Source organism: Clostridium sp. DSM 17811 (assembly GCF_018861905.1).
GTDB lineage: Bacteria > Bacillota > Clostridia > Clostridiales > Clostridiaceae > Clostridium_AD > Clostridium_AD frigoriphilum.
In genome coordinates, this window is sequence record NZ_JAHLDU010000023.1 from 1 (window position 1) to 57671 (window position 57671).

The window sequence follows — 57671 nt, forward strand, 5'->3', positions numbered from 1 at the left end:
AGTAATTACAAAGTAACAACATTTATAAACTATAGTAACATTTTTTCATAATTAAATAATTCAATTATTTTGCTTAAAGAAAGAGAATACACAAAATAATTTACACCCTCTACCCAAATTCAAAATGCTTGCCTGTGCTTTCTATTATTCTAAAATTTCTCCTTGTTCGTAACAAACTTTAATATATTGTGGTGTCATATAATAGACTGCAATATTATAATCATCTATATACACACTTATCCAAGAGTTATATACCTCTATTAATGTCAAAACTAAATCTACCTTACATACGCTTTCTATAAGTCTTTGATATACTGCACCAATACTCCAATAATCTGGCACATTATATTTGCAATTTTCTACATTATCAAATAAACCTTTTTCTATTTTGTATTCTTCTATAAATCTATCAGCTACAGCTGCTATTTGTTCAGAATGAAATACATCAGCATATTCCAATATATGTCTAATAGTTTCTTCACCTAAAAGGTTTACTATATCACAACGTTTATTCTTAGTTTCACGTCCAATAAATTCCATTAAGCTACATACATAATATAGATTATTACTTGTTTTTGATTTCATCTTAAATTATAGCTCCTTTCATATGTTAAACAGGCTAAAGCTCTTGCTGTATGGAAACTTATTTGATGTGTCGGATATCTAAACCTTGCTAATTCCCAAAATGCATTTCTAGATATCTTCCCTTCAACAAAATCCTGTACATAGTTATAAATAGTATCATCTGCCATAGGTCCCTCTACTAAATCATACCCATGACTTCCACCATTCCTACACATAACTATAAAATCTAACCACTCATCACTCATTTTTTCAAACTGCTTAACATTTAACTGCGCACTAATAGTACAATTATATACACTAACCACACTTTTACGTATATTACGTAAAGCCAATCGCTCTGCTTGTTCTGGCAAGATTGTGAAATAAAATCCCCAATAAAAATCCTTTGTATACTTACCAATTCTAATTTCAGGATTTGTAATAAATTCATCACCACCATGATAAATTGTCAATGTATTATTTGTAATATTTTCCATGACTATTTTCCTTAAATTTGATCTCCAATTCATATGTATTATTAACTATAATATCATGAAAACTAAAAGCTATTCTACGTTTTCATATAAATTACACATATTCACTTTGGTTATCACACAAGTTTTCGAACATGCCACTTGCCACGTGGGCGCACCTAATAAATAAAGATGCAACCAAAAATGGTTGCATCTTTATTTATTAGTTTACTCCTGCTACTTCAACTTCTACAGTATATAAATCTCCTTTGTAGAAACCTGTTACCGTTGTTTTACCAGCTTTTACTGCTGTTACAACACCAGTCTTCACACCTACTGTAGCAATTTCCTCATTAGCGCAGGCCCAAGTTGCATCAGTTGTTACATCCACATCTTTGTTTCCATATTGATCGATACCTACTAAAGTAATTTGCTTTACTGTATCTTTAGTAACATTTCCATTTACGTCTTTACCGATTATAAGTTGTGTACCATCTAAATTTTTATTTTCATCAACACTGTCTTTAATTTTCACTGTTGATTTAGTAGCTACAGAAGCATCATCTGAGAATGTTAAATCTATTGAAGATGTTTTTCCGTTAGGTGTAAGAAGACTTATCGTTATAACAGCATCCTTATCACCAATACCCGTTGTAGCATCATTAACTTTTGCTTTAACGTATATTATTGAACCACTTTTAGTTACAGTAACTAACTTAGAATCAGCAATTACGCTAATTGCACTTGCAGGAACATCTATTTCTCCATCATTTACTTTATAAGTTAATGCTACGGTTTGGTCTTTAGTATCATCAGCTGCATTGTATACTTTATAATTATATGCATCTAATGCTATTGATTTTATATTTGTGTTATCACCAATAGTTAAGTTTGCAGATGCTTTAATAGTAGCATCAGCTACGGATTTTACAACTATTGTATCAGTTCCTGTTGTCTTACCAGTATATATTATATACATTTTTTTATCCGTTTCATCATAAGAAACTGCTGCAGTAGCTTTTAATCCATCTACTACAGTAACCATAGCAGGATCAGTTATAACTTTCCCATATTGATCAAGTATAACTATTTCTTTTTTAACAGTAGCTCCAGGAATCACTGAGATGTTAGTATCAGCAATTGTTATAGATTTCACTGCACTCTTAGCTTTTACAGTTACATTTAATGTATCTTTAATTACAGTTGTGTCATTAATTGCTTTATTTCCAAGACTCACAAGTAGTGTTGTGTCTGTTACTAAAGTTTTAACTGCAGCCGAACTTGGATCAAATTTCACAGCTATCCCCTCTGCATTAGCTGTTGTAGAATTAACAATAGCCCCTTTTGCATCATGTTTGTAATAAACAATACTTGCAAAACTAGAATCAATAACATTTGCTCCATTTTTAGTTGAAATAGTCCAAGCTGCAATGTCAGGGATTATTTCATCGCCTTTATTGTCTTTCACACTTATAACTCTGTAAACAGGATCAGTAGCACTTGCTATTATAGTATTATCTACAATATTATTTCCAAGTTCAATAGAATTAAGCGTCGTAACTTCTGCGTTCACTGCTAAATCATAAGTTGCAACAGCATCCTTAACACTTATTCTTACTGTATAACCTCCTGCTTCACTTGCATTAAATCTTAATGCTTTAACTGGTGATGTTGTAGCTACTTGTCCATCTTTATCTAATTTTTCCACTTTAATATTGTCAGATAATACTCCAGCCTTGTAAACTGCTGCAGTAACATTATCACCGCTTACATCTATAATTTCATTATGCATATTCCTTATAACCACGTTTGCTGCAAGTTTTGTGTTAACTTTAAGTGTTGGTATTATTATTGGATCAATAATTGTTGCAACTCCATTTACAGTTGTTGTAACATCAAATTTTGTTGCCTTTACAGTAGTCTCTGCATCAAATGACGTTCCTACATATGGAGTAACTTCATACGTACCAGCTTTTATAGTTTTAGCACTGATTACTATATCGTTTTTGTCAGTTCCGCTTCCACCCCTAAGTGATGCTATAGGTGTTATGTCAGTGGCAAGTGTGCCACTAGTTTTAGCACTTATGTTGAATTTAACCATATCTGGTGTTAAAAGAGCACCATCATTTTGGGTTATTTTATTATACTTAATGTCTTGGTTATTAAATGAAGTCACTGGATTTTCTGAAGTTAATTTAATTGTTGTAAGTTTAGTTACTCCAACCTCAACCGTATAAGTTGCCTTATTACCATTTAAAACATTATAAGCAGTTATAGTTATTGTACCTGCTTTTATAGCTTTAAAATTAACTGTATTTCCAGTTTTATCTAATGTTAACTTTCCACTATTTAATTCTGAAGTACTATCAAGTAAATCTCCACCCTTATCAACTATCCATCTTAATTTGTTAACTGATAAATCTGCTGGATTATTGTATTGATCTCTCACATCAGCTTTTAATGTAACTGCTGCATCTCCTATGGAAACAATATCCGCTGATGCACTTACAGCTATTATTGATTGAGGCGCTACTGTCAAATCCTTTGCTACTGTATAACTAGTACTTTTTGAAGACAATACTTTAGCAGTAGTGGATGTTGCAGTTCTATCAAACTTTTGGATCATTATAACTACAAGATCATTTTCAGCTATTTTTTTGTTTATTGTTATTTTTGCCATATTATTAACAGTATCTAATGTTGTTTCGCTCTGGCTTAAAGGCATTCCATTCACTGTTGCTGTTATTTTATATGTAGAATCTGTTACTATATCAAAAGCTTCTCCATATTGATCAACTGCTGTTAAATAAACAACATTAGATGAATTTGTGATTGCATTTGTTATGTTTGTAAATGTTTTTGGATAAGGTGTTTCCTTAATAGCTGGTAAACTTGTATCTGCAGCATCAAAATTTACTGTTCCAGTAGCATTCTTATAAACTACAGACGGTATAATACTTGCCTCAATCACTAACCCTGTAATATTATCTCTCCAGTCGCCGTCAAAATCTTTAACATATACCTCTCCACCTGCGGTTACTGCATTAGCGATTTCATCAGAATTGCGAGCATCATTAGCATAAGCTAAATCAAAAGCTTTGTTTCCTATAACAACGGTGCCGTTGTCCATTGCTGCAAAGGCAGTGAAAGATGTCGATCCTGCTATCATTAAAGCAGCAAGAGCTGAACTTGTAATTTTCTTATTCATATATTTATGCCTCCATTAATTTAGGTTTAGTTTTTAAATATAATCTTCCTTAATCACCATTGATTAAAGTATATTTTATGTTTTGCGTTATACACTTATATAACGCTTGTCCTAACCGTATAGTTGCATATTTTCAGAATGTTTTTTTACAAAGTCAACCCTTTGAGTTAAATCATCTCCTGTGGAGTTGCAATATTAATGATATTCTCCCCTTACAATAGGTAGATTAAATAATAAAAATTTATTAATGGAAAGTTAATCATTTTTTGTGTAGAAGAGCTAAGAGTTGAAGGCCAATCGCCATACCATCTGTAGCCTATCCTTCTTTCCTGTTCAATCTCAGCAAGATTATACTTTACTTCTCCCAAACGATTAGCAAATATTGGCTTGTTAGTTTCTAATTCGTAAAACCGAGCCCATATAGGAGGGGTACTAAAATCATGTACAACCGTTACATCTCCGTTTGCTTTTACTACATTGATTCCAGTAATCTTAACCGTTTCGAACCAATTCTGTGCAGCTGTTATGGAAGCTGTTATTGCAGTAGTAGCATTTCTAGTCTTTAAGAATTTTACAATAGATACACTTTCCTTAGAGCAAAGTGAAGCAAGTTCATATGCTCTTGCAGATGTTGGTTTTAGAGTCGTTTTGTCATGTTGCTGACACCAAGCCTGCAAAGTTGTTCCACTCTTATACTGAGAATTCAATAAACAATCTACACCTTTTGTAACTGCTGTTTTACATTTATCAGCCAAGTCATTGTCTATAAATGTAAAATCTCCTGTTTTCTTTGAGACTTCATCTAAACAAATCATTACGTTAATCATTGCATCGTCATTATACGTAATTGCTTGATGATAACCCGAACCACCATAAATCTGTGGCCATCCACCATTAGCATACTGCATAGTTAACAAAAAATTGATTCCTTTTATACAAGCAGCTTTATAATCACTCTTGCTTGTATCATCTTTATACGCTTTTGCCAATCTTTCTATTTCTGTATAAGTAGCTTTGTTGTCAATGGTTGATTTTGCCCAGTCTCCTTTAGTTTCAGTATAATCTTTCCTCCAACCTCCATCAGTTAGCTGGTTGCTCACAATCTCTTGCATACTTGCTGTAGTACCTGAGGCATCTCCCATAGCGAAAGCCGTAGATGACATCATCACTGTTCCCAAAACACCCAGGATGAAAACTACAACTAAAGACACACAATTTCTTTTTGTTTTTAACATACTTTTACTCTCCTCCCCACCTTCATATAGTGGAATTTTATATAGCTTATCTGCAAATTAATTGAGTTTTAAAATTTTCCACATGTAAAGGTTATCAAACAGAATTGTAGATGTCAATACCATTTTATATATTTCTATACATATAATGAATATATTGTAATGTCAGCAAAATAAACTAAGATATTTGAGTAAGAAAAAGGCCATTGCTTTTATAGCAATGGCTTTTTACTAATAAACCCTAAAATACATAGTAACTTTATTTTTTATCTATTATACCACATTACATTATCTGTTAGTGTTTGCCATCCTCTGCAAGCCCAGTGATCCCAGCCTCTACGGCCATCGTTTCTAAAGAAAGATCCTTTAGGCTGGTTTTTATCGAAAACCCAAACTCCGTATGTAGTTCCATCAAATTGGTAACCAGCATACATTTTCACACCAGAAAGTCTATATTTATAGTTTTGTGATAAGTCCATAACCACTACATTGTATCTACCACCAGCTGCATAGAAGGTTGTTTCCATTAAATTTTTGCAAAAAGCAGCTCTTTGTCCATTGAAGTTGTTCCTGCTTATTGATGCTGCTATTTTATTAGCAATACCTAATACATCAACGTTTACATTAAAATTTACACCAGGAGCCCAAGCCTTGCTTTCTGCAAGCATATCACCTACACTAGTATCGTACTTTTTAGCATCATTATCGTTAGCAATACTAGTTTCAATCCCATTTGAAATTGTATTAGTAATACTAGTAGTAGCACTAGTACTACTAGCTGCATAAGCAGCAACTGGTGTAAGTAGAGTACCTGCAATCATTCCTAAAGATAAACATACAGTAACAACTTTCATTTTAATTTTTTTCATTTTAAATCCTCCTTCATTAATTGTGATAGGGTAACCACTATCTTTTAAATCCTTAAGGGTTGTCCCTTTATTAATATCATCTTATAAAAAAATACAATAAAACACAATAGAAAAAGCATTAACAGTCCATTTTCGGTCATGAAAACACATTTAAACCCTAAATGTGATAAAGTAGTCACTATTTATGTTTTGTCAGCTGTCCTTGCTTTACATGCAAAAGAGCTCATGCTATCGCTAGCATAAGCTCTTTTTAAATATCTTTTATTTTTATATTTTTCTTTTTATGGTAATATTGTATATTATAATCAACTATATCTAAATGAATAAGAACACATTCTAAGACAAAAATGGAGTTGTTGATAATGAACAAAAACTTAAAATCTTTATTAATGATAACAGTTATTACAGGATTATTAGTAGGCTCATATTGTTTACAACGAGGAACATTTAATAATATTGCTTTAGACTCTACTAAGACTCAAGTTTCACAAAATAATACCAACGTAAAGTTAGTAATAGATAAAGATAATCAAAACGTATTACCTAAAAACTTCAGAATGTCAAATGATCCAATTGACAAGCAATCAGCTGGTAATGTTAATTTAAAAGGATTAGCAAACTTGAACGAATCAGGTAGTGGTTCTCTTAGTGAGAACGGCCTCAAAATGATAAAAGACAAATTTAAAGCTAATAAAAATATCAAAAATATCATAGATGTAGATTTAAGACAAGAAGCTCATGGTTTTGTTGAAGGAATGTCTATAAGTTGGTTTGGTGAAAAAGACCAAGCTAATATAAATAAAAAAAGCTATGATATTATAAAAGATGAAAAAGCTAAATTAGAAAAAATCAAAAAAGATAAATATGTCGCCTTTGATAAACTTAAGGAGGGTAAGTCCGTTAATACGATTCCTGAAATTATAAACCCTAAAAAAGTTCAGACAGAAAGAGAATTAGCCCAGTCTCAAAAAATACACTATTTAAGACTTACTATATCCGACCACTTAAAACCTAAAGATGATCAAGTAGATTTATTTGTAAAAGAGACAAAAAAGATATCTACTAATGATACTTGGCTTCATTTTCACTGTAGAGGTGGGGTAGGAAGAACTACTACTTTTATGGCTATGTATGATATGATGAATAATGCAAAACAAGTAAGTTTTGAAGATATAATTCAGCGTCAAGTATTGATAGGAGGATCTGATATATTAAAGAAAGACGCTGAAGGAAAGAAAATCGGAGATGAAAACAGAACTGATTTTTTAAAACAATTCTACCAATATAGTAAACAAAATAATGATAACTTTAAAACATCTTGGAGTGACTGGCGCCATAAATGAAAATCCACAACAATTTTATATAGCAATCGAGCAAAAGTACCCCCTTTAGCAGCTATAACAGCATTATAACTCATATTCTTAACACTTATGCTTGAGCTACTCGCATTCCACATATTACTATTGGACTGATTAGCTGGTTGAGTCCATGATAATGTCCAAAACCTTTAATATACCTATCTACACATGCCACTTTCCACGTGGGTGGCACGTTGTTTTTTTGGGTATTCTTGCCATTATTAAGCAGATATAGTAAAATGATAATACTTGATGCGTTATCTTTAGACTTAATGGGAATAAATGCTGAATGGAATTAAACATTTACCAACAGATGTATATACTACTTCTGCAGTGACTATACCATATTTTGCTAAGAGTGCTCCATTGAGTACAACTACAACAATTATAGGGGGACTTAAATTGAATTTTTGCACTAAATGCGGCAACAAAATTATAGATGGAACACATTTTTGTACTAGCTGCGGTAATGATTTACGAGAAGGATCAACCATTGAAACTGAATCAGACCATAACATCGATTTAGATACTGTTAATCCAGAATTAGATTATGATATGGATTTAATTACAACTAAACCTGGCGACAATGCTACATCCCATTTGAAATTTTCAAAGAAAACAAAAATATTCATGTCAATATCCATAGTTTTAATAATATTAATAGTTATCATTGTTAACATTGGTAATTCTTTATCCGATCCTAGTAAAATAGTAAAAAGATTTGAGAAAGATATATCTTCAAATAATGCTTCTGATTTAGCAAGTATATTATATTGTAATGATTCTAGACTTAAAGTAGATAGTAAAAGTATTTCGCCTTTATTAGCTTACTTTAAAAGCAATCCTACATATTATGATAAAGTTGATCAAGATTTAAAAAACAATGCTTATAATCCTAAGGATATTGATATCATAAAGTTGGTAAATACATTAACTTTATCTAGTGACGGAAAAACCTTTCTTATTTTCCCTAAATATAAGATATATATTAAACCATCTTTTATTGCTGTAACAGCACCAGTTAAAGGTGTTACTTTTTCAATTAACAATACTAATATAGGTGAAAGTGATTCTGACAACTCCACCAAGGAATTCGGACCATACATTCCCGGCGCTTATACAATTTTAGCTAATTACAAAAACTCATATGTTAGTTCAAGTACTACTTATCCTTTGGATCTTGTAACGGCTGATAACAATATAGCAAAAGTAAATGTATTGGAAGATATGAAATACATAAACATATCTTCAGATACTAATTATAACGATGCTGAAGTTTTTGTTAATGGAAAAAATGTTAATGTTAAGGTTAAAGATGCTACACATTTTGGACCTATAAACAATTCCTCACAAATATATGCAACATTGGCACAAGGGGGTAAAAAACTTACAAGTAAAAACTACAAAGGTTCAAGTTTTGACACTGATCTTGCTTTAAGTTTTGAAGAAGCTAGCAGTGAATTAACTAATGTTAAAGATAAACTAAATATTCTTTTATCACAATATAATTACGCTTTTGTAGATGCTATTAATAATAATAATCCTGCAGCAATTAATAGTTATGTTGCTTCAGGAAGTCAGTTATATAAACTTCAAGAAGGATATATACTTAGTACAGCTAAATCAGGAATACAAGAAACTTTCATTTCTTCCTATATTACTAACTTCAACAGCATTAGCGATGATAATAAATCAGGAAGTTTTACATCTTCAGAATCTTATATTATATATAGCAAAGATGGTCTAAGTACTCCTAGGACTCAAAGTTATGTATATGGATTTCAATATAATGATGCCTCCCAGACATATCAACTTACAAGCATAAACTAAGATATTTAAGTAAGAAAAATGTTTCTCATATATGAAAATAAATGAAACGAATTAATCATTAAATTGGTTTAAAAAAAGGAAGATGTTTGGAATAAATTTATTCCAAACATCTTCTTTTTCATTATACCCACGTGCCACTTGCCATGTGGATGGCACCGTTAAGTTGTTCCACGAACTATAATCCTAGGTGGAAAATGTATTTTTAAATTATCTATTGATTCTCCTTTTATAATATCTATTATTAGTTTACAGGCTTGCTCTCCCATACTATAAATAGGTTGTTGAATTGTTGTAAGTTCTGGTTCAATCATTTTAGATAATGTTATTCCATCAAAACCCATTATTACAATATCTTCAGGAATTTTGTATCCTCTTCTTTTAAGAGTTTTCATTCCCCCAATAGCCATTACATCATTAGAATAAAAAATAGCATCAACAGATTTACATTCATCAATTATATGATTAGTTACTTCCATACCACCTTCTAAAGTAAAGGTGCTTTCAAAAATTAATGATTTATTATAAATCCCGTATTTAGTCATACTCTCTTTATATCCATCTATTCTTTCTTTATATATAGTCATTTTCTTTGGTCCAGTTACAAATACTATATTTCTTTTGTTTTTACCATATAAGTATTCTACTCCACATTGTATTCCTTGTTTATTATCAAAATAAACACCAGGATAATCTTCAAACCCTTTAATATATCTATCTACAAATACAAATGGTATGTCATTTAATTTTAATAGATTTGCACTATCCTCACTTTCTTGTCCTGGAATCAAAATTATCCCATCAATTAGTTTACTTATTAAGAGTTTTACATACCTCTTTTCTTTATTTGCATTATTATCTGAATTACAGAGGAATACATTATACCCTAATTTATTTGCAAAATCTTCTATAGCTCTTGATAACTCTGAAAAGAATGGATTTAATATGTCTGGTATAATTATTGCAATACTTCCAGACTTTTTAGTTTTTAAACCCCTAGCAACATTATTAGGAATATAACCGGTTTCTTCTATAACTTTATAAATCTTGTTTTTAGTTTCTTCACTTATATTATCGGCCTTCTTATTAATAACCAAAGATACTGTGGTTTTTGAGACTCCTACTTTTTCTGCAATATCTTTCATTGTTATTTTATTCATTAGCTAACTACCTCGATTCCTCATAGAGTATGCAACTATATAATCTTAACATTTCTAATCTATTTCAATTATATATTAATAATCTACAGTTTACCAATAGGCATTCTCATCATTTTTATTTTTTGGTCTTTACATATAATTTTAAGTCAACTCCAACTTCCTTAGCTACAGTTGCCCCAGTTAATATCTTTTTAACATTTTCTATAGCCATACTTCCCATGAGCTTTGGTTGTTGTGCTACTGTTGCTGTCATCTCTCCGGCATCTACAGCTTTCTTTGCATCATCGCCTCCATCAAATCCAACAACTATAGCTTTTTTCCCTGAAGTACTTAATGCTTTAACAGCTCCTAGTGCCATTTCATCATTTTGTGCAAAAATAGCTTGAATATTAGAATTTGATTGTAGCATGTTTTCAGTTACAGTTAATCCCTTTTGTCTATCGAAATCAGCTGGTTGAGATGATACAACCTTTAGCTTTTTATCTACATCAACTATATTATGGAATCCTTTTCCTCTGTCTCTTGTTGCAGAAGCGCCTGTTGTTCCTTGAAGTTCTGCTATATTGCCTTTATCACCAAGTTTCTCCTTTATAAATTTACCTGCCATTTCTCCACCTTTCACATTATCTGAAGCTATATGACAAACTACATCTCCTCCATTGGATTTTCTATCTACTGTTATTACTGGAATCTTTTCATTATTAGCTTGCATAACTGAACTTTGAGCTGCATCACTATCAACAGGATTAAGTATTATAACACTAACTCCCTTTTGTAATAAATCCTGAACGTTTGAAAGCTCTTTTGATGAATCATTTTGTGAGTCAACAACTAATAATTGATATCCTAATTCTTTAGCCTTAGCTTCAGCACCTTCTTTTAGTGTTACAAAGAAAGGATTATTTAAAGTTGAAACAACCATACCTATTTTTTTAGAATCAGATTTTTCACTTGAAGATGAAGTTTTAGTGTTAGCGCTAGAGCCACATCCTGCAAGTACCCCAATTGTCATAGTTGCTATCATTGCCACTGAAAGTAGTTTACATAATTTTTTCATTAAATTCCCTCCTAATAATATTTAATATTTGATGTATTAATTAGTAGCCTTTTTCTTCTCAATCAAAACTGCCAATAGTATTACTAGTCCTTTTACTATAGTTTGATAAAAAGCTGAAACATCCATAAGATTTAAACCATTACTTAAAACTCCAATAATTAACACACCTATTATTGTTCCAAATATTGTTCCTTCTCCACCGACCAAGTTTGCTCCCCCAATAACTATTGCAGCTATTGCATCTAATTCATATCCATTTCCAGCTGTTGGTGCTGCTGATCCTATTCTACTTGTAACTATAATTCCAGCGATTGCAGCCGTAGCGCCAGATATAATATACGCCCAATTTTTAACATTATTTACACTTATACCAGAAAGTCTTGATGAGTCTTCATTTCCGCCGACTGCATATATATATCTTCCATATCTAGTTTGTGTCAAAAGATAAACACAAATAGCAAATACAATTATGGTAATAACAACCGGAACAGGTATTCCCAGTATTCTACTATTTGTTAGTCTAATAAAGTCATTACCTAAGCCGGATATAGGATTACCTCCAGTAAATACATAAGTAACTCCCCTAAATACAGTTTGTGTAGCCAAAGTAGCTACAAATGCTTGAACTTTTCCTTTTGCAACAATTATTCCATTAATAAACCCGACTAAAACTCCTGTAAATAATGCTGCGAGTATTGCGAGTGGTATACTTCCTGTATTTTTTATAGTTGCAGCAGCCACCGCACCTGCTATTGCAACAATTGACCCTACAGACAAATCTATTCCACCTGTAAGTATTACAAAAGTCATACCTAATGATATAACCGCATTTACAGAAATTTGAGTGAATAAATTTCTTAAATTTGATACTTGTAGAAATGTTGGTGAAATTATACTAACAATTATACATAATATAGCTAATGCTAAAATGGATTTATATTTTAATAAATTCCCTTTTATATTCGACATTTTAACCCTCCCTTGCAAATCTTATACTCTTTTTTATTCTCCAATTGCTAATTTCATTATGCTTTCTTGAGTAGCCTCTTCCCTACTTAACTCTCCAGTTATTTCCCCCTCATGCATTACCACTATTCTATCTGAAATCCCAAGTACTTCTGACATATCTGAAGAAATCATAATAACTGCTTTCCCTTCGGCTTTTAACTGATTTAATACATCATATATCTCTTTTTTTGCACCTACATCTATACCTCTTGTTGGCTCATCTATTATTAAAACTTTAGGAGACTGTATAAGCCACTTTGCTATAATAACTTTTTGTTGATTTCCTCCACTTAGATTCTTTATTAATTGGTCTTGAGTAGGTGTTTTAATTGCTAATTTTTTTATATATTCATCAACTACATTTTTTTCATCTGCTTTACTTATGCGGAATATTTTCTTTTCAAACTTATCTAAAGAAGCTAATGTCATATTCTGTTTTACAGATAAAGGGAGTATTAATCCTTCTTTTTTTCTATCTTCGGATAAATACGCTATTCCGTTATTTATTGCATCTTTAGGACAATTAATATTTACTTGTTTTCCATTCATCTCAATAGAACCGCTAGTTTTCTTATATTCTCCAAAAATAACCTTTGCTACTTCCGATCTACCTGAACCCATAAGTCCTGACATTCCAAGGATTTCTCCTGCTCTTACTTCTAGATTAATTGATTTTAAAAGTCCTTCTAAACAAACATCCTTCAATTTTAATATAGGGGTTACATTAGTGGGTTTTTTATATGGATATTGTTCTTCCATTTTTCTCCCTACCATCATAGTTATCAAATCATCTTTACTGACATCGTTTACTTTGACTTCGCCTACATATTTACCATCTCTTAAAATATTTATTCTATCGCAAATTGCAAAAATCTCGTCCAATCTATGAGATATATATATTATTGCTATATCCCTACTTTTAAGCATTTCAACAACTTTAAAAAGCTTCTCTGTTTCTGTATCTGTTAATGCTGATGTTGGCTCATCCATGACTATTATATTAGAGTTTTTAGAAATTGCTTTTACTATTTCAAGCATTTGCATTTCCCCAATACTTATATTTTTAACATACTCCTCGGGATCAACATTACTCCCAATTTGTTTAAGATAATCTTTACACATAGTGTTCATTAATTTTTTATCTAACTTTTTTGTTACTTTGTTTATTTTTTCATTTCCTAAAAATAAATTTTCTGCAACTGTTAAATTTGGTAAAACACTTAACTCTTGATGTATTATCGATATACCTAGTTTTTCAGCTTCTTTTACATTTTTTATATCTACTTCTGAACCTTGTATAACAACTTTGCCATCATCCTTTTGATAAACACCACCTAAGATCTTAATTAATGTGGACTTTCCTGCACCATTTTCTCCTAAAAGTGCTAGTACTTCTCCCTTATATAAGCTTAAATTTATGTTATCAAGTGCCTTTACTCCTGGAAAACATTTTGATATACCTTTCATTTCAAGGAAAGGAATTTTTTCTTCCATAATTACTCCTCCTTAAAAAATTACTCCAGATTTAAGAATTATATTCGCATAAGGAGTTTGCTCCCCTGTTCTAATTACAGCCTTACACTCATTTAACATTATTTTTAATTCCTCATGAGTTATAAAAGTAAATTTCACATTTTTAAATTGTTTTTTTATTTCTTCAAAAACTTTAGGATTATTTTCTTCTATTTCTGAGGCCAAAATTACCTCTTCTACTTGAAGTTCTAATAATACATTTTTTAATGTCTCTATAAAACTAGGGATACCTTTTGATAATGCTATATCTATCCTTTTTGTTTTATCAGGTATTGGTAATCCACAATCTCCTATGGCAATTAGATCTTTATGTCCCATTTTTGCAACTACACTAGAAATCTCTCCATTTAAAATTCCAATTTTTTTCATGTTCACTGCTCCTTATAGCTTTCATTAATTTCATTTAAAAATGGTATTGACGCTTGTGCCCCTTCTCTTTGAACTACTATAGCTGATACTTTATTTGCAAATTTAACTGCTTCTACAAGCGTTTTAGTATTTAAATTTGATTTTGTTAATTTAGTAGTTATCGCTCCTATAAATGAATCTCCAGCTGCAGTACTATCAACAGCATTAACTTTATATGCAGGTATTAACACTGCCTCCTGTTTTGATATCACTGCTGCACCCATATTACCTAAGGTGATAATTACATATTTAACTTTATTATCTAAAAAAATATTTGCAGCTTGTTTTGCACTTTCTAAATCTTGAACATTTACTCCTGTAAGTGTTGTAGCTTCTGTTTCATTCGGAACTATAATATCTGTGTACGCAAATAACTCTTTAGGAATTTCTTTTGCTGGGGCAGGGTTTAAAATTGTAATAACCCCATTTTCTTTTGCAAATTTAAAAACCTCCATTGTAACTTCAATTGGTGTCTCAAATTGTGCTACTATTATGTCACTACTCGCTATAACTTCTTTGCACTTATCTATTTCTTCTAAATTAAGAGTCATATTTGCACCTGCTACAACTATTATTGAATTATTGCCTTTATTATCTACAGTAATTATTGCTGTGCCTGTTTGCTTAATATCATCTTTAAATATGTTATCAACATTTATCCCTTCTTTTTCTAGTGCATTTACTATTTGAAGACCATAAGAATCTTGACCTATTTTACTTATCATGTATACTTCTGCTCCTAGTCTTCGCGATGCAACTGCTTGATTAGCACCTTTGCCGCCATGTGCTAATTTGAAGTTTTCACTAAAAATAGTTTCTCCAATTAGTGGCATTTTATCTATAGAAACCACCATATCCATATTAATACTTCCAAGGATACAAACCTTATTCATAACCTCACCTCTTTTTTAGTTAACCGATTAAGTAATTCGGTTAACTAGATTATAAAACCTTAACAATTAGATGTCAATGGTTCTTAATGTATTTATTGTAAATGTTTTCAAAAAGTTAAAATATATATCTTATAGTATAATGAATTATCAACTTAAACAGCAATGAGAATCATAAATTTATGAGCGAAAACTTATTACAAAGTACTAGCAACCTATAATGCTAGTACTTTAAATATTAAGAAGAGTTCCCTAAGTTTGCTATGAACAAATTCTTTCTACAGAGGAGCTTTAGGCACTGACTTTATGTCTTTGTAAATAAAGTTATGCAATTGAGCTATAGTAGACTTCATGTCAGCAACCAAATACCAAACTTTGTCTATCGTTTTCCCCACACTATAACCATCCACTGGAAATCTGTCCTGTTCCAATGTTGTTGTGTTAGATGTAAGAACTTTTGTACCAAGCTTTATTATATCCATACTGCTTAAACTTGTTTCCGTATAAGGTAAAAGCTCAGAGACAATCGACGGAAATTTTGATACCCCTAATGACTGAATCTTTGTCATAATAAGTGACGTTACTGTTTTTTGTCTTTCAATTCTTCGATAATCGCCACCCTCGGTAAATCGTACTCGTGAATACGCAACGACCTGAAGTCCATTTAAAGTTTGTAGTCCCGGTTTTATAATTTTAGGAACCGATTTTTTTTCTATCTTAGAAATTTCTACTATTTTATCATTCATAGGACTAATTTCATCTTGTTTAATATCAATACTTACATCACCAATAGTATCTATTATCTTTTCAAATGAAAAGAAATCAAGAGTGATATAATCCCTAATATTTAAATTAAAATTCTCATTAATAGTGCTTATGGCAAGTTGTGGTCCCCCATATGCATATGCATGGGTAATCTTTGTTTGACCATGACCTTTTATTTTTACATATGTATCTCTCATAATAGAGGACATTTTTATTTTCTTGTTCTTTGAATCTATGGAAACTATTATTATAGAATCCGAGCGACTTGTTTTTTGATTTGCATCCATTCTATCTATACCAAAAAAAGCAATATTAGTTATTCCCTTAGCATTTTCTGCTTCAGATAATGCATTAGAATTAATACCTAAAATGTCATCATTTTTTGATATTCCTACAGTGTTTATTTTATTAAGTTTATAAAAAGTGTAACTAAAGACTCCTCCTACAATTAATACACAAATAATAAACACACTTAACAAGATCTTCTTCCAGTTTTTAATTTTCTTCATATTTTCGCTCCTCATCATTTGTACACTTTAGTTAATCATTACCATTTTATAATAATTAACTTGTATTTCTTTAAATATTATAGCATATTTTTTTAATTTCGCACCTTATTTTCATCATTTATCGACATATTTTTCCCCCCTTAATTTCTTAAAAATCCCTTTTTTAATTAGCGCCCTTATTAAAGTTCTTTACCTTGAAGTTAAACACAAAAAAATAAGGACAGTTTCTCAACTGTTCCTCACTAATCATTCGTTTAAGATAAAAGAACTACCGAAAATATATATTTCAGTAGTTCCTATTCATAGCAATCGCCTAGCTTCCTTTAATTTATTTAAAAGCTAAAGCTGTTTTTATTGTATTTAATCGAGCTCTTATTCCCTCTATACTTGTATCCACTGCTGTTTTTACTCCTATTACATCTTTATCTGCTGTTGCCAATGCAGTTCCTAATGCAATTTTTATAGTTGTTTCTTGCGTCGCTGTTATTATTCCTGCTTTTACTAAATCATCTAATTTAGCTGAATTACCAGCAACAACCGCTTTAGTAGACGCTGATATTACTGCTACTTCTTGCGCAGCTGTTATTGTTCCTGCTTTTACTAATACATCTAATTTAGTTTTTATTCCTACTATACTTGTATCCACTACCGTTTTTACTCCTATTACATCTTTATCTGCTGTCGCCAATGCAGTTTCTATTGCCGTTGCTTGTGCAACTGTTATTGTTCCTGACTTTACTAGGGCATCCAAATTAGCTAATTTACCAGCAATAAATGCTTTAGTAGAAGCCGTTATTACTGCTTTTTCTTGCGCAGCTGTTATTGTTCCTGCTGTTACTAGAGAATCTAATTTAGCTAATTTAGCACCAACAACTGCTTTAGTAGAAGCTGTTATTACTGCTTTTTCTTGCGCAACCGTTATCGTCCCTGCCGTTACCAAAGCACTTAACTTAGTTTCAATGTTATTGTTGACACTCACTGAAGTCGCAGCAAATGTTACTTTGCTAGTTGATATAAACATACATGCCAAAAGAAGTCCTGTCATAACCTTATTTCTAATACTTTTATTCTTCATTAATATCACCCCTCTAATTTTTTATTGATTTGGTATTAATTTCTTACTAACTTATTATACCTTATAATCATTGGGTAATTATCAATATATTATATTAAATTCTCGTTATTTACAAATATTAAATAAAGTCCAAATATTTATTACCCTGCCATTCTTTTATATGCTTTATCATATAATCCAGAAGATCTATTCCCTATAAAAATAGCACTATTTTTAAGCTCATTATAGCTCACTTTGCTCACTTTGCTCTAAATATGCCACTTGCCACGTGGGTGGCACTAATCCCTAAAAGTCCATAAACTATTCAATAAATAATTGGATACAGGAACTACAAGAACCACAAGGCACTGTCCATAAAGATAGTTCCATTTAAGAACATGAACACTAATAAAGAGGATTGTACTATTTAACCCTAGCCCAATCAAAGAAACTATTGAATAGATTAAAAATTGCCGTACATTTCTGCTTTTCGACTGAAATGTCCATGTTCTATTTAAGATATAAGAAATCACAAGTACCAGCAAGAACCCTAAAGCGGATCCAATAACTGGATCAAAATTTGCAAATTCAACAAGTAAAATAAGACTCCCAAAATGGATGATAGTCCCTAGTAAACCAACCATACCATACCGTACTAGCACATTAATTTGCAAATTTTGCTCGTGATTATTTTTCATTCTTAGCGCATCCCTCCATTCAAATAATTTATATATTTAGATCGTCCCCTTTACCAGTCAAAGAGTCATCACTCTCCTTTGTTAATCCATGATCTGTCTTCTCCCAATAAAATGGATTTGTAATTAATTGCCAAACTGCTTTATATGCTGCTATGCTCATTAAAGCCCAATAGATTGGTGTAAGGAGTGCATATTTAACCAACCGGAAAGAAAGTGCATAATTTCCCTTTTCCTGTAGATCATCAATGACCCAGAACACACCTACGATGTTACTAAAAACAAAAATAAAATTTCCAATTATAAGTTCTATTGCTGCCATATAATAGATTAGTCCCGGAAATAACATTGGAATAAGATGATAATGAGTTGTAAACCACAATATAAGCATCAACCATAAAAATGGATTAATTAATGGCAGTATTGGCGTTGCTAAGGTAATAACCTGTAATCCTATCATACCTCTGGTCCTAACTTGATGCCACAAACGTAAAGGAAATCTCATGTGTACTAGCCATGTCTGCATATATCCCTTAATCCAACGTGACCTTTGTCTAATCCAATTACCAATGCGGCTATTTGCTTCTTCCCAAGTCCTTGAGTTCACAATACCCGTTGTATAACCCGATGCATAAAGCCGAATCCCTAAATCAGCATCTTCCGTTACATTGTATGGATCCCAAGCATTCAAACTTTTTAAAACTTCTGTTTTAAAATGATTTGAAGTACCTCCAAGCGGAATCGGAATATTCAGTTTCATAAGACCTGGTAAAAGCAAATCGAACCACATACTATATTCTTGAGTAAACCAACGAGTTAACATATTCTGGTTGCTATTATAATAGTTAAGCTTACCCTGGATACAACAGCAAGACTCCGGACTTCGTGCAAAAGCAAGATAAACTTTTTTTAATTGATCCAAATCAGGACGATCCTCTGCATCATAAATAACCGTATACTCACCTCTTGCATTGATAAGCCCATAATTACAAGCCTTCGGTTTTGTCTTTGGCAATGCATGAGGTACTACAATAATTGTATAATAGTACTTCAATTTTTGGGATTCTAGAAGTTCCTGCGCCTCCACATCGTCTTCTTCTACCAAAAGTCGAATATCTAATTTGTGTTTAGGGTAATCAAGTAGTTCCAAATTTTCTAGTAACGCTAAAATCACTGGACTCTCCTTATACATAGGCACCAAAATAGTGTAGACTGGTAGCTCGCGTTCATCCAATGACTCAACTTCTTCGTCTGTTATTCTTATCTGAGCACCATTACGTGTTCCCTGCATAATCATAAAAAACTTAAGTAATACTACTATAAAATATACCACCTGGATAAATACATTAATAATTAACGCTGTCTTAAAACTATTAAAACAAAGTCCAAGAACGATTATTACTAAAATTGCCACAATTACTATGATCTGTCGCCTGGTGAATATAGTACGTGCAGATTGATCAGGTCTTTCATTAGCCAGTTTTTCTGTACTAATCATCATTAATTCACCAGGATAAACAAGACTCCAAAGCATCTCCATCTCATCATGCGTTGATATCACCTGTTCAATTTTGTTTTCAAGTGTAGATTCTAGGAGGTCAACCTGCTCTTTTGAAAGTATTTTAGCCACAGCCACAACAACCCTGTGTAAATTCGCTCTAAGGACTATTGCTTGCAATCTATTTGCTATCTCCTGGGGAATTTTCACTGAAAAATCTATAGTAAATTCAGACCCAATTCGCCCCATACCCTGTTGAGTGGCAATCGTCCTAAATAAAGTCTTTGAATCCACTAGTCCTAGCGATAATAAAATCTCACCCAGTGCGCCCCCACTTTTTTGTTGAAATTCTAGAGCGGTATCCAACTGCTCTACTGTCAAAATACCAAGAGCAATAAGTAATTCTCCAATCTTTCCTTTCGAGTGGATAAGCTGGATTGCCTCGAGAACCTTAGACTCCTCCGCCCATCCAAAATCAATCAAGATATTTCCAAGAAGCCCACCATACATTTTCTGATAATCCAGTGCTTTCTTCAAATCACATTCTGATATCCACCCATTTCCAACCAAAATTTCTCCTAATCGAACCGGATTCTGCTTGCCCATCATCTTCTCCTTATTCCAATTTTATTGGTCACTTATATTTTCATCCGATCGAACATTTCGAGTTTTCTGGCTGACTATATATCTTGGTCGCCCTTTAACCTCATCATAAATCGCTGCAATATATTCGCCAAGAATCCCAATACCCAGCATGATCATGCTATTCATGCTGAGCAGCAACAAAATAACTGTTGTAAACCCTGTTACAGCTACCCCCATTAATTTCATATAGAGAGTTTGAATCCCAAGAATTACAGACCCAACAAAAAACATCATTCCAATAATCGAAACAAAAGATAGTGGCCATGATGTAAAAGTCACAACCGCATGAAGAGCCAATCTAACAAGAGTTGTAAATTTCCAACTCGTCGTGCCTTCAATTCGCGGCGCTACATCAAACTCAATTTGAACCCGAGAGAATCCTAACCATGCAGTCATACCACGAAAAAAAGTTATGCGTTCTGGCATGATAGCCCAAGCTTCAACAACTTGACGATCAAGAAGCTTATAATCACTTGCTCCATGTAAATCATATCTTGTAAGCTTCTGAATTAACCAGTAAAATAGCTTTGCGCCCATCCCATAGCCAAAAGACTCCTTACCACGTCTCTTTTTTACACACTCAATAATCTTTGCTGTATTCGAGCGCCAATAATCAATCATCTGTGGAATTAACTCTGGTGGATGCTGAAGATCCCCATCCATAATAATCACGGCTTGACCCTGTGCATGCTCTAGTCCCGCGCAGAGTGCACGCTCCTTACCAAAGTTTCTACTAAGGCGAATACCTTCAACCTGAGGAATTTCGGAGCAAACAACCATAAGTTCAGCCCAGGTTTCATCAGTTGACCCGTCATCAACAATAATTAGTTCAAAAGATTTGGTAGACTGCCAGATAAAACCGGCAATTGTTTTAAGCGTCTGCTGTAAATGCTGAGCTTCATTCCATACTGGTATGACTACAGATACCTCGATTACCGCCTGATTCATTGGATATTTCCTCCTGTCTTTCTTATTACCTTGTACAATCGCCACTTAGAACCAAAGTCCTTTACAAGTTCCGCCCATTCAGCCCCCTGCTCAAACAAATTGGGATAAGCATTATTAATTACACTAATCACAGATGAGGAGCCAGGTTTGGGAATCAAAATATAGCTAACTCCATATTTTTGTGGGTCTGAGATGGCCTCATTAAAATAATAATCACTAGATATATATAAGCGCCTCGGAAACTGGGTTTTCAAAATAATTAAATAAGCAGAGAATGAATCCACCAAAATGTTACTATTAGGATAGTTTTCATCTAAATACCCTGCAATATCGCTAAATTGTTTCTCGTCATAGTAAGTCTGATTGTGCTGCTTAAATGTATTCTTAAGAAAAGTATTTTCATCAGGCGCAATGGTAGGCTGAGTGATGACATATGATAAGACAATAAAATTTGCTACCATTCCCATAATAGGAATGATAAACACCCACTTACGCTTTACCTTGCTTAGCTCATATGGCAGCCAGGCAAAGGCTACAGGAAGCACATACATAAAATATCTTAACCATCCTAATGTTGTACCTTTTACCAGCATAATAACTTGCAACATAGGTATAGAAATAAACATGCCCAGAAGGATTAGCGTATCCCATCGCCACAAGCGATGATTAAGCAATTTAATAATTAATATCGCTATCAAAGGCGCGGAAAACACCAAAATCTTTTTCAGAGCAAAAATACAGGCTTTTACAGGTGCATTGACCATAGCTACATATATTGATGAGCTTAAGTGTCCCTGAATCTGAGCAGTATTTGAATAATCTCCATTTAAGAAATAGAGCGGATTATGCATAATTATCATATTAAACAAAACCCACAATATTATAGAATAACAAAGTGGTGTAACAATAATCGTGAGTATTCCTTCTGCCCATGACCATTTATAACGGGTGTCTCCTTCGTTATGTGAAGCAGCATTTCTACTAACCAGCATTGCGATAATAACACAGCCGATAGCCATACTAAAAGCAAATGGAACTGCTTCATACCGACACCAAAAAGCTAATGCTAAAGCAAAACTAACTACTACCAAGTCACCTAGTTTATGCTCGTCAACCCAATTTAAAAAATGTATAATACTCAGAATCACGAAAAATATAAACGGAGCATCACTTAAACCATTAAATCCAAATATGAAAACCATTGGATTTAGTGAATACAATAGTGTAAAAATAACCGCATACAAACGTGGAATACCACGTTTAATAAAAGCTCTCACCAATATACCCGCAGTTAATGAAGCAAAAATAGCACTCATGAGCAGCCCTGCAATTCCCTTGGTCGCCATTGCAGGAATCCATGGATATAACAACAGAAATCCCAAATCTATCATACTCGGCAAGGGAGTCCAAACAAATCCTATTGCACCTAAATGCGGGTTACGACTGTATAAAACATAAAACGCATTGGCGACTCTACTAATTCCATCACTATGATAATATCCAACATAAACATTGTAATAATAACCGGCCATACATTCTAGCAAAAACACAACAATCCCGATTATCCAAACGATTTTTTTATCATTACGGATTCGTAAATTTCCTTCTAAATTAGCTATATGCTCACCCCCTATAGTTAAAATTAACAATATATTTTTGGCGAGGCTACGATCCTCAATTGGAACAAATTATTTTATGTTATTTATCATAAAATTTAATATATATATATTTATGCAGAACTTTACGAATAATTACTAAAATATAAATTACTTTTAAATAAATAAAAACTACCCAAATGCATAACCATGCACCTGGGTAGTTTTATAAGTTAACTATCTCAAAATCTTTTTATTTCTATTTCATAACACCTTGCGCCGCAGTTTTTCCCTTTGTTATATGTTTAGTGTATATCTTATAATATGCTAAATAAAAAATTCCCAAACCTATTAAAGAACCCATAAAGTCTATCAACACATCACTTACTAGTGATCCTCTCCCTAAAACAAAGGACTGATGGAATTCATCAGTTACTGCATAAAATAAACATATAAACATGATATAAATTAATGCATTCCTTCCTTTAACCCTAAATAGAAATAACAAATTTGCAACAAACACCGCTAACATACAATATTCAAAAGCATGCGCATTTTTTCTTATAATTACATCTATTTTTTGATTTCTTATACCTTCTGGTAGCACAGTGCTTTTAACTTTAGCTGAATTAGTTTTACCTTCCAGAACACTTTTTCCACTTCTTATGGAATTAACAATTCCATAACTCTGTTTATCTGATATTGTAGCAGGTCTAGACGAGTTATAAAATATAAATCCCATCCATAATAAACATAAAATAATACTTAGTTTTTTCAATATGTCACCATCCAATCTAGTAATAAAATATATTATACCATGTATTAACCTTTATTTTCATTACTACAAACTACTTCTTCATATTTATCATTTCCCTCATTTTTCAATACGCTATCATATATAACATAATTATACATAAATATTATATATTAAATATTAATACAATAATTTCATGTTATAATAAAGTAGATAAAAAATTAAAGGAGTGAATATAAATGAAAAGTAAACGTATTAAAATTAAACTTATGACAGGTATCCTTCTAGCAAGTATGGCTATTTCAACCAGTAACATAGCATTTGCTGCCAACACGGTAACCGGAGCAATAACCTCAACACAAAATACTGTAGCACATACAGCTTTATCAAGCACTATACCTAATGAAAAAGAAACATCAGTTATTGCAACAGTAAAAGCTGCTCCATTTGGAGCAATAATAAATGCTACTTCAATTAAAAAAGAAGCTACAAAATACCAAGTATTTGATGGCACAAAAATTATATCTACAATTGCTAACTTGGGAACAAATACAACAATATTTCCAGGAAAAAGTGTTGGAGATGTAGTTACAATTAAATTATTAAACGCAGCTGGAACAATAGTTTCAACAACTAGTGTAACTTTAATATCTTAACAGTAGGTGAAACATATCTATGATTGGCTAGCCTATAAATAATTTTGTGTAAACATATTAAAAAATACCCTTCCTTTGTAAAATTGTAAGGAAGGGTATTTTTACTAATCCATCGTTATTTCCACTTGCAACTATTATTTATGATTTAACTTGAGTAGCAACAGTTAATGTAGCACTTGTTGTAACTTTACTAATCGAGTCAAAGCCGGTTATTACAACGGATCTAATCGTACTTAAATCAATTCCAGCATTTGCTGTTATTGTAAGCGAACCATTTTTAATTTGAACTTGACCAATATTACTCTGGAATGTTACATTATTACCAAGTGATGTATTGGTAATGTCATTCCCATATTGGTCATATATAGCAAATGATGCATAACCTTTATTTCCAATAACTGCTAGTACTTTTGAAGTCACAATAATTTTATCGACTTTTGAAGCGTTAGTTTCAATCACAGGGGATACCATGACTGAACTTGCAGTAACGCCAGTTAATAAGTCCTTTAATGTAATATTCATTGGGGTACCCATATTACTAGTAGAATTATATGTTATTGTACCTGTTGATGTTAACGGGTCTAAAACTATACTTGACTTATCAGATGCAGTTGCAGTTAACTGTGAAGCTGGAACAGTTTTAGTTATATCCTCATTCGCTGGATTGAATACTTTGTATTCAAAAGTAGCTGTATACATTCCAGTCTTTTTTGTAATTTGATTAATAGAAAATCCAGCAATTTTTGAAGGTGCAGAGGTTCCAATTACTCCATTTTTGTTCACTAATGTAATAACAATTGATGTACTAATATCAAAAGAAGAATTAAATGTTATTGTACCTGTTCCTGTTGTCGGATCTACAACTATGATTGAGCCTACAGATACACTTCCGTAAATATCTGAAGCTGGAATAGTTTTAGTAATATCTAATCCGTTCTGATCTAGTATTTTGTACGTAAAGGTAGCTGTGTTTGTCCCAGTCTTCGTTATAGTAGGATTAACTTGAATTTTAGTAATTTTTGAGGTTACTGGTACTGAAGCTACAATTTCTTGACCATTATTATATCTAATAGTCGAAATATTTACAGAATCTTTACTCACTTGTGTACTATTACTATTTTTTATCCAACCGCTATCATCTGTTTTTATAAAAATATCACCTTTATTTTTAACTACTGCATCATTAATTAAACCTGCATTGTTTAAATCATTTGCATACTCTAACGTATACATACTGTCTCCTATTACCACAGAGAAATTTGGAACATCGGTAAAACTACTTAGCTCCATTGCCATTACTGGTTTTGACAGCGTAACTGTCAATAACACAAATCCCATCATCATAATACTTTTAAATTTTTTCATTAATAGATCACCCCTATTTTTATATTTTTATGCATTTAAATATAAATTTAATAAAAGCTATTGTATTGTTAATTTACAAAAATAGCATTTACTATTTTATATTGTTAACAGTTACATAATAACACATTTTATCCTAAAAATGAATTTTTTTTAAAACCTAAGAATATGATTATATAAATGCATTCCTATTTTTTCTATATATTTAATTTATATTTTATTAATTTTGTAGGAACGCAAATTAAAGAGCTAATTTGCTCAATATCTAATTCATCATATCCTTGATCTTTAATCTCATAATTGATTAGAATTTCAGCAGCAAATTTATCTGCTTGAATCTCAAATTTGTTTTTAACTTGCAATGGATTTTCAATAAAATAACTTATAGACATATTGCTATGCAGAATTGCATGACCAAGTTCATGCGCACAAACATATTTCATTTCATGCTCTTCAATTTCAGAATTTATGTGAATCATTTCATACCCATGTGTTCTCTGGAAAAATCCTTTTATTTCATTCCCTAGATTACTTATTATAATTTTTATGTTGAGATGTTCACATAGTTCAAACGGATTTAAAGTACCATAGACTATAAAAAGAGATGAAACAGTATCTTTAATAAAATTCATTAGCTCCCCCTAAATAAAAGTATTATTTGTTTTCTTGATTTTGTATTTTTTCTGCATAAGCAATTCCCATTTGTATAGCGTTTGCTAAAGCTATTTTGCTTTCCTTTGATAACATCTCTCCATTTAACATAAGTCCTGATTGCGATAGAATAATATCCATAGCCTCTTTTACATCCGTTATCTCAGCAAAGTCTGATGTGGATTTATCTGCTAAAGGACTTTTAATTATTTCTTCATCCTCAGTTTTAGTAATATCTATATCTGATTTCTCCTCATCTACAAAAAAGCCTAAAGGAACTTCACACTTTTCTGCAATTTTATTTAAAAGAACATAGTTTGGGTAGATTCTACCATTCTCAAGATCACCAATATATCCTCTTGAAAGTTCTAAATCCACTGCTAACATGCTTTGAGTATATTTCCCACCAATTATTTTGGATTTGTGCTTACGCGCTTTGTTTATTAATAAACCAACTTCTTTTTTAGATAAAACCATAAATATTCCTCCAATAATAATATTATGAAGAAATTATACGTCAATGACGTTAATATGTCAATAAATTGAAGATAATTAGAGTAAATAAATGTAAATAATGGATAATAACTACTTATAGGGCTATTTGTCGTTAAATGACGTCGTTATGGGTTTTACAGGTAATTTATTCTATGGTATATTAAATTAAAGAAGTTAATACACGTCGTTATAAAGTTTTAGGGGGTATAAAAATGATATCAGAAACTTTTAATAACCTTACTTGGTATAAAAAGATGGAAGTTTTAAGAGTAATAAATGGATGGGGCCAAAGGCAAGCCGGACTAAAATGTTTTACAACTAATAAAAATTATTGGCTCTGGGAAAAGGGTAAAAGTTATCCAAATCACTCAAGTAGGAGATCAATAGCAAATGCTTTTGGAGTAAACATGGAATATATATTCCCTCCAACTGGTAAAATCATAAGTAATTTTAACAATAAAAAAATAACAATAATTAATTAAATGGAGGAATAAATAATGGCTAAATATAGACAAATTTATACGGAATTTTGGAGCGATACGTTTGTGCTTGAACTAGATTCACAGGAAAAACTTTTTTATCTATATCTTCTAACGAATACAAAATCTACACAGTGTGGAATATTTCAAATTTCTCCTCGATTAATTTCACTAGAAACAGGATATGACAAAGTACTTGTGGCTGAGCTGCTTAAAAAGTTTTGTGATTATAAAAAAATTTTATACTGCACGGAAACCAATGAAATTATGGTATTAAATTGGATTAAATACAATATTCCAAATAATAATAATGCCGTTATTGGCATATCAAAGGAGCTATTGAAAATCAAAAATAAGGTATTACTTAAAATATTATATGAAAAATATGAAGCTGCCGGCTTAGATGTAAATAATATTTTCAAAGGTCTTATTGTAAACGTTATACCAACTGATATAAATGATCTAAGTCCTATAAAGCAAGATCATTCAGAAGACCCAAGTAATAATATAATTATTAAGGATACATCTGATGAATCAAATGAAAACACAATTATTAAGTCCCTTGATACCCCCTTGATAGGGTCTACCAAGCATATGCCAAGTAATAGAATAAGAAGTAAAGAAGAAGGATTAATAATTAAAGAGCAAAGAATAATAAACAAAGAAGAAGAAGAAGTAGTAATAGCTAAACTAGAAAATCCTGCTGCTACGGCGGTTGGTATAAAAAGTATAATTAAAATATTCGAAGAAAACATACATGCTATCACACCACTAGTGTATGAAAAAATATTAGATTTTACAAAACACGTAAGTGATGAAGTCATAATTATGGCTATAACAGAGGCCGTTAATTATAATGCAAAAAATATCAAATATATCTCGAGTATTATCAATAGCTGGATAAGCAAAGGCATAAAAACTGCTAAGGAGGTTGTTACTTATCAGAAAAAATGGAATAGTAATAACAGTAGTAGCAGCATTAATAGTGGATCTCACTCTGTGAAAAGTGGTAGCTTTTGTGACTACGAACAGAGAACATATGATTTTGATCTTTTAGAAAAACAATTACTTGGTCTAGCTTAATAAATTATTATATTTAATAAACCTTAAATAAAAAATTAGAAGGTGGTGCTTTAATTATGGAAAAACTAGTTGAAAAGGCTAAAAACGGTGACAGCGAAGCTACAGAACTTATAATCGGAAAGTTTAAATACCTTGTATTCAAAGAATCATCAAAATATCATATTCCAGGCTATACCAATGAAGACCTAATTCAACACGGGTATTTGTCAGTAATAAAAGCTATATCATTATATAAACTAGGCAGCAACAGCTTTAACGGGTATTGCATTAATGCTATAAAGATGAACCTTAAAGCACTCTTAAAAGGAGAAATAAAACATTTCCGCGAAGTCCCAAATAGTAATATGATAGATTTTGATGCAGAGGTGCATTATGAATTTACCTTAGAGGATGAAGTAATAGCATATGCTGAGGTTGAAAAGTTATATGTTGCCCTTAATACCCTTGAACCTTTTGAACGTTATATATTAGAGAGGTTTTATATTATGGGACACTCTCTTACAGAGATAGCAGCTACTTCTGATAAAAGTTATTATCAATATTTAAGGATTAAGAAAAAAGCCCTTGAAAAATTAAAGGCAATTATGTAAATATATATTTTTAAAACTCCGCACAAATAAGAAAAACATCATATATATTAAGTGAAAACAAAATAAAAGGAGTGATTAAACATGGCAGTTATATCAACAAAAGTAGCAAGTGTTTTAAAACTTACAATGAAAACAGGCATAGACGTCAATGGCAAAGATGAATTTGCCACAAAAAGCCTAGGTAACGTAAAAGTTGATGCAGTGGATGCTGACATTTTCGCAGTAGGACAAGCTATCTCTAAGATCAAAACTTATCCATTGGTTGGGATAGATAGACAAGATCAGTATAGCTTAGTTACAGAAAAGTAAGTTTAAATAAGAAGCTTAAAATTCAAAAAACAAAATTCAACAATTTAAAGGAGGAAAAATTATATGAATAAATTAGTTATGAGATTTTTAACTACTATTGAGGGTAAGTATTTTACGTTAAGTGTAGATGACATCAAAGCTGATGATAAGGGACCTACTATAACAGAAGCTGAAGTAAATGCTCTTATGGATTTAGTTATCGCTAAAAACATCTTTTTATCAACTAGTGGTGACTTAACTGGCAAGAAAGACGCTAAAATAGTTACTACTGATACAAATACAATTAAAGTAGCTTAAATAACAGTAATGTAATTCCAAAATCCACTAAAAATCCGGCAAATCATAAAGACATTATGATTACCGGATTTTTTTGCAATTAATTTCGCGTAAACAACAAGCATAATTCAGTACAAAGACTTTTATTACAAGAACTACCAAAATTATATCTCTATAATTTTCAGTAGTTATCTCTAATGGTATTTTGTTATATTTCTCCCACATCTAACAAAATACCATTATATAGTTTTTTAGAGATTCTATAATTGTTTTCTATTAACCCATCTAAATATGGTTTTAACGCTCCAATTACACCTGATAATTTAGCAAATTTCAAAATGCCCAAAAGCCCTGTAGGTTCTAACATTAAAGCCTCTGCTAAACTTCTTGCTGATCTTTCATCAATTAGTAAATAATCTAACTTTAGCTCTTTAGCACCTGCTATTACTTCTAATTCACCTCTATGCAATTTCCCCATAAATCTATTTATAAACAATTCATCTTTTACATGATATATTTTAATATGCCCTTTTTCAATAGCATCATATAATTCCTTGTTTTTCAAGTACATCCATGAAATCCAAAAGTGATAACCCAGAAAGTTCTGCTGATTTTTCTAATGTTACTGTTTTATTAGTAAATAAATTTAGTGCAAAAGCTACCCTAACCTTTTGGTCTATAGAATCGCCAGAAATTTTATTTAAAAAAGGAATAAGTTCCTCTGGTAAAGTTACTTCAAACGTAGTTGGTTGCGTATTCATATTAACACCTCACTTTAAATCATTTTTATTATATTATATCCTCTTTTCTTACCTTATGCACTATTTACCTAAACATTACAAGAATATTCTATAAATGTCGTGGAGATAATACAAACACATTTTACCTGCTTCATTTCGCGTAAATAACAATCATAATTTAGCACCTTTCTTTAAAAATCTTTTACCTAATATGAATGGCATATAATTGTTAATTACATAAATAATTGGTATCATAACTATTAAAGTTACCCCAACATGTATTATGCCATTTAATGTGACTATGTATGATTTCTCACTAGTTAAAAAGCTAATATGTGTTATTAATTTATCGATGATTGGATATAGTATCATTTGATGAAACGCAAAAAATATTATACTGTTTTTACCTATATATATTAGTAATTTTGATTTTGGTAATAATCTGCAAAAAATTAATGATGCCATAATTCCACTAATAGCTGACCCAAAGAATAAGAAGTAATTACCATATGTAATAGCAGACATATCCACGCGAGCATTCATATAACGAACATTCAAATGTCCTATAATTACATTAATAATCAAGAATCCAACTAAGTATTTTATACTCACAAGTTTACTCACCTTGTTTTCCATCACTTTTATTAAATAACCTATACCATAAAATACTACAGCAATAAATGCTACATCCAAGCTCCAAGGTAATGGCTTTCCAATATACGTGTTGTAGATACCTCCAATAATTGCGCTAACTACTAAACATGTGATAATCTTTCTTTTATCATTTTTAGTCCATTTAACTATTAAGAAAAATATCATCTCACACATAAACAAACAAGTTATAAACCACAGTGTTCCATTATGCAAAGTACCATTGTCATATCTTAATGGTATGAGTGTTCCAATAAATGATTTTAAAGGACTAACGTTTTGTTTGTTATTGAATACAAAAAAATAGATATACTCAATAAAAGAAAAACAAAAATACGGTATACCTATAGTTATAATCCTCTTTTTAAAAAATGCTGAGAAATTATTATATTTTATATTTGAAAATAAATATCCTGACATAAAGAAAAATAATGGTACATGAAATGTATATACTTCTGCCTGAATAGGCAGCAAAATAGGCGCATGCCCAAACATAACCAAAATCATTGCAAATCCCTTCGCCATATCAATCCAATTCAGTCTCTTTTTTTCCATATTAATTTGTTCCTCCCATAATAACAGTTTATTCGACATATTATCATATAAAAGAGAAGAACATCAAATAGCTTAAAATGATTTACCAGCTATATTTCTTGTCATATTGTAATATTAGCGCTTTTCCTTAAGGTTCCACCCAATTCCCATTATTATCAATAAAATATTGATAATCTCCTTGAATTAACTCTATATTCAACTGCTATAATCATATCTAAATTATAAAAACAACATCTCTTGCAACATCTCTATTTCTTTCTTTTTGAACTACTCGAAAATTTCGAGTAGTTGGTATTTCATCAAGCTCTTTGCTTTTATAAATTTCTTTTATGTGATAATTTATAGTATATGCTTCAACTTCAAATAACTCCCCTATCAACTTTTGAGATAGCCACAGTGTATCATCTTTTATATTTTTAGACATTCATTTTTATAAACATTATAATGAATCTTCTATCAATGTCGTGGAACTACATTTTTCACAACAAAAAAACTACCAAAATGCATCACCATGTATTTTGGTAGTTTTCTAAATTGGCTATAGCCAAGTTTTTTCGTTTCTATTCTTAAACCAACTCTCCCAGTTCACCCCAACTTGTGCGCTTCTAAATTCGCTTTAGATGTCCCTTTCCAATAAATGAATGTAGCGTAGCGAATCAGTTTGTTGGTTGCTAATGTGATGATTGCAATCCATTAGATAATTTGTTTTTTAATTTTATTATTTCATCTTCACTTAATTTAGAATATTTTTTAATCTTCTCAATTGGTTCTCCTTCTAATAGCATTTCCGTTGCTATACTTATTCTTTCTTCTTTAGCTTTTTCTCTCTCTTCTTCTCTTCCTTCTTCCTTGTAGTGCAACTTTCTAATCTCGTCTATACTCAATTTAAATGCACCTCCATTTTCCTTTTTATATTTTTCATATTTCTTTTCTAACTCAGGATTTTCAATTAAAAATAAATACTCTAAAAAATCTACTAATGCTTTTATTTGATTATTATTTTTAACTTTATCATAACTTCTTAATTCCTGTGCTAATTTTATTTTTACCTCACATATATCTTCATCTATTGCATTTGTTTCTAATAAACTTTTTGCCATTTTAAAAACTAATTTCAACGGATTATCATTACTAATTTTTTCAAGTTTTATTTTCTCTACATCAATAGTTTTGAAATTATATATTAGTATCTCGTTTTCCATTTCAGGTAATTTATAAACGTATCTTTTATCTTTTCCTCGCTCACCTTTATAAGTATATATTGCTGCCGCCACTATTTCTGACTCATCGTTATTTTTATATCTAAATTTATCCCATATTAGGTAAAAATATCTAAACATTCTTTCTCCAAAAATTTCATGTCCACTACTATAGCTTTGTACCTTTACATGAATAAATAAGTTCTTTATTCACTTCCTTGTAATTCTGTAATTTACTAATTAATTTCATTATATCATATTAATTTTCCCTTACACCACTTTTAAATCATTAAAATATTGCCATGCAACAAACACTTTAGCAACAAAAAAACCACCAAAATTATATCTCTATAAATTTCAGTAGCTTCCACTTTAGTTATACCCAACATGCCACTTGCCATGTGGGTGGCACTATTTATTTATTTTGGTACATATTATCATAATAATTTTGGTATTCACCAGACGTGATATTATCCATCCACTCTTTATTGTCTAAATTCCATTTTATTGTCTTTTTTATTCCTACTTCAAAAGTAGTTTCTGGATACCATCCAAGCTCTTCTTTTATCTTAGTTGGATCTATTCCATATCTCTTGTCATGACCTAATCTATCTTCAACATAACTTATTAATTTTTCTGTTATTTCTTTATCTACATTTTCATTTAAATAACTTATAATAGTTTTAACTATTTGTATATTAGCTCTCTCATTGTGTCCACCTATATTATAAACTTCACCCAATCTACCACCGTTAATAACCATGTCTATTGCTTTGCAATGGTCTTCTACATATAACCAATCTCTTATGTTCATTCCATCACCGTATACTGGTAGATCCTTATGATTTAAGCAGTTGTTTATTAGTAATGGTATTAATTTTTCTGGAAATTGGTATGGTCCATAATTGTTTGAACACCTAGTTGTATTTACAGGCATTTTATACGTATCAAAATAAGCTTTTACCATTAGATCTGCACCAGTTTTACTTGAAGAGTAAGGACTGTGTGGATCAAGTGGTGTAGTTTCAAGGAAGAACCCACTACCTCCAAGTGATCCGTACACTTCATCAGTGGATACTTGCATAAACTTTTTACCTTCTTTAAAACCACCGGATATTTCCCAGGAATTTTTAGCAACATTTAAAATATTTACTGTACCTAAGACATTTGTCTTAACAAATATTTCCGGATCTTTTATACTTCTATCTACATGTGATTCTGCTGCAAAATTTACAACATAATCAATATCATTATCTTCGAATAATTTTTCTGCCAGTTCTTTATCACATATATCTCCGCAAGCAAAAGTATAATTACAATTAGTTTCTACATCTTTTAAATTCTCTAAATTTCCTGCATAAGTTAATTTGTCTAGATTTATAATTTTTATATCTGAATATTTATTTAACATGTAATGAATGAAATTTGCGCCTATAAACCCAGCTCCACCTGTTACTAAATAAGTTTTCATATTTACTTACTCCCCTTATATTCAAATGATATTTCTAAATCTTTTAATCCTTTTTGTATTTTATCCTTGTCTGATAATAAAATTTCCTCTATGCCATCTAGTGGCCACTTTATAGCTATATCTTCATCATTCCATAATACACCACTATCATATTCTGGGGCATAATAATCTGTGCATTTATAATTAAATACAGCCACGTCAGAAAGAACTAAAAACCCATGTGCAAATCCTTCTGGAACATAAAACTGCTTTTTGTTTTCGTCTGTAAGGATTACTCCTTCCCATTTACCAAAGGTAGCTGAACCTTTTCTTAAATCTACTGCTACATCAAAGACTTGTCCCTTTGTAACGCGGACTAATTTACCTTGAGTATGTTTAGTTTGAAAATGAAGTCCTCGGAGTACACCTTTTTTAGACTTTGATTCATTATCTTGAACAAACTCCATTTTAAGTCCAGCTTCAAAAAAATCATTTTTGTTGTAGGTTTCCATAAAATATCCCCTATTGTCCCCAAAAACTTTAGGTTCAATTACGTATACACCGTCTATCTTAGTTTCTATAAAATTAAACAAATCTAACACCTCCATTAATTATTCTATTACAGCTGCCGCTCCTAAATTAGCTCCATTGTAATCATCAGCAATCTGCACTAGATACTTACCATATTCTGATTTCATTAAAGGCTCTGCTAATTTTAAAAGTTGCTCTCTGTTTATAAAACCACTTTTATAAGCTATCTCTTCTATACAAGCTACATATAAACCTTGCCTAGTTTGTATTGCTTCAACAAAGTTAGCTGCATCTAAGAGTCCTCTATGAGTTCCCGTATCAAGCCATGCCATTCCTCTACCAAAAAGCTCAACCTTTAGTTTACCTAACCTTAAATATTCGTTATTTACTGCTGTTATTTCTATTTCTCCCCTTGCTGATGGTTTAACATTTTTCGCTATTTCTATTACATTATTATCATAAAAATATAGACCAGGAACCGCATAATTAGATTTAGGTTTTAAAGGTTTTTCCTCTATAGATACTACATTATTATTTTCATCAAATTCAACAACACCAAATTCAGTTGGATTGCTCACATGGTAACCAAAAATAGTAGCTCCTTCTCTTTCTGAAACTCTTTTTAATCTTTCAGTAAAACCATACCCATGGAAAATATTATCTCCAAGCACTAAAGCTACCTTATCGCTGCCTATAAAATCTTCTCCAATAATAAATGCATCTGCAAGTCCTCTTGGTTCTTCTTGAACAGCATATTGTAATTTAAGACCTATATCACTTCCATCACCTAGCAACTCTTCAAATGTAACTACATCTCTAGGAGTTGAAATAATTAATATCTCTCTTATCCCTGCAAGCATCAATACAGATAATGGATAATATATCATCGGTTTGTCATAAATTGGGAGTATCTGTTTTGATACTGCTTTTGTCACTGGGTAGAGTCTTGTGCCGGAACCTCCGGCTAGGATAATACCTTTCATGTTTTTCCTCCTTATAAATTTAAAATTTTGCCCCTAATATTTTACTTTTTTGTTTTTCCGAGAATACCAATAATCAGACCCTTGCAATACTGATATTCTTCAGTTCCATGGAAGAATATGTAACATATTATATTTGGTATTATTAAACATATTATCCCATTAAATAATAATTGCACACATGCACTGTTAAAACGAATAAGTTCTGTTATCAAAAATGTTGGCAATGCACTTATAAATGTAACTATAATGTACTTCAGGTAATCCTCAGCAAATTGAATTTTGCTCTTTTTTAATATTACTCCATAAACAAATTTAGGATAACTATAAAAATATAATGGGAAACTACTTACTATTGTTCCCATAAATACTCCCGCAAGGCCAAAAAATTTAACAAATAGTAGAGAAAATACTATATTTAATAATGATTCAACAATAGGAATAAATCTATCTTCATAAAATATTCCAGCTGCATTTTTAAATGTAATACACGTAGCTCTCATTCCAACTATATATAAGTTGATAACAAGAACGATTAATACAAATTTCGGAAGTATATAGCTTGTTCCAATCCACAAAGTTATAAACGGCTCTACCATACATAAAACGGATATCGAAACGAAGGTGAATATCCAAGAATTAAGTAATAACATGTTTTTATATACTCTATATGCTTGTATAGAATCATCCTCTATTAATAAATTACCGACTGTAGCAGTAATTGAGTTAAACGCTTGAGAAAACAAACTATTTACAGCTAAGATAATCATATTGTAATTTGAATATAATCCAACGGTTACAACCCCTAACGTCATCGATATAATAATATTGTCAGTTCCTAGTACAACAGCTGACCCAATTTGATGAAAAAATAAGCCTTTAACCTTTTTTATAATATTATCTCTTATAAAAGAATTTAGAGGTTGTATATTTTTTTCTTTCAAAAAGCTATATCTTTTATTTGCTAAAATTGTTATGGTTAGATTCTCAATAATTCTACAGATTATCTTTATAATTAGATATGCTACATAATTCTTATAGATCAACAGCAATGATATCTGTAAGGCATTTATTAATATTAGATATGCAATATGAACTATATTAATTACATATGTTTTTTGATCTGCATAAAATATAGAACGCTTGTATGATAAGAAATATGAGAAAACTGTATCCATTAGGTATAAAATAAATATAAAACGTATATTCTCAATTATCGATATTTCCCCAACAATAATATTTAAAAAAGGAAGAATGCAAAGTCCAAGAATAAAAACAATAAATGCAATTATTCTATATATTTTTTTATAATACTTCATTATTGATTTTATACTTTCTTTATCATTTTCTGCTAAAGGTCTATATAAATTATAGATAATCGCAGATCCAAAACCTAACTCAACTATAGCTAATATCGAAATAATGTTTCCGAATAATCCATTTAATCCAAGATACTGATTTCCTAATGTTTTTATAAAAATAGCTTGTGATATAAACCCGATTAGTATTGTTATTATATACATAATTATTGATACTACTGCATTTACTATTGATTCTCTTGATCTCAATTTATTTTTCCTTTCTAGCTTACTATTTATTAAAACGATTTTAATATTAATCTTTTTATTGCACCATAAAAACTATTTAGTATTCCTATATTTTAATAAACATAATAAATGAAATAAGTAAATTTTTTTCTTTTCTAATAAGAATTTAATTAACCAGTGCTTAATTGATTTTTCCTTACATTTTATCAGTAACTTTTGAAATCTATCTTCTAATGTGTAAATCTTTAAAATAGAATATTTTTCTCTAATAGTTAAATTTGATTTTCTATATACCGAATCCATACAGCCTAGAAATCTATGCTCATAACTGTAATTTACAATATTAATATTTTTGATTTCACTATTATTTGCATTTAAAAATTTTATTATTTTATTATATAATTTCCAAGTTGCATCAAATGCATTACTATTATATTTGCTAATTAAGCTCTGATCATGCTGTACATAGTAATAAAAATTTTCAGTTATCCCTGAAATTTTCTCACACTTTAACAAATAATCAAATACAAACATTGCATCTTCACAAATTGAATAATCCTCATCAAACTTTATGTCATACTTGTTAATAATAGTTCTCTTGTATAATTTATTATATGGTCCATATAATAATAATTTTTCAAATGATTCCATAAAATAGTTTTGGACAAATTCTTTAGAATTGCAAATAAAAGATGACTCATATGTTTTGTCTTCATTTTTATCTTTAAATTCATATGTAAATCCTGATATTAATAGATCTGTATTTTTTAATGATTCAGCACATTTATCAATCATTTTTGAATCAATATAATCATCACTATCGACAAAAGTTATATAATCACCTATAGAATTTTTAATACCATTATTCCTTGCTGCACTCACACCGCTGTTAGATTGATTAATCACTTTTATTCTATTATCCAATTTTTTATATTTCTGAATAATATTAAGACTTCCATCAGTTGATCCGTCATTTATAAAAACAATCTCAATATCCCTATAAGATTGATTAATTATACTTTCAATACATTTTTTAATATACTTTTCACTATTATAAACAGGTACAATAACACTAATTTTCATTTTATCCTCCTTCTTTTGTATTATAATACTAAATTAGAGACTGATATTTTTTTTCCTTATCATATGTTACTATATTTAATACTTCTATTTCTTCTTCTGTTAATTAATGAAAATATTAAACATAACATTATAGGTATAGCTATTCCATCAAGCATTATCATATTATCAAAAAGTGATAATACCCCAACAGTTGAATATAAGCATAAAAATATAGTCTTGTATTGTGAACCTCGCACTATTAGAAATCCAATAAGAAACATTAACCAATAAATAATTAGATACCCTAAAATACCCATCCAACCAAATTCGATATACGAAATTGAATATGCAGTAGATACATTAAATGTGTAATTAATTAAATACATTCCACGATACATTACGATTTTATCCATATCAATTAATTTCTTTTGCATTGATTGGGGAAAAAAATTGTAAACTATAAATTCCCTTAGATTACCTCCTGCAAATTGATTATTAATAATATTATTTAGATTTGCTATTGGGCTTGCAACATAAATATATGTCCAAAAATATTCGTTAGGAATAATTGATTTTCTAAACTTTTCTGTAGCAGAACCTGAATTAAGTATTTCATTACTTTTTTCAGTCTTGCTTTGAAATTCTGATTGATTTCTTAGGTTTCCTACATATCCAAAAGCATATAAGCTAATTGATAATACTATCATTAATGTAATTAAATTTTTTATCTTAAACTTAATCTTCTTACTAGAACAGTAAAGTAATACACATGATAATGCTATCACAACAAATCCTCCACGCCCCATACTAAATAAAAGTGGAATTAATAAAACTATAATATATTTAAAATCTTTTTTATCCTTAAAAGAAATATATTGGTAAAATACATAAATTATATAAAATGTATTTATTGACATTAGTAAAGGATAAAATGTTGGTATCATCTTTAAATATCTATAAGAAATTCCTACTCCAAATAAACCATTTATTATCGGTATTTGTCCTGCATATATATAGTTAATTAAATAAGCTACATAAATAAAAATAATGATTTTGTTTATTCTATTATTTCTTTTAATTTTCTTTTCAAATTTAAACTCTCCTTTAAAAATATGACCCATAATTAAATTAAATAAATTAATAAGCAATATGAATAAATATAATTTTGCATCTAAATTATTATAATATCCTGACCACTTCAAAGAAAATGTTAAAATAACTACTATAAATGATGTTATTGATACATAAAAAGGATTAATCATACTTACCTCACCCTACTTTGACTTTTTATATTTGAACTTTCATTCCATAACTATTAAACTAATAATCATATCTTTCTGCACATTTTCCATTTATAAATTAAATATCTATATCATCCAACTACTTTTCTTTGCAAAACTCCTTCATTAGATTTATGTTATTTTTACAGATTCCATATTTTTTACTATGTGTAACTTTATAGATTATCATTTTAAAATAGTTATATCTAATTTGACTATTAATCATCTTTTTAAAATTAAGCCCATACTTACCACAATAATATTTTTGGGACTCCATTCTTCTTTCTAAATCGATTTGTTTATTGCTTACAGTTTTCCCTTCCAAATGAATTATACTTTTTTCTTTAAAATAAGCCATTTTCTTTTTTAGGCACTTAATTCGCCTAGCCAAATCTGCTTCCTCACTATACATGAAAATATTTTCATCGAACATACCACAATCATAAAATACCTCTTTATTCATAAAAATATCAGCCCCAATTATGCACATCTTACCATCAATGAAGAGATCCAATTTCCTACACAGTTTGATAATTTGATTATCTATAAATCCGCATTTATCAATATACTGAAATGAAGTATTTCTATTATATTTGAGGTCAACCAACTTTACACCAAATCCACCTAACTCCTTATCCTGTTCAAACTTATCAATTGCGAATTTAAATATAGGTTCTATTAGTATGGTATCGGGATTAAGAAACAACAAGTATTTTCCTTTTGCAAATGTGACCCCAACATTATTAGCTTCACCAAACCCATTATTGTCATTCTTTACAATCTTAACCTCTGTATATTTTTGTTGGATATAATCAAAAATATTACTCTCCGGACTATTATCTACAACAATAACTTCCAATTTGTTTCCTATATCATTGAATTTATATATCGACTCTATACAATCAATAAGTATCTGTAAATTATTATAGCTAACTGTAATAACCGAAATTTCAACATGACTCATGTTTGCTATCCTCCCGTTTAGGTGAAAATCAACTTATAAAGTGAAATATTCAACGCAATTTTGTTATTAAAATTCTTCTTATGTATTTAACCCAATAAAACACTCTCAAAAATGCATAAAACCCACTACTAATTACTAAATCTCTTTTTAATTCTTTAATATTTTTTATATTACCTTCATACATTTTTTTTAAATTAGCAGATAATCCACTAAATCCAAATCCTGGTTTACCACCACCATAACAAACCATTTGTACCGGTAAATGATAATAATTATAATGAGTACATATTTTTAAAAAATAATTACCATCTTCAGCGTAGCTTTGCTTCTCATCATATCCACCTATTTTTTCAAAAATATTTTTCTTAAAAATTGCTACTGATGTTTGTGGAAACATTTTTAAGCATACATCCTTTACATCCGCTTTATACAAACCTTTAATCCTTTTCCACAATATTTTTAGTCCTCTATTATCAATATCACCACCTAAAAAATCTATTTCAGGATGCTCCTGTATAGTTTTTAGCTGTATTTCAATTTTTTCAGGTAACCACTCATCATCTGAATCAAGGAGAGCTATCCACTCACCTTTAGCAACCTTCATACCTGAATTCCTTGCAGCTGAAACTCTCCCATTAGGTTTATTAATAATGACAATTGGCATATCTTCATTATCTTCTATGTATTTTTTAACTATATTTAATGAATTATCTATCGACCCATCATTAATAACTATAATCTCAAGTATTTGTTCAAATGCTGTTTGATTTTTAATAGAATTTAGTGCATTAATAATTGTATCTTTACTATTATACATAGGAATTACAACAGATATATTAATTAAATTCATCTCCCTTGCCATGTAATCTTTCGCCATTCAATAATTAGATTTTTTCCCAAGTACCAGTATCAGATTTATATCTTTTTCTTACTTTAGCTGGAGTCCCTGCAACAATACAGTTATCAGGTACATCCCTATTTACCACTGAATTTGCTGCAATTATGCAACCATTTCCAATATTCACTCCTAGCAAAATACAGACATTCTCACCAATCCAAACATTATTTCCAATACTAACGGGTTTCATATAAAGTGGTCTCTCATCTGGTGGAACATCTGGTGATGAATCGATTGATGTATTAGAATAATCTCCATGACTTGTATCACTTATAAATATCTTTGAAGCCATCAAACAATTATCACCTATTATGACTTTTTCATTTGCCACTATATGAACATTATCTCCAAGTTTGCAGTTTTTTCCGATAAAAAGTTTTTTTGAATTATCATTCGCGTCTCCAAGCAAATCAAATCTGCAATTATGACCAGTAGTAAGACCTATATCAAATTGTAACCGAACTTTACCCCTGCAATAGAAGGGTCTTCTAATTAATCTTGCACCTTTATAAAACATCTTTGTAGCAACCAAAGCATATGCTGTTGATATAGTTTCTGATAATGAATACTTATTTTCCATTGACTGCCTCCCTATATCATTGCTATTAGTACTACAGCATTATTTCACACTAACTTATCTAAAATAATTATTGTCTTCCTCATTTATAATTGTTGCTATCCAACTATGTAAACTATATTTTGTATATATATCCTCACTTATAGGTTCATACTTATGTTTAATAAACTGTTCTATCTCTTCCAAGCTATACTTGTCCATAACAAATATATTATTTTCATTATAAAAATCATATTTTCTTATATTTGTATTAGTCGTGATCATCTTTCTTTTGGCACCAAGAGTTTCAATAGTTCTCATAGTCAAACCACTTTGCCTATTATGTTGCATATCAAACACAGTGTTAGATTTCTTAAGAACATCTATATTTTCTTGTTCAGATAAAGGTATAAATTTAAATTCACCGCTCTTTGCACCTTTGAATTCTGGTACAAACATCTTATTGTACACGAACTGTAGCTTATTCAAAAACATATACGAAAATACACGGATACCTTTTGACTCAAGCTTTGGAAACAACTCGTTCATTCTTTTATAACGGTTAGGATGAGCTGTACATACGCTTACAATGTCGTATTTTCTTTCTTGAGCATTTTCTTTTCCTACTTCTTCATATTCTTTACAATAAAATAGTGGCATAAAATAAAGATTATCAATGCTATCGCAGTCATCTAAATCAAAAGAATATGACTTATCGAATATTGGAATCAGTTTTTTACTGTTTGGATATAGTGTAAGCGAATCCCACATATATAAAACAAATCTTGCTGACTTTTGGCTTTCTCTTAACTGTTTAATCATTACTGGAGTAAATACTTTACAGTTTATGATGAATACTAAATCATATTTTTCTTCTTTTGTTTCAGACATAATCTTGTCAAAATATCTTTGAATTAGAGAACTCATTAAACTTTTTTTAATTTTAATAAGTCCTTTAACAAAAGAGCTTTCACTTGGTCTATCATTATAATAATCAACGAAATAACCCTGCTTTTCAAATTCTGAAACAATCTTCTCATGGTAATTAAATATTGGAGTACCTATGTACAACACCTTTTTATTGTTCATCGTAATTTACCTCTTAGCCTGAATTAACATTCCAGTTTCTTTCATTTCATCTATAGAATGCTCAAAAAGATCATCTGATTTTTCTAAACCTTTTTCTTTATTTTGCTTTTTTACCCATGATGTAAATTCTTCCATGCCTTTTTCAAATGTATATTCAGGTTTAAACTCACATAAGATTTTAGCTCTATTTGTATCTGCAATATTATGCCTAATATCTCCTTTTCTAAAATCTCCTGAAACGATTATTTCTGAATTTGAGCTATATAATTTTTTAAAAGTCTCTGCTAATTGCATAACAGAAATTTTTTCTCCAGTACCTACATTAATATGCTGGTAGTTCGTAGCAACATTCTCAAGTGCGTTACAAGTGATAGCTGCAACATCACTGACATGAACAAAGTCCCTACTTTCTTTACCATCCTCAAAAATATTCAAGTTCTGATTTTTTAATAACAACTTAGAGAATATTGAAAGGATACCTGTATATGGATTGTTAAGTGACTGACCTGCTCCATACACGTTTTGATATCTAAAGATAGTATATGGTATATTCATTGTAGGACACATTACCTCAAGCATTTTTTCCTGTGCAAGTTTCGTATATGCATAAAAAGAAATAGGCGTTAAAGGACACTCTTCTGTTGTATTTCTTAGTTCTACTTCTCCGCCGCATACAGGACATTTTGCTTCAAAATCTCCACCCTTCATATCATCTATATCTCTTGATTTAGGAACAACAATCCCATGTTTTATGCAACAATACATCCCTTCTCCATAAACAGAACGTGATGAAGAAAGTATTATTTTTTTAATAGGAAACTTATTCTTTAATATGACTTCTAACAAATTAGATGTACCCTTGATATTAACATCGGTATATCTATTAATTTCATACATCGATTGGCCTGTCCCTGTTTCAGCAGCAAGATGTATAATATAATCCACACCTTCTAACGCTTCTTTTAAATCTTCAGAGTTACGAACATCACCTTTTATTACTTTACATTTGTCTTTTATATTTTGATATAAATAGGATTCTTTATAATTATCTCCATGAATCTGTGGTGAAAAATTATCTAAAACAACAACCTCATATTTTTTATTTATATTTTCAACAATTGCATTTCCTATAAAACCTGAACCACCTGTAACAAGTACTCTTTTCATAATTAAAAGCTTCCTTCCTAGTATTTTCATTTTTAATTTTTCATTCGTTTTATGCATATCCTGTAGATTTAAATGTTGTCTCTCCTATATTTGTTTATATCACCTCACATTTATACTGATAAATCTTCATGCCTATTAGCTTGGCTTCTCTCTTGACTTATTTCTTCATCTCTTGCCTTGATTATTGAACCTTCAAGGATTCCTTCTGCTCTTAAAACCTTAAACACAGTTCTAAATATTATTAATGCATCTAATTTAAGCGACTTATTGTTTAGATAATATGCGTCATGCCTTGTTTTCTCATGATCATCGTTATTATCTCGACCATTAATTTGAGCCCACCCTGTAATTCCTGGACGCAGTGTATGAACTCCTACCTTTGTTCTTAACTCCTTAAGTTCATACTGATTATATAAAGCAGGTCTTGGTCCTACAAGTACCATATCCCCTTTAATAATGTTGATTATTTGTGGAAGTTCATCCATACTTGTTTTACGTAGAATCTTCCCACTTGTCGTTACATAACTTTTTGATTTATCTAATTTGTCTGTTGCAACATTTGGAGTTCCCACCTTCATTGTCCTAAACTTATAAAATTTAAATAATTCATTGTTTTTACCTATTCTCACCTGAGTAAAAAAGACTGGACCTTTTGAATTCAACTTTATTATTACCCCTACAATAATAAATAATGGCGATAATAATACCAATAATACTAAACTAACAATAACATTTAGAAATTTTTTCATAATACCGCCCCCCCTAAATCATTTTTATCCTGTAATGTTAATTGTTTCACAGCTGATCACGCTACGAAGTAGACGCCTACAGTTGCGAAGCAGATGATTACGGCTGTGAAACAGCCGACTATGGCTGCGACGCAGACGCGGCTACTCCATAGCCGACTCTGCCAAAGTTCTATTGTATGTAGGAACTATTTCTCCTATTTTTTCAATTAACAGTTGTACATCATCTTTCTCAATAATCACTGCGAGCTCCAACATTTTCTCTTTCATTACACTTAAATCAGTAAATGTTGGTTTTCCTATAAATATTTTTTCATGTTTAGTGTTTGTAAGTCCTTCTTCACTCATTAAGAGCTCTTCATAAAGCTTTTCTCCCGGCCTTAGTCCCGTGACTTCAATCTTTATGTCTTTATCTGGAACAAAACCTGAAAGTTTTATTAAATCCCATGCCAAATCATATATTTTAACAGGCTTTCCCATATCTAACACGAATATTTCTCCACCTTGTGCATACGCTCCAGATTGAAGCACTAATTGTGCAGCTTCGGGTATTGTCATAAAAAATCTTGTTATATCTTTATGAGTAAGTGTAACTGGTCCACCATGTTCTATTTGTTTTTTAAATAGTGGTATAACTGACCCATTACTTCCTAGTACATTTCCAAATCTTACTGCTACAAAATGTGTTTTACTTATTTTATCCATTGATTGTATAATCATTTCACACATTCTTTTAGTTGCACCCATAACATTTGTTGGGTTTACCGCTTTGTCTGTAGATATCATAACAAATCTTTCTACATTAAATTTATGAGCACATTCAGCTACATTATATGTTCCAAATACATTGTTTTTTATAGCCTCCATTGGGCTATTTTCCATTAGTGGGACATGTTTATGCGCCGCAGCATGGAAAACTATATTTGGTGAATATTTTTTAAAAACATCTTCCAGCCTATCCTTATCTCTAACTGATCCTATAAGCACCAATAAATCTAATTTTGGATACTTATACTCAAGTTCCATTTGTAGGTCGTAAGCATTGTTTTCATATATATCAAATACAATTAATTGTTTTGGATTAAACTTTATAATTTGACGACAGAGTTCTGAACCAATTGACCCACCGCCACCTGTTACCAGTATTGTTTTATTAGTTATATAACTTGTTATGCCTTGCATATCGAGCTTTACTGCTTTACGTCCTAATAAATCCTCGATCTCAACTTTTCGAATTTGATTTAATGAAACTTTACCATTTATTATTTCATACATACCTGGAATAATTTCTATTTTACAATTCGTTTTCTTACATATCTCGAGTATTTCTTTTTTATCTTCGTCATCTATTGTTGGAATAGCTATAAGTATTGTTTCTATGTTCTTTTCTATTACTATTTTAGGAATATCTTTTCGATTTCCAAGTACCTTTACTCCAGCAATATTATTTCCTTTTTTATAGACTTCATCATCAATTACAGCTATTGGCATGTATTTACTCTGACTACTACTTTTCATTTCTTTTATAACCATAGCTGCAGCCGATCCGGCACCAATTATCATTACTCTTGATTGAACAATTTTACTGGCATTACAATTTATCATACTTTCAAATCTACCGTAAACTCTAAATGACATTCTAAAACCGACTATAAAAATAATACTAAAAGCACAAGCTATTATACTTACTCCATAAGCGAATGAATGTCCAATAATTCTAACAAAAGCAATCATCACAATATTAGAAGTAAGGCACGCACCAATAATAAGCATAAATTCATCAATACTTGCATATCTCCAAAGACTTTCGTAAAGCTTAAAAATATAAAAACAAGTTATGTAAATAACTGTTACAATTAATGCTATTTCTTTGTAACTACTTGAATAAAATCTGAAATTTTTATAATTATATATAAAAAAGAAAGCTAATATATATGCTAAATTTATTAAAACTGCATCGCTTAACATCAATATTGGTAATTTCCATTTTCCTAAAACTTTCATAGAATCCCTCACTTTATCAAATTATAGATAATATTAAATTTCTTATTATTTTGCTTTTTTCTGATCTACTCACCTTTGATGGTTTCACCATACTTATACTCATAGTTATAGTAACCTTTCTTTTTAAGATCCACTTTATTAAGTACTATACCCAATATTTTAGCATTTACCTTTTCAAGTAGTCCCTTGGCTTTTACAGCTGCATCACGTTCTGCTTCCTTTGAAGATACAACTAGGAGGCATCCATCTGTATACTGAGCTAAAATTTGTGCATCTGTAACTAATATTATTGGAGGAGTATCTAAAATTATATAATCATATGTTTTCTTTAACTCCTCGATGAAATTTTTCATTTTAGCTGATCCTAAAAGTTCCGCGGGGTTTGGTGGTCTTGTACCTGAAGTTAAAACATGAAGGTTTGGTTGTACTGTCTCATGAATGCCTATATTTATATTTACTTTACCATCATCCGCATCATTTACCAGCATGTTAGATAAACCCTTTTCGTTAGAAAATCCAAAAACCTTATGTACTTGTGGTTTTCTTTGGTCACAATCTATTAATAAAGTCTTATTGCCACCTTGAGCCATAACCATAGCCAAATTTGAAGAAGTTGTAGTTTTTCCTTCTCCTGGTCCTGAACTAGTTAGAAGTAATGTTTTAATTTTTTTATCAAAAGAGGAGAACTGAATATTAGTCCTAAGAGTTCTATATGCCTCTGACATTGGTGAGTTAGGTTCCTTAAATGTTATTAAATCTAATTCTTTCATTTGATTCACTACCTTTACTAATTATTTTTAATGTTTGAATATCTGAAAAATACTTTTCTTTTTCTTTATTTTCTCCATATTTGCTTCTATGTCCTTATCTAATAACATAAGTTCTAAATTACTAGATACCTTTTTCTCTATATCCCTATCTAAAAATGTCGCTTCTCTAAATCCCTCGTTAAGGCCAGGGCATCTTCTATTTATAGAATGTGCATCTGACGCAATAAAATTTACCAAACCCTCTTTAACAAGTAACTTGGCACACTTTTGAACTTTTTTCCCAAATAAGCCTTGCAAACTTCCAGTATTAATCTGAAACAAACATCCCTCATCTATAAAATCATTTATAGCAGGAAGCGATTCTATTATGTATTCATATCTTTCTGGATGTGCAAGTATAGGTTTAATACCCAGAACCCTTAGCTCATAAATTAGATCTAGAGCATCATTTGGTAATTTATCCATTGGAAATTCAATAAGCATATAACTCGTTTCATTTATTCCTTTAATTTTTTTCTCTTTGCACAAATTTAGTGCATACTTATCTAGCATAACTTCTTGTCCTAGTAGTACTTCTATCTTTAAGCCTGCATTTTTAGAGACAAGCTTCACTTCTTGATACACGTTAAAAATCTTTTCATAATGATTTTCGTATCTACCCCTTATATAATGAGGAGTGGCTACTATAGTTTTGGTGCCTTTTTCTTCTGCCATCTTTAGCATCTTAATGCTCATTTCCATATCCTTTGAGCCATCATCAATACCTGGGAGTATATGACTATGTATATCAATCATTCCATCGCCTTCTTACTTTTTATCTTCTATTATTCTAGGTATTACTCCAAGGACTGGTAACCCTAAGTATTTTTCTACATCGCTTTCGGTTTTTATAGTGTTATCCATGTATTCAAGTAGAAACACAACTCCAAGTGAAAGCATTAACCCTAAAAAAAGACCAATAACCAAGTTTAATTTCTTGTTAGGGCTAATAGGATTTAAAGGAATAACGGCCTTATCCATTACTTGTATATCTCCACCTGTAGGATAAACCTTCTTTGTAGATTCTACAAAAGAGGTTGAAATAGCATTTACAGTCTTAAACACCTCTTCTGGGTCTTTACCCTTAGCTGTAATCATTAAAATTTGAGTTCCGGTTTTTGGAGTGACAGTAACGCCAGCTTTAATCTGATCTATTGTTAAATTACCCTTTAATTCATCAAGGGCACCTCGAGCTACTAAATCAGACTTAGCAATTTCGCTATATGTTATAAGTAAATTTTGATACATAGTTATATCACTATTTAGTTGTGCTGATTGATTAGTGGTAGCCTGTGGCTTACCTACTATTATACTTGTGCTTGCTTCGTATGTTGGTTTTATAACAAAAAAGCTTAATATACCTGCAATTATTACAGTAGCAAGCGTTATGGTACCTATTAACAATAATCGTTCTTTTATTATTGTTAAATAATCTTCAATACTAATATTTATTTCTTCATTCATCTACAGTTCCCCCCAGTAAAAGTTCATATGTCCATATTATATCATTATTTACTTGTGAGGTAAATAATCCCTTCTAAAAAAGGAAAATAGGCATCTATGTTGAATTATACATGTAGGGTTTAATAAAAAGATCACTACATTTAAGGGGGATTCAAATTGCGTAAAAAAATTATTACATCATTATTTATATTAGTATTCCTAATAGTGCAAATTATAGTACCAACTAATATTGCCCATGCAGCTATTACTCAAACTCTTACACTGGGTAGCACGGTTACTAGCGACATTGTCTCATCTAATGACCAAGATATATACAAAATCATACTTCCCACGGATGGTAAACTCAATATCAAAATGATTACATCAAATAATAAAATAAATTTAAATTTAAAGGATGATAGTGGCAAGCAAGTATTATCTTATTATCCAAGTTTAGGAAATGGTAATTCATCTACAACATGGTCCTTGCCTATTGATTTAAGCGCAGGTACTTATTATTTTACTGTTATAAAATATGTTTCAGATACTGTAAACTATAGTCTTGGAGTTAATTTTACAGGGGTTAATACAAACGATGTAGAACCTAACAATGGTCCACTAACTGCGCAACCATTAACTTTAAATTCGGATCCACTCACAGGATTTATATCCGCCAATGATGACCAGGATACGTATAAATTTACACTCCCACTCTCTGGCAGAATTGATGTCAAAATGCTTTCATCAATATACGGAGTAAATTTAAATTTAAATGATAATGATGGCAAGCAAATATTTTCTAATTACGTAGGTTCGGGATCTGAACAATCTCCAAAGACATGGACACAACTTATTGATTTGAAAGCAGGAACTTATTATATAAGTGTTTTAAAACAAGGCACTAGCCTATTAAACAATAATTCAAATACAGGTAAGTATACTCTTGCAGTTAATTATACCCCTGTATATAGCGATGATGTAGAGCCTAATAATGGTACCTTAACTGCTCAACCATTAAATCTAAATTCTAATACTATCATTGGATTTATAGCATGTAATGATGACCAAAACACCTATAAAATAATTCTTCCAATAGATGGAGAAATTACTTTAAAAATGATTTCCTCAATTTATGAAGTAAATGCAAACTTAGCAGATAGTGACGGCAATCAAATATTCTCATCGCGCATTCGTTATGGATCGGATGCAACTCCTAAAACATGGTCGCAATCTGTTTCCTTAAAAGCAGGCACTTATTATTTTAGCGCTCTAAAACAACCTTCAGGCCTTTTAAACAATAATTTAAACACTGGAAAATATACTGTCGCAGTTACAGCAGATGGTCAACCAGCACAATCATCAATACCAGTTTCTACACTGCCTGTTAGTTCAGATGCAATCACGATTTCAAACAATCCAGTAGGAACCTTAGATGTTGTAACTTTAAAAAATTATCTGTTCACAGATGGTGACAAGATAACTATATATTCAGATGCTTTTTCTCAAAAGACAATAGGATCCGGAACTATAAATTCAAACCAATATAGATCTACAATAACTACCTCTGAGCCATTAGCACAAGCGGGTGGTTATGTATATGTAACAGTAACAAGCTTATACAAAACTGAAAGTTCAAGATTAGGCATTCAGTATAATAAAAAATCAGCTTATACTTCGACTGATTTAAACGGTATGCCTGCCGGAACTGTTTTAATAGGAACTAAATCTTATACCCTTGAATATGCTAACAATTCAGCTAATAGTGCCGAAATTAGTAATGCGATAGTTACTGGTGGAGATATTTATGTTAAAAATTTCTCAGGAAATTGGATAAATAATCTTACAGGTAAAACTGTAGACTCAAGTAATATGTAATACCCCAAAGGTTTAACGTAAAAACGACTAGACTGATTTATATCAGTCTAGTCGTTTTTATTTACCCCAGGGGTATTTAGTTAGCAGTTATAGTAATTGTTTTTGTTGATGCGTTTCCAGCTGCATCAGTAAGTGTTACATTTAATGTAATGCTATTACCTAATAGACCAAGGTAACCTTTTAAAGTTCCTACAGATACACCAGCTGCGCTAGGAGCATATGACCCAAGTAGATCAGCTACAGGAATAGTAACATCACCAGCATCATTTATTGTAAAAGTTTTAGTTTTTCCCATACAAGTGATTTTTGCAGTGGCTTTTTCACTAGTATTAAGTTTTACAGCAGTAAACATATCAGTTGATTTTGCTAAGCCTAAGCTCACTTTAAAATTACCACTGGCATCCTTAGTAGCTAGAACTGGTTGTCCAATAGTTAAAGATACTGAATTAAGAATTGGAGCAGTTACATCTGCACTTGGAGTAGTTACAATCGGACTAGTTGGATTTGTAACTTTAATCAGATTTAAACGTGCTAATAAATCTGCTCTTATTTTACCTGGTGCCGCATCAGTAAGTAATGCATTAACAGAAATCTTTGCGGTGTCTACATCTGTTTGTAGTTTGCTAATTTCAGCTTTAACTACTGCTTGCGTAGCTGCTAAAATTTGAGCAGCAGAGTTTATTGCAGTTGTAACCTTAGCGTCTAAATCCGCAGCATCAAAACTTATTTTCTGCGTAGCATTTTTGTAAATTACAGCTGGTATAGAATTTATTGACGCAGCTAATCCATTAACATTGCTGATCCATTCTCCATTGAAATTTTTAACATAAACCATTCCACCATCAACTATTGCACTAGTGATTTCTTTGAAATTTGCTGGATCATTAGCATAACTTAAATCAAATGCTTTTGTTCCTATTACAACTGTGCCACTCCCCATTGCACCAAACGCTGAGATAGTCGTAGTTGACGCTATCATAACAGAAGCAAGGAATGAACCTATAATTTTCTTATTCATGTATTTATACCCCCATTTTCAATTTTATGTTATACATATATTAATATAATTCTATAACGGGGCGCTTAATTCCTCTTTATTTCGATAAATATTTTACCCCTGGGGTAATTGTTTTTTGTCCTACTTACCTAACAACATATGTAAGCGATTGCTGCACGCCAGCTAACCCTTCTTTATCACTACAATTTATTCTTACCATATGCCCACCTAATGTTTCTGTATTTAATACTATGTAACACTGAATGCTAGAATTGCCCACTTCTACCCCATCCAAAGATACTCTTACATTTGTTGTTGTTTTATCTTCATCTACTGCTTCAACTAACACGTATATACGATCACCTTGTTTAAACGTTAACCCAGATGTTAAACCAGTTACCTTAACACTAGGCGGATTGTTCACAACTATTGTCTTCTTCTTATATCTCAGCATAACAGTTTGATCAAGGCTCGTAAATTTACCGGTAAAAGTGGTGTCTGCCAAAACAAAATCATACCCTTCAATTACACTTATATAACCTACACACTCACTACCAACCTTACCTTTTCTGGAAACTGGATCCATTAATTGCACATCAGTATCAACATCTACTGCCTTAAATATTATGTTTCCCTGCGTACCTTCCTGTGAAGGCTGCGTCTCAACTTCTACACCATTGAATGTTTTAACTTCTAATTTGTTTATTATACTAACTTCGACTACCTTTCCCGACGAATTATTTGTCCACTCGCTGCCAGTGGTTTTTATATATATATCACCTAAATTTTCTGTGATAGCCTTTGTTATTTCAACTTCTTTCTTTTGGTCATTAGCATAGTCTAATGTATAAAGTTTAGTCCCTATCATAATAGAAAAGTCCGGTACTGAATATTTATCCAGTTCAACTGCACTTGCAGAAATGCTTGACATGGCAATCATTAACATCAAGACTAAAAACCCTTTCAGTTTATTCAATTTATACCCCCCTAACGAATCAATTTCTATCTTTATTTTACTTGAAATTTTTAACATTAGCAACTGATATTTGTTATAAATATATTCATTGATTCATTTTTATGTTACCTGTTATTTATATAATGAACTGAAAAAAGAACCGCCATTTCTGACGATTCATGGTCATAATTTATATTATACTACTCAATTGCCTTAACCCCAAAATCAACTGTTGTGGTGCCCCCCCGTGGGTGTAAGTGTTGTCTTTATATTTGACTAAATCATTTCTATTGTTGAACCAGAAAGACTATTAAATTTGTCATTTACCTGACTTACATCGTATATATCCGCATCTACCGCATAAGCAGGCAGACTAAAATAAACTGCAATTATTGCAAACTTTAATATTCCCACACATAATTTTTATTTCCCCTGATTATTCTTATATAATACTTAGTTAGCAGTAATGGTAACTGCGACTTGATCCCCTGTAGATGATTTTACTATAGCTGGTATACTTAATGTTAAAGTTTTAATCTGTCCATCTTTTGTTACAGTTATATCTTTTGTAATTACATCACTTGCGACAGTTGCTGTCCCTGTTACTGTTACTTTAGCAATTCCAGTCGTATTAGTATACGAAAGTGAATATGTTAAACCACCAATTACCCAAGTATTAACTGTAGTCCCACCAGTAAATTCTATTACTCCTCTAGACACGATAAAATCTGTTAATAAATATCCATCTCCCTCAATCGTAAAATTGTTATCTGCAAATATAGATTTCTTAACTTTAAAATCTTTCTTAAGAACTGTTATATCAAAAACTTTTGTATCAATTGCAGTACCATTTGCAATTGTAGCAGTTACCGTTACTGTTGGATTCGTTAAACTATTACTTGGTCTTATAACTGTTCCATCATCTTTTATAACGTTTGTGTCAGTAGATGACCAAGTTATTATTGAGCCATTTGTTCCATTTGTTGTCGGTAAATTCAAATTATTTTTCACATTACCAACATCAACATTATTACCACTCAATATAATTGCGTCTGTTAAAAGTGCTTTATCTGCTGCTACATTTGCTGTATCTTTCTCGTGATCTACAGTCCCCACTACCGGTATCACTTTGTATGTTTCACCATTTACTAATCCCGTTATTTTTGTATCTGATAAAGGAGCTAAATTACCAATAACAGAAGAAAGGGTACCACCAGCTATTACATATTGTATGTTAGGAATGTCTGTACCTACGCTTACTTTATAATTATGGTCTTTTGGCAATCCAACAATTCCCTCATGCCATGCAACTCCAAGGGAACCATCGGCTTTAGTAACCATATCATTTGCAGGGTTTCCAGCCTTATCATTCACAATGTTAGTCATAAATACGCTTGCATTCTTATTAGTAATGTCATCGGTACTAATTGGAACTATAATAGTGTTAGGCATTTCAATTATTACCGTTTCATTATCCCCCTGTAAGAAAACTTTTAAAGGTTTATAATCTGTAAATCCTGCTTCGGTATTGTCTAAAACTCTTATTTTCCAATTGTCTGCTATTTCAGCTGTGGTTCTATCTAGTGTTTCATTTGCTATATACGTTATTTTTGTGCCATCTACTTGAATTGGATTACTCACAGTTTTACTAAGGAACGGTCTTATACCATCAACTGCTATATCTTTTTTACCCGTAATAGAATATATATTTGCTTCTGCACCAGCAGCATTTGCTTGAATATGAGATGCCCCTTCTGTTGCTTGTATATCACCATTACTAAAATCTATACCTGTGCTTTTTATATTTAAAAAATTATCTCCTTCTTTTACTTCATAGTTAAAAACAAGTTCATCCACCGTGCTTAAGATCCCATCATAAATAGCATTGCCAATACTAACATTAGTATTGGTAGTAGCATTAGTACCACTTAATTTCAAAACAGGTTTACCAACCACAAAAACAGGTTCACTAAACTTAACTCCTATTTTTATTACTTGACCTATTCCATATAATGTTTTATCATCCATCGCTACAACCTCAGTAACTTCAGGATTCTTTTTATTCTTAACTATCTTGTATCCGTTTTTTATATCTACACCTGATAATATACAATCTCCGGTAGTTGAAACGTCCACAGTAAGGTTTCCAATGATAGTCATATTTCTTAATTCATAAATATTGTTATCGTTAGATCCATAGCCTATTAAAACATCCCCAGTAATTGTTGATCCATTTCCATCTAAAACAACTCTTTTAGGCTTTCCAGCAACTGATGTTCTTGCCAACGCCACGACCTGACCCGGAGCAATCGTCAAGGGCGCTTCAAATTTGATATATTGAACACTATCATCACTTAAGGCCTTAGCAAGTACATTTGATGCATCATTAGTTTGTCCATCACTATTTGATATAATTCTTGTATCATTCGTATTAGGATACACTACTTTAATTGAGTCTAAATTAGTAGTGTACGCTGTTAATATTGATGTAAGTGTAGCTGGAGTCTTCATCAAATCATATAACGTAATTGTCTTATTTGAACTTGTACTTGTTTTTGAAGTTATATAGTCATTAACTAATTCTAGATTCTGTACTTTTTCTTTATAACTAGTATTTTCTAAAATCCTTCCATTAATATCAAAGGCCTTTATAGTAATTGTATAATCTGATCCCGTATCAATATTAAGTCCTGCATCTCCAGTTGTAAATCCGGCCATACTTGAACTTGGAAAAATCTCCTTATCTACCATCTTAATCCCCGCAGACGGAGTAACTGAAACTTTTAATCTTTTCACAGTAGAATCAGTCTTAACATCAATATTAGTTAGTTTAGGATATGTAGATGTAGTATCTGTAGTAAGCCCCTGCTTTTTATGTATAGTCTCAATTGAGGTTACATATTTTTTAGGAACATAAATACTTATATCTCTTGGGGAATTAAGCGTAAAAATATTTGCATTTAGGTTAGCTGCCGTATTATTCATAAATACAGACTTAAAACCATTTGCAAGATCCAGTGAAGAAAAAGGCACTATAAAATTCGTTAATGGTGTGTATGCTGTGCCAAAATCTAACGCATCTTTTTCTATTATAATTTCATAATCCATAACAGCTGGGTCTAGGTCCCCAATAGATATATGTAAAATCTTTTTATCAGCTGTATCGATTACGGGAGTTCCTATTGTAGGTACTCTCATAGCCGTACTTCCACTAGTTTGATCTATAGTGATTTTTGCTGTATTAACACTTTTAATAGCATAATCAAAAGTTATATCTAGTGTGTTCTTTGTAGTAGTTGTTGTAGCTGCATTTACTGTAACTGTACTTATTGCATATGTATAAGGTACTGCCGCATATACTGTTGTCCCTAAAAACAATATACTAAACAAAGAAACCACAGTAAATACTTTTAAACTCACCATACTCTTTTTAAAATTATTAAAACACATATTAATTAATCCCCCCATTAGCATAATTTATTATTGCCCAACTACATATTTTTTAAATCCAAGTAGCTTGTTTGTAGCATTATAAGCATTAAATGTTACAGTCGAACCTTTTGTAAGTAATGTAGATAATTGGAAATTATTATTTCCATTATAGTACATATCAACGCCATTAAGAGACATTCTAGCTACACTACTATCTGCCTCGACATTTACTGAGTATATATCCAAAAGTGAATAATAATCTAAGGTAATATCTTTAACATAATCTACTACTGTTACATTAACATTAATTGAAGTTGTTATAGTTAACCCATTAATTCTTCCTGTTACTTTTTTTACTCCTGCAGTGCTTGTATTCACAGCGCCCCACGTAACAGGTTCTTTTCCTATAGAACCATCTTTATATAAAACATCAACAGTACTCGGAAGCACAGGTTGATTATTTTGAACTACAGAAACATCATTACTAGCTAAAGCTGCATCAATTACTAAGTTTTGAGTTACATTATATGTTTTTCTAGTAGGAACACTAAGATATTCTCCTGTAGCCGCAGATTTCACACCAGCATTTACTATAATCGAATATACTGCGTTAAATTTGAGCCTACTAACTGAAGTAATAACTACAGTAGTTGCATCTAAAAAAGAGTAGGTACAACTTAGCTTTGCGCCTGTACTATCTTGAACTAAATATAAGGTACTACTATTAACTGATGTCTTGTCATATGCACTCCAAAAGCTTATATTCCATGACATCTTACTAGTACTTATA

55 protein-coding genes and 2 pseudogenes (1 of these 57 running past the window's edge) are annotated in these 57671 nt (G+C 31.0%); 9 read left to right on the top strand and 48 right to left on the bottom strand.

The genetic code is table 11. From position 1 onward, the window contains the following. Positions 1–144: 144 nt before the first annotated feature. The 5 genes from KPL44_RS19865 to KPL44_RS19885 all read right to left on the bottom strand — a co-directional run bounded on the left by KPL44_RS19865 (position 145) and on the right by KPL44_RS19885 (position 6346). Positions 145–585, bottom strand: a complete 441-nt coding sequence (locus tag KPL44_RS19865) for a hypothetical protein (RefSeq protein ID WP_216253687.1) — start codon at positions 583–585, stop codon at positions 145–147. After that, positions 582–1061: a DUF3990 domain-containing protein gene (locus KPL44_RS19870; protein WP_216253689.1), complete on the bottom strand. Its 480-nt coding sequence runs from the start codon at positions 1059–1061 to the stop codon at positions 582–584. The genes KPL44_RS19865 and KPL44_RS19870 overlap by 4 nt, the downstream gene beginning before the upstream one ends. Positions 1062–1260: 199 nt before the next feature. Further along, entirely contained in the window at positions 1261–4245 is a 2985-nt protein-coding gene (locus tag KPL44_RS19875; protein ID WP_216253692.1) for a hypothetical protein, read from the bottom strand. 212 nt (positions 4246–4457) lie between these two features. Continuing rightward, entirely contained in the window at positions 4458–5480 is a 1023-nt protein-coding gene (gene pelA / locus KPL44_RS19880; protein ID WP_216253696.1) for a pectate lyase, read from the bottom strand. Positions 5481–5743: 263 nt separating this feature from the next. Then, the gene (locus KPL44_RS19885; protein ID WP_216253699.1) at positions 5744–6346 is read right to left on the bottom strand and encodes a hypothetical protein; all 603 of its coding nucleotides are present in this window, start codon (positions 6344–6346) and stop codon (positions 5744–5746) included. Positions 6347–6708: 362 nt separating this feature from the next. Here KPL44_RS19885 and KPL44_RS19890 point away from each other — a divergent pair, with 362 nt between their 5' ends. Beyond that, positions 6709–7689, top strand: coding sequence for a phosphatase domain-containing protein (locus KPL44_RS19890; protein WP_216253702.1), 981 nt, complete (start codon positions 6709–6711; stop codon positions 7687–7689). On the opposite strand, the pseudogene KPL44_RS26090 reads toward KPL44_RS19890, so the two are convergent. Continuing rightward, positions 7623–7835 (bottom strand): annotated as a pseudogene (locus KPL44_RS26090) (hypothetical protein); the annotation flags it as partial. The gene KPL44_RS19890 and the pseudogene KPL44_RS26090 overlap by 67 nt on opposite strands. A gap of 151 nt (positions 7836–7986) precedes the next feature. On the opposite strand from KPL44_RS26090, the gene KPL44_RS19900 reads away from it, so the two are divergent. Beyond that, positions 7987–9534, top strand: a complete 1548-nt coding sequence (locus tag KPL44_RS19900) for a zinc ribbon domain-containing protein (protein WP_216253705.1) — start codon at positions 7987–7989, stop codon at positions 9532–9534. 158 nt (positions 9535–9692) lie between these two features. Here the strand turns inward: KPL44_RS19900 and KPL44_RS19905 are convergent, their stop codons facing one another. From KPL44_RS19905 to KPL44_RS19965, 13 genes are all read right to left on the bottom strand, one after another. Next, entirely contained in the window at positions 9693–10691 is a 999-nt protein-coding gene (locus tag KPL44_RS19905; protein WP_216253709.1) for a LacI family DNA-binding transcriptional regulator, read from the bottom strand. 115 nt (positions 10692–10806) lie between these two features. Beyond that, a complete protein-coding gene (rbsB, locus tag KPL44_RS19910) occupies positions 10807–11748 on the bottom strand; it encodes a ribose ABC transporter substrate-binding protein RbsB (RefSeq protein ID WP_216253711.1) in 942 nt (313 codons plus the stop codon). A gap of 36 nt (positions 11749–11784) precedes the next feature. After that, the gene (locus KPL44_RS19915; protein ID WP_216253714.1) at positions 11785–12717 is read right to left on the bottom strand and encodes an ABC transporter permease; all 933 of its coding nucleotides are present in this window, start codon (positions 12715–12717) and stop codon (positions 11785–11787) included. A 33-nt stretch (positions 12718–12750) separates the two neighbouring features. Further along, positions 12751–14250 carry a sugar ABC transporter ATP-binding protein gene (locus KPL44_RS19920; protein WP_216253717.1) on the bottom strand — a complete coding sequence of 500 codons (1500 nt, stop codon included), beginning with the start codon at positions 14248–14250 and terminating at the stop codon, positions 12751–12753. A 12-nt stretch (positions 14251–14262) separates the two neighbouring features. Next, entirely contained in the window at positions 14263–14658 is a 396-nt protein-coding gene (gene rbsD / locus KPL44_RS19925; RefSeq protein ID WP_216253720.1) for a D-ribose pyranase, read from the bottom strand. 2 nt (positions 14659–14660) lie between these two features. Continuing rightward, on the bottom strand, positions 14661–15590 hold the full coding sequence (rbsK, locus tag KPL44_RS19930; protein ID WP_216253723.1) for a ribokinase: 930 nt from the start codon (positions 15588–15590) through the stop codon (positions 14661–14663). 275 nt (positions 15591–15865) lie between these two features. Beyond that, positions 15866–16861 carry an LCP family protein gene (locus tag KPL44_RS19935; protein WP_216253726.1) on the bottom strand — a complete coding sequence of 332 codons (996 nt, stop codon included), beginning with the start codon at positions 16859–16861 and terminating at the stop codon, positions 15866–15868. 328 nt (positions 16862–17189) lie between these two features. After that, the gene (locus tag KPL44_RS19940; protein ID WP_216253729.1) at positions 17190–17936 is read right to left on the bottom strand and encodes a hypothetical protein; all 747 of its coding nucleotides are present in this window, start codon (positions 17934–17936) and stop codon (positions 17190–17192) included. A 278-nt stretch (positions 17937–18214) separates the two neighbouring features. After that, positions 18215–18613 carry a GtrA family protein gene (locus KPL44_RS19945; RefSeq protein WP_216253731.1) on the bottom strand — a complete coding sequence of 133 codons (399 nt, stop codon included), beginning with the start codon at positions 18611–18613 and terminating at the stop codon, positions 18215–18217. Positions 18614–18641: 28 nt separating this feature from the next. Beyond that, a complete protein-coding gene (locus KPL44_RS19950) occupies positions 18642–20357 on the bottom strand; it encodes a glycosyltransferase family 2 protein (RefSeq protein ID WP_407935026.1) in 1716 nt (571 codons plus the stop codon). Between the two features lie 378 nt (positions 20358–20735). Next, positions 20736–21701 (bottom strand): glycosyltransferase family 2 protein, encoded by a 966-nt coding sequence (locus KPL44_RS19955; RefSeq protein WP_216253734.1) that lies wholly within the window; start codon positions 21699–21701, stop codon positions 20736–20738. Further along, positions 21698–23350, bottom strand: a complete 1653-nt coding sequence (locus KPL44_RS19960; RefSeq protein WP_253201861.1) for an ArnT family glycosyltransferase — start codon at positions 23348–23350, stop codon at positions 21698–21700. Before KPL44_RS19960 ends, KPL44_RS19955 begins: the two co-directional genes overlap by 4 nt. 205 nt (positions 23351–23555) lie before the next feature. Beyond that, the gene (locus KPL44_RS19965; RefSeq protein WP_216253736.1) at positions 23556–24074 is read right to left on the bottom strand and encodes a VanZ family protein; all 519 of its coding nucleotides are present in this window, start codon (positions 24072–24074) and stop codon (positions 23556–23558) included. A gap of 215 nt (positions 24075–24289) precedes the next feature. Between KPL44_RS19965 and KPL44_RS19970 the strand changes: the two genes are divergently transcribed. After that, positions 24290–24706, top strand: a complete 417-nt coding sequence (locus KPL44_RS19970; RefSeq protein ID WP_216253739.1) for a hypothetical protein — start codon at positions 24290–24292, stop codon at positions 24704–24706. A gap of 138 nt (positions 24707–24844) precedes the next feature. On the opposite strand, the gene KPL44_RS19975 is transcribed toward KPL44_RS19970, so the two are convergent. The 3 genes from KPL44_RS19975 to KPL44_RS19985 all read right to left on the bottom strand — a co-directional run bounded on the left by KPL44_RS19975 (position 24845) and on the right by KPL44_RS19985 (position 27196). Then, on the bottom strand, positions 24845–26071 hold the full coding sequence (locus tag KPL44_RS19975; protein ID WP_216253747.1) for a hypothetical protein: 1227 nt from the start codon (positions 26069–26071) through the stop codon (positions 24845–24847). Positions 26072–26265: 194 nt separating this feature from the next. After that, positions 26266–26700 (bottom strand): ImmA/IrrE family metallo-endopeptidase, encoded by a 435-nt coding sequence (locus tag KPL44_RS19980; RefSeq protein WP_216253749.1) that lies wholly within the window; start codon positions 26698–26700, stop codon positions 26266–26268. 22 nt (positions 26701–26722) lie between these two features. Then, complete coding sequence (locus KPL44_RS19985) at positions 26723–27196, bottom strand: helix-turn-helix domain-containing protein (protein WP_216253752.1); 474 nt, start codon at positions 27194–27196, stop codon at positions 26723–26725. Positions 27197–27426: 230 nt separating this feature from the next. On the opposite strand from KPL44_RS19985, the gene KPL44_RS19990 reads away from it, so the two are divergent. From KPL44_RS19990 to KPL44_RS20010, 5 genes are all read left to right on the top strand, one after another. After that, positions 27427–27696 (top strand): helix-turn-helix transcriptional regulator, encoded by a 270-nt coding sequence (locus KPL44_RS19990; RefSeq protein WP_216253754.1) that lies wholly within the window; start codon positions 27427–27429, stop codon positions 27694–27696. A gap of 15 nt (positions 27697–27711) precedes the next feature. Continuing rightward, on the top strand, positions 27712–28776 hold the full coding sequence (locus KPL44_RS19995; protein WP_216253756.1) for a DnaD domain protein: 1065 nt from the start codon (positions 27712–27714) through the stop codon (positions 28774–28776). 56 nt (positions 28777–28832) lie between these two features. Further along, positions 28833–29366, top strand: coding sequence for a sigma-70 family RNA polymerase sigma factor (locus KPL44_RS20000; RefSeq protein ID WP_216253757.1), 534 nt, complete (start codon positions 28833–28835; stop codon positions 29364–29366). A gap of 81 nt (positions 29367–29447) precedes the next feature. Next, the gene (locus tag KPL44_RS20005) at positions 29448–29675 is read left to right on the top strand and encodes a DUF1659 domain-containing protein (protein ID WP_216253759.1); all 228 of its coding nucleotides are present in this window, start codon (positions 29448–29450) and stop codon (positions 29673–29675) included. Between the two features lie 63 nt (positions 29676–29738). Next, positions 29739–29972 carry a DUF2922 domain-containing protein gene (locus KPL44_RS20010; protein ID WP_071612291.1) on the top strand — a complete coding sequence of 78 codons (234 nt, stop codon included), beginning with the start codon at positions 29739–29741 and terminating at the stop codon, positions 29970–29972. Between the two features lie 187 nt (positions 29973–30159). Here the strand turns inward: KPL44_RS20010 and KPL44_RS20015 are convergent, their stop codons facing one another. The 21 genes and pseudogenes from KPL44_RS20015 to KPL44_RS20115 form a co-directional block, all read right to left on the bottom strand. Continuing rightward, positions 30160–30516, bottom strand: a complete 357-nt coding sequence (locus tag KPL44_RS20015; protein WP_216253762.1) for a DUF3368 domain-containing protein — start codon at positions 30514–30516, stop codon at positions 30160–30162. Then, entirely contained in the window at positions 30494–30712 is a 219-nt protein-coding gene (locus tag KPL44_RS20020; RefSeq protein WP_216253764.1) for a UPF0175 family protein, read from the bottom strand. The genes KPL44_RS20015 and KPL44_RS20020 overlap by 23 nt, the downstream gene beginning before the upstream one ends. A gap of 150 nt (positions 30713–30862) precedes the next feature. After that, complete coding sequence (locus tag KPL44_RS20025) at positions 30863–31897, bottom strand: acyltransferase family protein (protein WP_216253767.1); 1035 nt, start codon at positions 31895–31897, stop codon at positions 30863–30865. Between the two features lie 214 nt (positions 31898–32111). Then, the gene (locus tag KPL44_RS20030) at positions 32112–32321 is read right to left on the bottom strand and encodes a hypothetical protein (RefSeq protein WP_216253769.1); all 210 of its coding nucleotides are present in this window, start codon (positions 32319–32321) and stop codon (positions 32112–32114) included. Between the two features lie 247 nt (positions 32322–32568). Then, positions 32569–33303: pseudogene (locus KPL44_RS20035) on the bottom strand (Rpn family recombination-promoting nuclease/putative transposase); the annotation flags it as partial. A 208-nt stretch (positions 33304–33511) separates the two neighbouring features. Beyond that, the gene (gene rfbB / locus KPL44_RS20040; protein WP_216253771.1) at positions 33512–34567 is read right to left on the bottom strand and encodes a dTDP-glucose 4,6-dehydratase; all 1056 of its coding nucleotides are present in this window, start codon (positions 34565–34567) and stop codon (positions 33512–33514) included. Between the two features lie 2 nt (positions 34568–34569). Next, positions 34570–35139, bottom strand: coding sequence for a dTDP-4-dehydrorhamnose 3,5-epimerase (gene rfbC / locus KPL44_RS20045; protein WP_407935027.1), 570 nt, complete (start codon positions 35137–35139; stop codon positions 34570–34572). 18 nt (positions 35140–35157) lie between these two features. Next, entirely contained in the window at positions 35158–36060 is a 903-nt protein-coding gene (rfbA, locus tag KPL44_RS20050) for a glucose-1-phosphate thymidylyltransferase RfbA (protein ID WP_216253778.1), read from the bottom strand. Between the two features lie 41 nt (positions 36061–36101). Next, positions 36102–37625 carry a lipopolysaccharide biosynthesis protein gene (locus KPL44_RS20055; RefSeq protein ID WP_216253782.1) on the bottom strand — a complete coding sequence of 508 codons (1524 nt, stop codon included), beginning with the start codon at positions 37623–37625 and terminating at the stop codon, positions 36102–36104. A gap of 72 nt (positions 37626–37697) precedes the next feature. Beyond that, positions 37698–38687, bottom strand: a complete 990-nt coding sequence (locus KPL44_RS20060) for a glycosyltransferase family 2 protein (RefSeq protein WP_216253785.1) — start codon at positions 38685–38687, stop codon at positions 37698–37700. A 59-nt stretch (positions 38688–38746) separates the two neighbouring features. Then, positions 38747–39928: an O-antigen polymerase gene (locus KPL44_RS20065; RefSeq protein WP_216253788.1), complete on the bottom strand. Its 1182-nt coding sequence runs from the start codon at positions 39926–39928 to the stop codon at positions 38747–38749. A 118-nt stretch (positions 39929–40046) separates the two neighbouring features. Next, positions 40047–40910: a glycosyltransferase family 2 protein gene (locus KPL44_RS20070; RefSeq protein WP_216253790.1), complete on the bottom strand. Its 864-nt coding sequence runs from the start codon at positions 40908–40910 to the stop codon at positions 40047–40049. A gap of 49 nt (positions 40911–40959) precedes the next feature. Continuing rightward, complete coding sequence (locus KPL44_RS20075; RefSeq protein WP_253201863.1) at positions 40960–41787, bottom strand: glycosyltransferase family 2 protein; 828 nt, start codon at positions 41785–41787, stop codon at positions 40960–40962. 7 nt (positions 41788–41794) lie between these two features. Further along, complete coding sequence (locus tag KPL44_RS20080) at positions 41795–42388, bottom strand: DapH/DapD/GlmU-related protein (RefSeq protein ID WP_216253793.1); 594 nt, start codon at positions 42386–42388, stop codon at positions 41795–41797. 54 nt (positions 42389–42442) lie between these two features. After that, positions 42443–43453, bottom strand: coding sequence for a hypothetical protein (locus tag KPL44_RS20085; protein ID WP_216253796.1), 1011 nt, complete (start codon positions 43451–43453; stop codon positions 42443–42445). A 6-nt stretch (positions 43454–43459) separates the two neighbouring features. Next, positions 43460–44620 carry an NAD-dependent epimerase/dehydratase family protein gene (locus tag KPL44_RS20090; protein ID WP_216253801.1) on the bottom strand — a complete coding sequence of 387 codons (1161 nt, stop codon included), beginning with the start codon at positions 44618–44620 and terminating at the stop codon, positions 43460–43462. 110 nt (positions 44621–44730) lie between these two features. Continuing rightward, positions 44731–45369 (bottom strand): sugar transferase, encoded by a 639-nt coding sequence (locus tag KPL44_RS20095; RefSeq protein WP_216253818.1) that lies wholly within the window; start codon positions 45367–45369, stop codon positions 44731–44733. A 141-nt stretch (positions 45370–45510) separates the two neighbouring features. Continuing rightward, positions 45511–47370 (bottom strand): polysaccharide biosynthesis protein, encoded by a 1860-nt coding sequence (locus KPL44_RS20100; protein WP_216253821.1) that lies wholly within the window; start codon positions 47368–47370, stop codon positions 45511–45513. Between the two features lie 65 nt (positions 47371–47435). Then, entirely contained in the window at positions 47436–48140 is a 705-nt protein-coding gene (locus KPL44_RS20105; RefSeq protein WP_216253823.1) for a CpsD/CapB family tyrosine-protein kinase, read from the bottom strand. Between the two features lie 27 nt (positions 48141–48167). Then, positions 48168–48935, bottom strand: a complete 768-nt coding sequence (locus KPL44_RS20110) for a tyrosine-protein phosphatase (protein WP_216253826.1) — start codon at positions 48933–48935, stop codon at positions 48168–48170. Between the two features lie 12 nt (positions 48936–48947). Further along, complete coding sequence (locus tag KPL44_RS20115) at positions 48948–49643, bottom strand: YveK family protein (RefSeq protein ID WP_216253829.1); 696 nt, start codon at positions 49641–49643, stop codon at positions 48948–48950. A 156-nt stretch (positions 49644–49799) separates the two neighbouring features. On the opposite strand from KPL44_RS20115, the gene KPL44_RS20120 reads away from it, so the two are divergent. Further along, a complete protein-coding gene (locus KPL44_RS20120) occupies positions 49800–51497 on the top strand; it encodes a hypothetical protein (RefSeq protein ID WP_216253832.1) in 1698 nt (565 codons plus the stop codon). Between the two features lie 76 nt (positions 51498–51573). Here KPL44_RS20120 and KPL44_RS20125 read toward each other — a convergent pair whose 3' ends face one another. The 5 genes from KPL44_RS20125 to KPL44_RS20145 form a co-directional block, all read right to left on the bottom strand. Continuing rightward, positions 51574–52515, bottom strand: a complete 942-nt coding sequence (locus KPL44_RS20125; RefSeq protein ID WP_216253834.1) for a hypothetical protein — start codon at positions 52513–52515, stop codon at positions 51574–51576. 124 nt (positions 52516–52639) lie between these two features. After that, positions 52640–53470, bottom strand: a complete 831-nt coding sequence (locus tag KPL44_RS20130; RefSeq protein WP_216253836.1) for a hypothetical protein — start codon at positions 53468–53470, stop codon at positions 52640–52642. Positions 53471–53725: 255 nt separating this feature from the next. Further along, positions 53726–53863 carry a hypothetical protein gene (locus tag KPL44_RS20135; protein WP_216253840.1) on the bottom strand — a complete coding sequence of 46 codons (138 nt, stop codon included), beginning with the start codon at positions 53861–53863 and terminating at the stop codon, positions 53726–53728. Positions 53864–53902: 39 nt separating this feature from the next. Continuing rightward, the gene (locus KPL44_RS20140) at positions 53903–56899 is read right to left on the bottom strand and encodes an immunoglobulin-like domain-containing protein (RefSeq protein ID WP_216253843.1); all 2997 of its coding nucleotides are present in this window, start codon (positions 56897–56899) and stop codon (positions 53903–53905) included. A gap of 30 nt (positions 56900–56929) precedes the next feature. Continuing rightward, positions 56930–57671, bottom strand: the 3' portion of a protein-coding gene (locus KPL44_RS20145) for an Ig-like domain-containing protein (protein WP_216253845.1). The gene runs 134 nt beyond the window's last position; the window shows 742 of its 876 coding nt (coding positions 135–876); the start codon falls outside the window, past its right edge; it ends in the stop codon at positions 56930–56932.

What these genes read in the sequence shown, in the direction of transcription:
- KPL44_RS19985 (WP_216253752.1), bottom strand. Translation starts at nt 27,196, where the DNA reads ATGGTTTTATCTAAAAAAGAAGTTGGTTTATTAATAAACAAAGCGCGT.
- KPL44_RS19995 (WP_216253756.1), top strand. Translation starts at nt 27,712, where the DNA reads ATGGCTAAATATAGACAAATTTATACGGAATTTTGGAGCGATACGTTT.
- KPL44_RS20070 (WP_216253790.1), bottom strand. Translation starts at nt 40,910, where the DNA reads ATGAGTCATGTTGAAATTTCGGTTATTACAGTTAGCTATAATAATTTA.
- KPL44_RS19890 (WP_216253702.1), top strand. Translation starts at nt 6,709, where the DNA reads ATGAACAAAAACTTAAAATCTTTATTAATGATAACAGTTATTACAGGA.
- pelA (WP_216253696.1), bottom strand. Translation starts at nt 5,480, where the DNA reads ATGTTAAAAACAAAAAGAAATTGTGTGTCTTTAGTTGTAGTTTTCATC.
- KPL44_RS20005 (WP_216253759.1), top strand. Translation starts at nt 29,448, where the DNA reads ATGGCAGTTATATCAACAAAAGTAGCAAGTGTTTTAAAACTTACAATG.
- KPL44_RS19875 (WP_216253692.1), bottom strand. Translation starts at nt 4,245, where the DNA reads ATGAATAAGAAAATTACAAGTTCAGCTCTTGCTGCTTTAATGATAGCA.
- KPL44_RS19975 (WP_216253747.1), bottom strand. Translation starts at nt 26,071, where the DNA reads ATGAAAAAATTTAAAAGTATTATGATGATGGGATTTGTGTTATTGACA.
- KPL44_RS19940 (WP_216253729.1), bottom strand. Translation starts at nt 17,936, where the DNA reads ATGAAGAATAAAAGTATTAGAAATAAGGTTATGACAGGACTTCTTTTG.
- KPL44_RS20000 (WP_216253757.1), top strand. Translation starts at nt 28,833, where the DNA reads ATGGAAAAACTAGTTGAAAAGGCTAAAAACGGTGACAGCGAAGCTACA.
- KPL44_RS20080 (WP_216253793.1), bottom strand. Translation starts at nt 42,388, where the DNA reads ATGGAAAATAAGTATTCATTATCAGAAACTATATCAACAGCATATGCT.
- KPL44_RS19945 (WP_216253731.1), bottom strand. Translation starts at nt 18,613, where the DNA reads ATGAAAAATAATCACGAGCAAAATTTGCAAATTAATGTGCTAGTACGG.
- KPL44_RS19950 (WP_407935026.1), bottom strand. Translation starts at nt 20,357, where the DNA reads ATGGGGCGAATTGGGTCTGAATTTACTATAGATTTTTCAGTGAAAATT.
- KPL44_RS19905 (WP_216253709.1), bottom strand. Translation starts at nt 10,691, where the DNA reads ATGAATAAAATAACAATGAAAGATATTGCAGAAAAAGTAGGAGTCTCA.
- rbsK (WP_216253723.1), bottom strand. Translation starts at nt 15,590, where the DNA reads ATGAATAAGGTTTGTATCCTTGGAAGTATTAATATGGATATGGTGGTT.
- KPL44_RS20100 (WP_216253821.1), bottom strand. Translation starts at nt 47,370, where the DNA reads ATGAAAGTTTTAGGAAAATGGAAATTACCAATATTGATGTTAAGCGAT.
- KPL44_RS20065 (WP_216253788.1), bottom strand. Translation starts at nt 39,928, where the DNA reads ATGATTAATCCTTTTTATGTATCAATAACATCATTTATAGTAGTTATT.
- KPL44_RS19970 (WP_216253739.1), top strand. Translation starts at nt 24,290, where the DNA reads ATGAAAAGTAAACGTATTAAAATTAAACTTATGACAGGTATCCTTCTA.
- KPL44_RS20030 (WP_216253769.1), bottom strand. Translation starts at nt 32,321, where the DNA reads ATGTCTAAAAATATAAAAGATGATACACTGTGGCTATCTCAAAAGTTG.
- KPL44_RS19915 (WP_216253714.1), bottom strand. Translation starts at nt 12,717, where the DNA reads ATGTCGAATATAAAAGGGAATTTATTAAAATATAAATCCATTTTAGCA.
- rbsD (WP_216253720.1), bottom strand. Translation starts at nt 14,658, where the DNA reads ATGAAAAAAATTGGAATTTTAAATGGAGAGATTTCTAGTGTAGTTGCA.
- KPL44_RS19990 (WP_216253754.1), top strand. Translation starts at nt 27,427, where the DNA reads ATGATATCAGAAACTTTTAATAACCTTACTTGGTATAAAAAGATGGAA.
- KPL44_RS19935 (WP_216253726.1), bottom strand. Translation starts at nt 16,861, where the DNA reads ATGAAGAAAATTAAAAACTGGAAGAAGATCTTGTTAAGTGTGTTTATT.
- KPL44_RS20090 (WP_216253801.1), bottom strand. Translation starts at nt 44,620, where the DNA reads ATGAAAAGAGTACTTGTTACAGGTGGTTCAGGTTTTATAGGAAATGCA.
- KPL44_RS19920 (WP_216253717.1), bottom strand. Translation starts at nt 14,250, where the DNA reads ATGGAAGAAAAAATTCCTTTCCTTGAAATGAAAGGTATATCAAAATGT.
- KPL44_RS19885 (WP_216253699.1), bottom strand. Translation starts at nt 6,346, where the DNA reads ATGAAAAAAATTAAAATGAAAGTTGTTACTGTATGTTTATCTTTAGGA.
- KPL44_RS19955 (WP_216253734.1), bottom strand. Translation starts at nt 21,701, where the DNA reads ATGAATCAGGCGGTAATCGAGGTATCTGTAGTCATACCAGTATGGAAT.
- KPL44_RS20095 (WP_216253818.1), bottom strand. Translation starts at nt 45,369, where the DNA reads ATGAAAAAATTTCTAAATGTTATTGTTAGTTTAGTATTATTGGTATTA.
- KPL44_RS20105 (WP_216253823.1), bottom strand. Translation starts at nt 48,140, where the DNA reads ATGAAAGAATTAGATTTAATAACATTTAAGGAACCTAACTCACCAATG.
- KPL44_RS20075 (WP_253201863.1), bottom strand. Translation starts at nt 41,787, where the DNA reads ATGGCGAAAGATTACATGGCAAGGGAGATGAATTTAATTAATATATCT.
- KPL44_RS19900 (WP_216253705.1), top strand. Translation starts at nt 7,987, where the DNA reads ATGCTGAATGGAATTAAACATTTACCAACAGATGTATATACTACTTCT.
- KPL44_RS19980 (WP_216253749.1), bottom strand. Translation starts at nt 26,700, where the DNA reads ATGAATTTTATTAAAGATACTGTTTCATCTCTTTTTATAGTCTATGGT.
- KPL44_RS20085 (WP_216253796.1), bottom strand. Translation starts at nt 43,453, where the DNA reads ATGAACAATAAAAAGGTGTTGTACATAGGTACTCCAATATTTAATTAC.
- KPL44_RS20060 (WP_216253785.1), bottom strand. Translation starts at nt 38,687, where the DNA reads ATGAAAATTAGTGTTATTGTACCTGTTTATAATAGTGAAAAGTATATT.
- KPL44_RS19870 (WP_216253689.1), bottom strand. Translation starts at nt 1,061, where the DNA reads ATGGAAAATATTACAAATAATACATTGACAATTTATCATGGTGGTGAT.
- KPL44_RS20115 (WP_216253829.1), bottom strand. Translation starts at nt 49,643, where the DNA reads ATGAATGAAGAAATAAATATTAGTATTGAAGATTATTTAACAATAATA.
- KPL44_RS20140 (WP_216253843.1), bottom strand. Translation starts at nt 56,899, where the DNA reads ATGTGTTTTAATAATTTTAAAAAGAGTATGGTGAGTTTAAAAGTATTT.
- rbsB (WP_216253711.1), bottom strand. Translation starts at nt 11,748, where the DNA reads ATGAAAAAATTATGTAAACTACTTTCAGTGGCAATGATAGCAACTATG.
- rfbA (WP_216253778.1), bottom strand. Translation starts at nt 36,060, where the DNA reads ATGAAAGGTATTATCCTAGCCGGAGGTTCCGGCACAAGACTCTACCCA.
- KPL44_RS20110 (WP_216253826.1), bottom strand. Translation starts at nt 48,935, where the DNA reads ATGATTGATATACATAGTCATATACTCCCAGGTATTGATGATGGCTCA.
- KPL44_RS20125 (WP_216253834.1), bottom strand. Translation starts at nt 52,515, where the DNA reads ATGAATAAGAAAATTATAGGTTCATTCCTTGCTTCTGTTATGATAGCG.
- KPL44_RS20025 (WP_216253767.1), bottom strand. Translation starts at nt 31,897, where the DNA reads ATGGAAAAAAAGAGACTGAATTGGATTGATATGGCGAAGGGATTTGCA.
- KPL44_RS20020 (WP_216253764.1), bottom strand. Translation starts at nt 30,712, where the DNA reads ATGAATACGCAACCAACTACGTTTGAAGTAACTTTACCAGAGGAACTT.
- KPL44_RS20010 (WP_071612291.1), top strand. Translation starts at nt 29,739, where the DNA reads ATGAATAAATTAGTTATGAGATTTTTAACTACTATTGAGGGTAAGTAT.
- KPL44_RS19865 (WP_216253687.1), bottom strand. Translation starts at nt 585, where the DNA reads ATGAAATCAAAAACAAGTAATAATCTATATTATGTATGTAGCTTAATG.
- rfbB (WP_216253771.1), bottom strand. Translation starts at nt 34,567, where the DNA reads ATGAAAACTTATTTAGTAACAGGTGGAGCTGGGTTTATAGGCGCAAAT.